General features: G+C 67.9%; 49 protein-coding genes and 2 pseudogenes (2 of these 51 only partly in view). 38 read left to right on the top strand and 13 right to left on the bottom strand.

Translation table 11 applies throughout. The features are described 5' to 3' along the window. From R9B84_RS09110 to R9B84_RS09090, 5 genes are all read left to right on the top strand, one after another. On the top strand, positions 1–1114 hold the 3' portion of the coding sequence (locus tag R9B84_RS09110) for an MFS transporter (protein ID WP_423757728.1). The gene continues 167 nt to the left of window position 1, outside the view; 1114 of the gene's 1281 nt are visible here — the last part of the coding sequence; its start codon lies off the left edge, out of view; its stop codon occupies positions 1112–1114. Between the two features lie 5 nt (positions 1115–1119). Continuing rightward, entirely contained in the window at positions 1120–2085 is a 966-nt protein-coding gene (locus tag R9B84_RS09105; protein ID WP_423757727.1) for a 2-hydroxyacid dehydrogenase, read from the top strand. A 562-nt stretch (positions 2086–2647) separates the two neighbouring features. Continuing rightward, entirely contained in the window at positions 2648–3691 is a 1044-nt protein-coding gene (locus R9B84_RS09100; protein ID WP_423757726.1) for a LacI family DNA-binding transcriptional regulator, read from the top strand. A 54-nt stretch (positions 3692–3745) separates the two neighbouring features. Beyond that, positions 3746–4534, top strand: coding sequence for a YhfC family intramembrane metalloprotease (locus R9B84_RS09095; protein ID WP_423757725.1), 789 nt, complete (start codon positions 3746–3748; stop codon positions 4532–4534). 13 nt (positions 4535–4547) lie between these two features. After that, positions 4548–4910 (top strand): DUF3022 domain-containing protein, encoded by a 363-nt coding sequence (locus R9B84_RS09090; protein WP_423757724.1) that lies wholly within the window; start codon positions 4548–4550, stop codon positions 4908–4910. Between the two features lie 33 nt (positions 4911–4943). On the opposite strand, the gene R9B84_RS09085 is transcribed toward R9B84_RS09090, so the two are convergent. Both R9B84_RS09085 and R9B84_RS09080 read right to left on the bottom strand, forming a co-directional pair. Then, a complete protein-coding gene (locus R9B84_RS09085; RefSeq protein ID WP_047900757.1) occupies positions 4944–5375 on the bottom strand; it encodes a PGDYG domain-containing protein in 432 nt (143 codons plus the stop codon). Positions 5376–5505: 130 nt separating this feature from the next. Further along, positions 5506–6057 carry a Spy/CpxP family protein refolding chaperone gene (locus R9B84_RS09080; protein ID WP_423757723.1) on the bottom strand — a complete coding sequence of 184 codons (552 nt, stop codon included), beginning with the start codon at positions 6055–6057 and terminating at the stop codon, positions 5506–5508. Positions 6058–6476: 419 nt separating this feature from the next. Here R9B84_RS09080 and R9B84_RS09075 point away from each other — a divergent pair, with 419 nt between their 5' ends. Further along, entirely contained in the window at positions 6477–6941 is a 465-nt protein-coding gene (locus R9B84_RS09075; protein WP_047900755.1) for an Lrp/AsnC family transcriptional regulator, read from the top strand. Between the two features lie 3 nt (positions 6942–6944). Here the strand turns inward: R9B84_RS09075 and R9B84_RS09070 are convergent, their stop codons facing one another. The 4 genes and pseudogenes from R9B84_RS09070 to R9B84_RS09055 all read right to left on the bottom strand — a co-directional run bounded on the left by R9B84_RS09070 (position 6945) and on the right by R9B84_RS09055 (position 10345). Further along, on the bottom strand, positions 6945–8369 hold the full coding sequence (locus R9B84_RS09070; RefSeq protein WP_423757722.1) for a sensor histidine kinase: 1425 nt from the start codon (positions 8367–8369) through the stop codon (positions 6945–6947). After that, positions 8345–9010, bottom strand: a pseudogene (locus tag R9B84_RS09065) (response regulator). The gene R9B84_RS09070 and the pseudogene R9B84_RS09065 overlap by 25 nt, the downstream one beginning before the upstream one ends. Positions 9011–9092: 82 nt before the next feature. Beyond that, positions 9093–9524, bottom strand: a complete 432-nt coding sequence (locus tag R9B84_RS09060; RefSeq protein ID WP_423757721.1) for a hypothetical protein — start codon at positions 9522–9524, stop codon at positions 9093–9095. A gap of 38 nt (positions 9525–9562) precedes the next feature. Further along, complete coding sequence (locus tag R9B84_RS09055) at positions 9563–10345, bottom strand: hypothetical protein (protein ID WP_423757720.1); 783 nt, start codon at positions 10343–10345, stop codon at positions 9563–9565. A gap of 248 nt (positions 10346–10593) precedes the next feature. Between R9B84_RS09055 and R9B84_RS09050 the strand changes: the two genes are divergently transcribed. Next, on the top strand, positions 10594–11694 hold the full coding sequence (locus tag R9B84_RS09050) for a saccharopine dehydrogenase family protein (protein WP_034181371.1): 1101 nt from the start codon (positions 10594–10596) through the stop codon (positions 11692–11694). A 93-nt stretch (positions 11695–11787) separates the two neighbouring features. Here the strand turns inward: R9B84_RS09050 and R9B84_RS09045 are convergent, their stop codons facing one another. Continuing rightward, on the bottom strand, positions 11788–12405 hold the full coding sequence (locus R9B84_RS09045) for an AAA family ATPase (RefSeq protein WP_423757719.1): 618 nt from the start codon (positions 12403–12405) through the stop codon (positions 11788–11790). Then, positions 12402–12548, bottom strand: coding sequence for a cytochrome bd-I oxidase subunit CydX (cydX, locus tag R9B84_RS09040; RefSeq protein ID WP_423757718.1), 147 nt, complete (start codon positions 12546–12548; stop codon positions 12402–12404). The genes R9B84_RS09045 and cydX overlap by 4 nt, the downstream gene beginning before the upstream one ends. 179 nt (positions 12549–12727) lie before the next feature. Here cydX and corA point away from each other — a divergent pair, with 179 nt between their 5' ends. Then, a complete protein-coding gene (gene corA / locus R9B84_RS09035; RefSeq protein ID WP_423757717.1) occupies positions 12728–13705 on the top strand; it encodes a magnesium/cobalt transporter CorA in 978 nt (325 codons plus the stop codon). Positions 13706–13718: 13 nt separating this feature from the next. On the opposite strand, the gene R9B84_RS09030 is transcribed toward corA, so the two are convergent. Next, a complete protein-coding gene (locus R9B84_RS09030; RefSeq protein ID WP_096470991.1) occupies positions 13719–14006 on the bottom strand; it encodes a YciI-like protein in 288 nt (95 codons plus the stop codon). A gap of 723 nt (positions 14007–14729) precedes the next feature. Between R9B84_RS09030 and R9B84_RS09025 the strand changes: the two genes are divergently transcribed. The 13 genes from R9B84_RS09025 to R9B84_RS08965 all read left to right on the top strand — a co-directional run bounded on the left by R9B84_RS09025 (position 14730) and on the right by R9B84_RS08965 (position 31805). Continuing rightward, positions 14730–15689 carry a sigma-54 interaction domain-containing protein gene (locus R9B84_RS09025; RefSeq protein WP_423757716.1) on the top strand — a complete coding sequence of 320 codons (960 nt, stop codon included), beginning with the start codon at positions 14730–14732 and terminating at the stop codon, positions 15687–15689. Positions 15690–15960: 271 nt separating this feature from the next. After that, positions 15961–16299 carry a DUF3467 domain-containing protein gene (locus tag R9B84_RS09020; RefSeq protein ID WP_065499949.1) on the top strand — a complete coding sequence of 113 codons (339 nt, stop codon included), beginning with the start codon at positions 15961–15963 and terminating at the stop codon, positions 16297–16299. A gap of 43 nt (positions 16300–16342) precedes the next feature. Continuing rightward, complete coding sequence (locus tag R9B84_RS09015; protein WP_423757715.1) at positions 16343–19780, top strand: N-acetylmuramoyl-L-alanine amidase; 3438 nt, start codon at positions 16343–16345, stop codon at positions 19778–19780. 33 nt (positions 19781–19813) lie between these two features. After that, the gene (locus R9B84_RS09010) at positions 19814–21085 is read left to right on the top strand and encodes a hypothetical protein (RefSeq protein WP_423757714.1); all 1272 of its coding nucleotides are present in this window, start codon (positions 19814–19816) and stop codon (positions 21083–21085) included. Between the two features lie 11 nt (positions 21086–21096). After that, entirely contained in the window at positions 21097–21372 is a 276-nt protein-coding gene (locus tag R9B84_RS09005; protein ID WP_423757713.1) for a hypothetical protein, read from the top strand. Then, the gene (locus R9B84_RS09000) at positions 21369–22190 is read left to right on the top strand and encodes a hypothetical protein (RefSeq protein ID WP_423757712.1); all 822 of its coding nucleotides are present in this window, start codon (positions 21369–21371) and stop codon (positions 22188–22190) included. Before R9B84_RS09005 ends, R9B84_RS09000 begins: the two co-directional genes overlap by 4 nt. After that, positions 22187–23605, top strand: a complete 1419-nt coding sequence (locus R9B84_RS08995) for a S8 family peptidase (RefSeq protein WP_423757711.1) — start codon at positions 22187–22189, stop codon at positions 23603–23605. The genes R9B84_RS09000 and R9B84_RS08995 overlap by 4 nt, the downstream gene beginning before the upstream one ends. 197 nt (positions 23606–23802) lie before the next feature. Continuing rightward, positions 23803–25608 (top strand): hypothetical protein, encoded by a 1806-nt coding sequence (locus R9B84_RS08990; protein ID WP_423757710.1) that lies wholly within the window; start codon positions 23803–23805, stop codon positions 25606–25608. Positions 25609–25635: 27 nt separating this feature from the next. Beyond that, positions 25636–26670, top strand: a complete 1035-nt coding sequence (locus tag R9B84_RS08985; protein ID WP_423757709.1) for a hypothetical protein — start codon at positions 25636–25638, stop codon at positions 26668–26670. A 25-nt stretch (positions 26671–26695) separates the two neighbouring features. Beyond that, the gene (locus R9B84_RS08980; RefSeq protein ID WP_423757708.1) at positions 26696–28105 is read left to right on the top strand and encodes a hypothetical protein; all 1410 of its coding nucleotides are present in this window, start codon (positions 26696–26698) and stop codon (positions 28103–28105) included. A gap of 15 nt (positions 28106–28120) precedes the next feature. After that, on the top strand, positions 28121–29320 hold the full coding sequence (locus tag R9B84_RS08975; RefSeq protein ID WP_423757707.1) for a hypothetical protein: 1200 nt from the start codon (positions 28121–28123) through the stop codon (positions 29318–29320). A gap of 6 nt (positions 29321–29326) precedes the next feature. After that, complete coding sequence (locus R9B84_RS08970) at positions 29327–30289, top strand: hypothetical protein (protein WP_423757706.1); 963 nt, start codon at positions 29327–29329, stop codon at positions 30287–30289. A 1-nt stretch (position 30290) separates the two neighbouring features. After that, positions 30291–31805, top strand: a complete 1515-nt coding sequence (locus tag R9B84_RS08965; RefSeq protein ID WP_423757705.1) for a hypothetical protein — start codon at positions 30291–30293, stop codon at positions 31803–31805. Between the two features lie 54 nt (positions 31806–31859). On the opposite strand, the gene R9B84_RS08960 is transcribed toward R9B84_RS08965, so the two are convergent. Next, on the bottom strand, positions 31860–32348 hold the full coding sequence (locus R9B84_RS08960) for an adenosine-specific kinase (RefSeq protein WP_423757704.1): 489 nt from the start codon (positions 32346–32348) through the stop codon (positions 31860–31862). Positions 32349–32488: 140 nt separating this feature from the next. Here R9B84_RS08960 and R9B84_RS08955 point away from each other — a divergent pair, with 140 nt between their 5' ends. Both R9B84_RS08955 and R9B84_RS08950 read left to right on the top strand, forming a co-directional pair. Further along, on the top strand, positions 32489–33475 hold the full coding sequence (locus R9B84_RS08955; protein WP_423757703.1) for a cysteine synthase A: 987 nt from the start codon (positions 32489–32491) through the stop codon (positions 33473–33475). Between the two features lie 101 nt (positions 33476–33576). Then, positions 33577–34062: an aminoacyl-tRNA deacylase gene (locus tag R9B84_RS08950; RefSeq protein WP_047900737.1), complete on the top strand. Its 486-nt coding sequence runs from the start codon at positions 33577–33579 to the stop codon at positions 34060–34062. Positions 34063–34517: 455 nt separating this feature from the next. On the opposite strand, the gene R9B84_RS08945 is transcribed toward R9B84_RS08950, so the two are convergent. Then, a complete protein-coding gene (locus R9B84_RS08945; protein WP_423757702.1) occupies positions 34518–34916 on the bottom strand; it encodes a hypothetical protein in 399 nt (132 codons plus the stop codon). On the opposite strand from R9B84_RS08945, the gene R9B84_RS08940 reads away from it, so the two are divergent. The 15 genes from R9B84_RS08940 (at position 34915) to R9B84_RS08870 (ending at position 56626) form a co-directional block, all read left to right on the top strand. Continuing rightward, a complete protein-coding gene (locus R9B84_RS08940) occupies positions 34915–35616 on the top strand; it encodes an energy transducer TonB (protein ID WP_423757701.1) in 702 nt (233 codons plus the stop codon). The two genes, R9B84_RS08945 and R9B84_RS08940, sit on opposite strands and share 2 nt — an antisense overlap. A gap of 86 nt (positions 35617–35702) precedes the next feature. Beyond that, positions 35703–36617, top strand: a complete 915-nt coding sequence (locus R9B84_RS08935) for a MotA/TolQ/ExbB proton channel family protein (RefSeq protein WP_423757700.1) — start codon at positions 35703–35705, stop codon at positions 36615–36617. A 20-nt stretch (positions 36618–36637) separates the two neighbouring features. Then, entirely contained in the window at positions 36638–37060 is a 423-nt protein-coding gene (locus R9B84_RS08930; RefSeq protein ID WP_423757699.1) for an ExbD/TolR family protein, read from the top strand. A 303-nt stretch (positions 37061–37363) separates the two neighbouring features. After that, a complete protein-coding gene (locus R9B84_RS08925) occupies positions 37364–37795 on the top strand; it encodes an ExbD/TolR family protein (protein WP_047900734.1) in 432 nt (143 codons plus the stop codon). Between the two features lie 16 nt (positions 37796–37811). After that, a complete protein-coding gene (locus R9B84_RS08920) occupies positions 37812–39002 on the top strand; it encodes a tetratricopeptide repeat protein (protein WP_423757698.1) in 1191 nt (396 codons plus the stop codon). Between the two features lie 301 nt (positions 39003–39303). Next, positions 39304–39879 carry a helix-turn-helix domain-containing protein gene (locus R9B84_RS08915; protein ID WP_423757697.1) on the top strand — a complete coding sequence of 192 codons (576 nt, stop codon included), beginning with the start codon at positions 39304–39306 and terminating at the stop codon, positions 39877–39879. A 349-nt stretch (positions 39880–40228) separates the two neighbouring features. Then, on the top strand, positions 40229–43003 hold the full coding sequence (locus R9B84_RS08910; RefSeq protein WP_423757696.1) for a TonB-dependent receptor: 2775 nt from the start codon (positions 40229–40231) through the stop codon (positions 43001–43003). Positions 43004–43244: 241 nt separating this feature from the next. After that, a complete protein-coding gene (locus R9B84_RS08905) occupies positions 43245–45173 on the top strand; it encodes an extracellular solute-binding protein (protein ID WP_423757695.1) in 1929 nt (642 codons plus the stop codon). 12 nt (positions 45174–45185) lie between these two features. Further along, positions 45186–46238: a microcin C ABC transporter permease YejB gene (locus R9B84_RS08900; RefSeq protein WP_047900729.1), complete on the top strand. Its 1053-nt coding sequence runs from the start codon at positions 45186–45188 to the stop codon at positions 46236–46238. After that, entirely contained in the window at positions 46192–47295 is a 1104-nt protein-coding gene (locus R9B84_RS08895) for an ABC transporter permease (protein WP_423757694.1), read from the top strand. Before R9B84_RS08900 ends, R9B84_RS08895 begins: the two co-directional genes overlap by 47 nt. After that, positions 47295–48938 (top strand): ABC transporter ATP-binding protein, encoded by a 1644-nt coding sequence (locus tag R9B84_RS08890; RefSeq protein WP_423759983.1) that lies wholly within the window; start codon positions 47295–47297, stop codon positions 48936–48938. Before R9B84_RS08895 ends, R9B84_RS08890 begins: the two co-directional genes overlap by 1 nt. Then, on the top strand, positions 48931–50382 hold the full coding sequence (locus R9B84_RS08885; protein WP_423757693.1) for a TldD/PmbA family protein: 1452 nt from the start codon (positions 48931–48933) through the stop codon (positions 50380–50382). The genes R9B84_RS08890 and R9B84_RS08885 overlap by 8 nt, the downstream gene beginning before the upstream one ends. Further along, on the top strand, positions 50382–51743 hold the full coding sequence (locus tag R9B84_RS08880) for a metallopeptidase TldD-related protein (protein WP_423757692.1): 1362 nt from the start codon (positions 50382–50384) through the stop codon (positions 51741–51743). Before R9B84_RS08885 ends, R9B84_RS08880 begins: the two co-directional genes overlap by 1 nt. A gap of 21 nt (positions 51744–51764) precedes the next feature. Next, positions 51765–54941 (top strand): multidrug efflux RND transporter permease subunit, encoded by a 3177-nt coding sequence (locus R9B84_RS08875; RefSeq protein ID WP_423757691.1) that lies wholly within the window; start codon positions 51765–51767, stop codon positions 54939–54941. Positions 54942–55135: 194 nt separating this feature from the next. Then, positions 55136–56626, top strand: a complete 1491-nt coding sequence (locus tag R9B84_RS08870; RefSeq protein WP_423757690.1) for an ISNCY family transposase — start codon at positions 55136–55138, stop codon at positions 56624–56626. Between the two features lie 187 nt (positions 56627–56813). Here R9B84_RS08870 and R9B84_RS08865 read toward each other — a convergent pair whose 3' ends face one another. Both R9B84_RS08865 and R9B84_RS08860 read right to left on the bottom strand, forming a co-directional pair. Further along, a complete protein-coding gene (locus R9B84_RS08865; protein ID WP_423757689.1) occupies positions 56814–56996 on the bottom strand; it encodes a hypothetical protein in 183 nt (60 codons plus the stop codon). A 365-nt stretch (positions 56997–57361) separates the two neighbouring features. Beyond that, a pseudogene (locus R9B84_RS08860) lies at positions 57362–57671 on the bottom strand (APC family permease); its annotated part runs 689 nt beyond the window's last position; the annotation flags it as partial.

The following is a 57671-nucleotide window of genomic DNA, read 5'->3' as shown; positions in this document are numbered from 1 at the left end:
GTTCTTCCTCGGCTATTTCTTCTTCCAGATCCCCGGCGCGATCTATGCGGAGCGCCGCAGCGTGAAGAAGCTGGTGTTCGTCAGCCTGATCCTGTGGGGCGGCTGCGCGGCGCTCACGGGCGTGGTCAGCAACATCCCGTCGCTGATGGCGATACGCTTCGTGCTCGGCGTCGTCGAGGCGGCGGTGATGCCGGCGATGCTGATCTACATCAGCAACTGGTTCACGAAGAACGAACGCTCGCGCGCAAACACGTTCCTGATCCTCGGCAACCCGGTCACCGTGCTGTGGATGTCGATCCTGTCGGGTTATCTCGTGCACGAATTCGGCTGGCGCCACATGTTCATCGCCGAAGGCGTGCCGGCCGTCCTCTGGGCCGTGTGCTGGTGGTTCCTCGTGCAGGACAAGCCGGCCGATTCGCCGTGGCTCACCGCGCAGGAAAAACGCGACCTCGACGCCGCGCTCGCGGCCGAGCAGGCGGCGATCAAGCCGATGCGCAACTATGGCGAGGCATTCCGCTCGCCGGCCGTGATCAAGCTGTGCGCGCAGTATTTCTGCTGGAGCATCGGCGTGTATGGCTTCGTGCTGTGGCTGCCGTCGATCGTCAAGAACGGCTCCGAGCTCGGGATGGTCGCGACCGGCTGGCTGTCCGCGCTGCCGTATCTCGCGGCGACGATCGCGATGCTCGCCGCCTCGTGGGCCTCCGACAAGGTCGGCTCGCGGCGCGGCTTCGTCTGGCCGTTCCTGCTGATCGGCGCGGCCGCGTTCGCCGCGTCGTACGCGCTCGGCTCGTCGCATTTCTGGATCTCGTATGCGCTGCTGGTGGTCGCGGGCGCCGCGATGTATGCGCCGTACGGCCCGTTCTTCGCGATCGTGCCGGAGCTGCTGCCGAAGAACGTCGCCGGCGGCGCGATGGCGCTGATCAACAGCATGGGCGCGCTCGGTTCGTTCGTCGGCTCGTACTTCGTCGGCTACCTGAACGGCGCGACCGGCTCGCCCGTCGCGTCGTACGCATTCATGAGCGCCGCGCTGGTCGCCGCGGTGATCCTCACGCTGTCCGTCAAACCCCAGGCGCGCGATGCGCATCCGCTCGCCGCGCCGCTGCAAGGAAAATGAAACCGATGAAGCCTCGTATCGTCGCGTACAAGCCGCTGCCCGATGACGTGCTCGCGTACCTGCGCGAGCATGCGGACGTCGTGCAGGCCGATGGCGCCGACGCGCTCGCCGATGCGCTCGGCAACGCGGACGGCGCGATCGGCGCGAGCCTGAAGGTCACGCCGCAGATGCTCGACCGCGCGCCGCGGCTGAAGGCCTGGTCGACGATCTCGGTCGGCTACGACAATTTCGACGTCGCGGATCTCACGCGGCGCGGGATCGTGCTCGCGCATACGCCGGACGTGCTGACCGAGTCGACCGCCGATACGGTGTTTTCGCTGATCCTCGCGTCCGCGCGGCGCGTGGTCGAACTGGCCGAGTGGGTGAAGGCCGGCCACTGGCATCGCAGCATCGGCCCGGACCTGTACGGCACCGACGTGCAGGGCAAGACGCTCGGCATCGTCGGGCTCGGGCGGATCGGCGGCGCGGTCGCGCGCCGCGCGGCGCTTGGTTTCCGGATGCAGGTGCTGTACGCGAACCGGTCCGCGCAGGCCGAAGCCGAGACGCAGTACGGCGCACGGCGCGTGACGTTCGACGAACTGCTCGCGCAGTCGGATTTCGTGTGCCTGCAGGTGCCGCTGTCGCCGGAAACGCACCACCTGATCGGCGCGGCCGAATTCGCGAAGATGAAGCGCGGCGCGATCCTGATCAACGCGTCGCGCGGGCCCGTCGTCGACGAAACCGCGCTGGTCGACGCGTTGCGCGCGGGCATGATCCGCGGCGCGGGGCTCGACGTGTTCGAGAAGGAGCCGCTGCCGGCGGATTCGCCGCTGCTGCAGATGAGCAATGTCGTCGCGCTGCCGCATATCGGCTCGGCGACGCACGAGACGCGCCACGCGATGGCACGCTGCGCCGCGGAAAACCTGGTCGGCGCGCTGGCCGGCACGCTGCGCACGAATCTCGTCAATCCGGACGCGCTCGCGCGGGCCTGACCCGCGCCGGGTAACGGGGCGACAGCCGGCCGGCGGGGTGCCGGCGTCGTTAGAGTCGATGGTCTTGGTGCCGGAGGGCTGGCTGCGTTATGATCGCCCGCTCGTCGCATCGACGGCCCGGCAACGCTGCCGGCGGCGTCCGGCGACGGGTATCCGCGCCAGGTCCGGTGCGGCCGACTGCTTTTGTACGTGACCGGAGCGGGCGCCGATGCGCTGGCGCTGATCGACCGCGAAGCATGAGATCAGCGTAAGCGTTGAAGGGCTGACGCCGATCGACCGCGAAGCATGGGATCAGCGTAAGCGTTGAAGGGCTGACGCCGATCGACCGCGAAGCATGGGATCAGCGTAAGCGTTGAAGGGCTGACGCCGATCGACCGCGAAGCATGGGATCAGCGTAAGCGTTGAAGGGCTGACGCTGATCGACCGCGAAGCATGGGACCAGCGTAAGCGCTGAAGCGCTAACGCTGGTCGACAGAGGAGGCCGCCGGGTGGCTTACGTTTCCAACAACAAAGGTCCGTCTGCTCACGAAGCGGCGCGGATCATACGTCGCGAGGCACGACAGTGACCGATTCGCAACCTTCCACGACGCGTCCGGCGACGATCAGCGATGTCGCGCGCGAGGCCGGCACGGGCAAGACCAGCGTTTCGCGCTACCTGAACGGCGAGACGCACGTGCTGTCCGTCGATCTGCGCCAGCGGATCGAAGCGGCGATCGCGCGGCTCAATTACCGGCCGAACCAGATGGCGCGCGGGCTCAAGCGCGGCCGCAACCGGCTGCTCGGGATGCTCGCCGCCGACCTGACCAATCCCTATACCGTCGAAGTGCTGCAGGGCGTCGAGGCCGCGTGCCACGCGCTCGGCTACATGCCGCTCATCTGTCACGCCGCGAACGAGGTCGAGATGGAGCGCCGCTTCCTGCAGTTGCTCACGACCTACCGTGTCGAAGGGTTGATCGTCAACGCGCTCGGCGCCGACGAGGACGTGCTGCGCCCGTTGCGCGGCGCCGGCATCCCGGCCGTGCTGGTCGACAGGACCGTCGAGGGTTTCGAGGCCGACCTGATCGGCCTCGACAACGCGGATGCGATCGAGACGGCGATCGTGCACCTGATCGAGCACGGCTTCGACGCGATCCATTTCGTCGTGCAGCCGTTCGAGCGCGTCAGCTCGCGGCGCGTGCGCGAAGCCGCGTTCCGCGCGGCGCTGGATGCGCGCGGGCTGCCGGTGCCGGCGACGGTCGTGCTCGACCTGAACGAGCCCGACGCGGCCGCGGCGGCGCTCGCCGACCTCGATACGCGCATCGACGATGCAACGCGGCGCGGCGTGCGTGCGGCGCTGTTCGCCGCGAACGCGCCGGTCGCGCTCGCGATCGCGCGCCACCTGCGCGCGCGTTTCGGTGCCGCGTGGCAGCAGAAGGCGGCGCTGCTGTCGATCGACGATCCGGAATGGGCCGAGCTGATCGGCATCACGACGATCCGTCAGCCGACCTACGAGATCGGCTACAAGGCCGTCGAATTCGTGCACGAGCGGATCGACGGCGCAGCGGGCGACGTGCGCGTCGCGATGCTGCCGGGCGAGCTGATTGCGCGCGCGTCGACCGCAAGCTGAGTATCATTCGGGGCACGCAGCGCGCGAGGTGCGCTGCCCCGAACAAGGAAATACATGACTGTCGCTCCCGTCACGCTGGCGGTGCTGATCGCCGCCACGCTGATCATCGCGCTGCTGCCGCTCGTCCTCTTCCGACTCCTGCGCAAGCCGCTCGCGCTCAACCGCCGCGACACGATCGTCGGCGTCGCCGTCTTCACGCTGTTTGCGATGATCGTCGAGCGCGCGTTCCACGGGCTCGTGCTGAGCCAGACGCCGGTGGATGGCTGGCTGACGCAGCCGCTCGCGTTCGTTGCGTACAGTGCGCTCGCGACCGCCGTATTCGAGGAAGTCGGTCGTTATCTCGGGATGCGTTTCCTGAACCGCCGCTACGGCACGTCGGCCGGCGACGGCCGCGCGATCGGCTACGGGATCGGTCACGGCGGCGCGGAAGCGTGGTTCGTCGGCGTACTCGTGTGGGGCCAGTGGTCGTATCTTGCGTGGCTGGCGAGCCGTGGCCAGCTCGAGACGCAGCTTGCCGACCTGCCGGGCGATACTGTCGTGCGGCTGCACGTGATGCTCGCGACGCTGTCGGCACAGTCGATCCTGCTGTTGCTGCTCGAACGCTGCGCGGCGTTCGTGCTGCAGCTTGCGCTGTCGGTGCTGGTCTGGCGCGGCGTGCGCGCCGGCCGTGCGGGCGTGCTGCCGCTCGCGATCGTGCTGCATGCGCTCGCCGCGGCGCCTGCGCTGCTGTACCAGGTGCGCGTGCTGCCGGCCGCATGGGTCGAGGCCGCGTATTTCGTGCTGGCCGCGATCCTGGTCGTCGTGATGGTGAAGATGTGCCGGCCGTCGCGTACGGCAGCCTGACGGGAGAGACGGGATGGACGACTATCTGATCGAATGCCAGAGCGCGGAATTCGACGCGCTCGCGCGCGTGATCTGCGATCTCTTTCCGGAGCAGACGCGCTTCGCCGAAAGCAGCGACGAGCGCGGGCGATTCCTGTCCGTGCACTGGCTCGCGATGCGTTTCGGCGCGGCGCCGAAGCGGATGACGCTCGATATCCGCGTCGTGCCGGCCGCGCTCGCGCGCTACCTGGCGCTCAAGCCGATGCAGCGCGCGCGCAGCCATGCGGTGCTGCATGCGTATACGGAAGCGATGCTCGGGTCGCTCGAGGAGCGGCACGCGGCCGGCGAGGCCGTCGAGCGCAATGCGGAACTCGAACTCGACGATGACTTTGCGTGAGCGTAGGCGCCGGCATCATGCCGGCGCGGCGGATTACGCGTCGCGGTAGACCTGCGCGAAGCGCTGCGCCTGCACGACGCCGTAGTCGCCGGGCGCGTACTGCATGACCCAGTCGCCGGCGACGCCGCGCAGCGTGTCGCCGTTTTCCGAGCGGGCGATCGTAAACGGCTCGTCCATCCGGCGCGCGAGCACGACGGCCGGCCGGTTCCGGTAGGCGCCCGATGCGCCGTGCGCGAGTGCCGGATCGGCGGGCAGGTATTTGGCGTCGAAGCGCGCGCGCGACACGACCCAGCGGTCGCCGGTCGAGCCCGTGATCAGTGCGTCGCCCGCGACATAGCGGTTCGGGCCTTCGAGGCTCATCAGTTCGCCGTCGGCGTCCGCGAATGAAACGGCGACGGTTTCGTCCTTGACGACGCGACGGGCCTGCGGGTCGGTGCGCAGATCGATGTGCTTGAGTTCGAGCATGGCGAGGAAGTGCGGGAAAAGCCGGGAGCTTATCCCGAATTCGGCGCGCCGTGTGACACGCGCCGATCGCCGGCAGGACACGCGGCGCCGTTCGGCCCGGACGGGCCGCGCGGCGCCGGCGGGGAGGGCGTCAGGGTTGCGCGGGTGCGCTGGCGGCCTGCGCGGCTGCCGCCTTGCCTTCCTTGCCCTTCGTCTTGCCCTTGCCGCGGTGCTCGCCGCCGTGATTCAGCCAGCTGCGGAACGTCGTGTCGGCCAGCGCCTTCTGCTCGGCCGGGAAGCTCGCGTAGAGCGGCGCGAATGCGTCGGCGAGCTTCTTCGCGCCGTCGGCGTTCGCCTGCGACAGTTCCGCATACTGCTTCATGTCGTCGAGCGCGGAGACGTCGTGCTTGGCCATCCGTTCGCTATAGAGGCGGCCCATCGTTTCGCCGTTGCCGCGCATCGTGTCGGCGAACGTCTTCCATTGCGGTTCCTGCGCCGACGTGATCTTCAACTGGTCGTGCAGGTACTTGATGCGCTGCTCGATGCGCGCTTCGTGACGTGCCGCGCGCTGCTCGGCGCTCGGGGCCGACGCCGCGGCCGCGGCCGTCGTGGCCGGAGCGGGCGCTTGCGGCTGCGCCGGGGTTTGCGCGAACGCGCTGGCTGCAACGGCGAGCGTAGCGAGGGTGAGCGAGATTTTCTTCATGGTTGGCTCTCCGGGGTGGTGTCTTGCGAGCGGGCGCGGCGGCAATTGCCGCAAGTGCGCATCTCGCGTCGCACGTTATTAGTAGCACGTTGCGTGCGGCGCGGCGGTGAATGCGACACTTGCTTACATCCGATACGAATCGAAATTGAAAGGGACATAGCGGCTCGGTACGGGGCTCGCGATGGTCCGGCACGTATCGGCGACGGGCGCGGCAAACAAGCGGCAAACAAGCGGCAAATGAGCGGCAAGTGAGCGGCAAGTGCGATCCGGATGCGGACGTTGCGCACGAAAAAAACGGCGCGACCGCATGACGGCGCGCGCTTGCGCAGTCGTGCGATGCCGTTTGGGCGTACCGGCGTTCGGCGCTATCATCGCGTCACATTCCACTTAGCCGGCGCGTCGCACGCCGGCCCAGCCTCATGCGTCCACCCCGCCTCGATCAACTCGACGATCTCGACCGGCAACTCGTCGCGCTGCTGCAAGCCGATGCGCGCGCAAGCGTCGCGGATCTCGCGCGTCAGCTCGACGTCGCGCGCACGACGGTCGTCGCACGCATTGCGCGACTCGAACGCACCAACGTGATCGCCGGCTACAGCGTCCGGCTCGGGCAGGACGTGCTCGACGCGAGCATTTACGCGTATGTCGGCATCATCCTCACGCCGAAGTTCGGCAAGGACGTGTTGCGCAAGCTCGACCGGATGCCCGAAGTGCAGTTGCTGTGCGCGGTGAGCGGCGAGTACGACTACGTCGCGTGGCTGCGCGCCGATTCGCCCGAACGGCTCAACGACCTGCTCGACCAGATCGGCACGCTCGAAGGCGTCGAGCGCACGACCACGTCGATCATCCTGTCGCGCAAGATCGATCGCGGGACGGTCGGCGGCTGACGCTCACGTCCGGCGACTGTCGCGCCGCGCGTCTTGCGCCGGCGCATCGGCCGGGCTGTCGGGCTGCGCCGCGCCGGACGGCCGCACGAGCGGAATCCGCACCGAGACGTGCAGCCCGCGCGATGCCCGTTCGTCCGCATACGCGAGCGCGATGTCGGCACCCATCCGGTCCGCGAGGATCTTCACGATCGACAGGCCGAGGCCGGAGCCGATCTGCGCGTTGCCGGGCACCCGGTAGAACGGATCGAACACGCGCGCGCGTTCGTGCGGCGCGATGCCCGGCCCGGTGTCGGCGATCGTCACGCACACGTGTGTATCGGTCCGTTGTGTCGACAGATCCACGCGCCCGCCGGGCGGCGTGTAGCGGATCGCGTTGTCGACCAGATTCATGACCAGCGACGTGAGTTCGAGCTCGTCGACGGGCACGCGGGTGTCCGGGCCGTCGTCGATGCCGATGTCGATCGTCTTTGCGTCGGCGAGCGGCATCAGGTCTTCCAGCACGCGGCGATAGGTTGCGTGTACCGACACGGCGCCGGGCGGCGCGGCCGGCGCGCTTTGCGCACGCGCGAGCGCGAGGAGCTGCCCGATCAGGTGGCGGCTGCGGTCGAGCCCGCCGCGCAGCGCGGCAAGCCGCGCGCGCGCATCGTCCGGCAGGTCGGTGTCGGCCAGGCGCTCGGCCTGCAGCGACATCGCCGTGAGCGGCGAGCGCAGCTCGTGCGCGGCGTCGGCGACGAAGCGGCGCTGCGCGTCGACCGATTGCGCGACGCGCGCGAGCATCCGGTTGATCGCGACGACGAACGGCCGCACCTCGACCGGTACGTGCTCGACCGGCACCGGGCGCAGGTCGTGCTCGTCGCGCGCGTCGATGCCGGCGGACAGCATGGCCACCGGGCGGAACAGCTTGCGCACGAGATCGGCGACGAGCAGCAGCAGGATCGGCACGAGGATCAGCAGCGGCAGCGCGGTGCGCCACGCGCTTTCGCGCGCGACGTCGTCGCGCATGCCGGTTTCCTGCGCGACCGCGATGCGCTCGCCGTTCGCGAGCGTATGGACCATCACGCGATACACGTTGCCGCCGGCATCGACCGTATGCAGCCCGTCGGCGAGTGTCGGCGGCAGGGCAAGACGCGGCGCGCCGTCGGCGGCCGGCTGCGGCGTGCTGCCGAGCGGCTGCACGATCACGCGCGACAGCTCGTCGCTTTCTCGCGCGGGCCCGGCACCGGCGGCACGGGGCGAAGGCGCGCGCGCACGGTCGAGCAGCGTCGCGACCTCGCGCAGCACGTCGTCCTGCAGTTCGTGCGCCTCGTCGAACGCCGACGAAAACGCGAACGCGGCCGCGGCCATTGCGACGACCAGGATCGCCGCCGACAGCGCGACCGACAGGCGGAACCCGATCGACTCGCTCAGACGCTTCTTGAAACCATCCATCCCGCACCCCTGACGTTCTTGATCACGGTGCTGCCGAGCTTGCGGCGCAGCGAATGGATCAGGAATTCGACCGCGTTGCTTTCGACTTCCTAGCCCCAGCCGTACAGGCGATCCTCGAGCTCGCGGCGCGACAGGATCGCGCCGGGGCGCACCAGCAACGCGCGCAGCAGCGAGAACTCGCGATTCGACAGCGGGACCGGCGTGTGCCCGTCGACGGTGGCTTCGCGCGTCGCCGGGTCGAGCGACACGATGCCGTTGCTCAGCAGCGGCGCGGCCGAGCCGGCCCGGCGCCGGATCGCGACGCGAATCCGCGCGAGCAGCTCGGCCATCTCGAACGGCTTTACGATGTAGTCGTCGGCGCCGCCGTCGAGGCCGCGCAGGCGGTCGTCGAGCCCGTCGCGCGCGGTGACGATCAGCACCGGCGCACTGGCGTCCTTCGCGCGAATGCCGGCCAGCACGTCGAGCCCGTCGCGGCCGGGCAGGCCGAGATCGAGCAGGATCAGGTCGTAGGGCTGCGCCGCGAACGCGGTCAACGCGTGCGAGCCGTCGGTGACCCAGTCGGTCGCGTACGACGCATCCTTCAGCGCGGCATGGACAGCTTCGCCGATCATCGGGTCGTCTTCGACGAGCAGTATTCGCATGCGTGTTCTCCGTGCCGCACAAACGCCGCCAGCGTATGCGATTCCCGGGCGCGCGTCACGTGTCGCGCGCCCGGTGCGACGCTTATTTGCCGCTGAACCGGTCGAAGGCCGCGAGCAGGTTCTTCATCGCGGCGGCCGAGTCGGCCTGGGTCGGATGGTCGGCGCGCAGCGCGGACAGCGCGCGGTCGATCTCCTGGTCGACCATGTGCCAGTCGGCGGCGGCGCGCGGCTTGAGGCCGGCCTCGGCCGCGTCCCAAGCGATCTCGAGATCCTTGATGCGGGTCTTCGCACCGGGCAGGTCGCCCTTGCCGACGAGCGTATTGACGTCGGCGGCGATCGTGCGGAACTGCGACAGGTCGCCGAGCTTCGATGCGTGCGCCGCCGCGGACGACGCCGCGGCCGCCGGTGTCGATGCGTTCGCATCCTGTTGCTTCGAGCAGCCGGCGGCGGCGCCCAGCAGGGCAATCGCGGCCGCGGCAACGGCGAGACGGGAAACGGAATACGGGAAGCGCATGGAGTGTCCTCGATTCGATGAACGGAAAGGAAAGGGTGTCAATCGGCGGCGCCGGCCCGCGTGTGCGGGTCGCTGCCGAACTGCGCGACGGCGACGAGCAGCACGATCACGGTCAGGAACAGCAGGCTCGTCCACGCGGCGCCGAAGCCGAGCCCGCCGTATGCGCGGGCCTGCGTGAGCAGGTCGCCGAGCGAGGCGCCGAACGGGCGCGTCAGGATGTACGCGATCCAGAACGCCAGCACCGCATCGACACCGAGCCGCCACATCGCGAACACGGCCGCGATCGCCGCGCCGAAGCACAGCGCGCCGAGCGTGAAGCCGAGCCCGAGCGCTTCGGTCGCGAGATCGCCCGCGGCGGTGCCGAGCGCGAACGTGCAGAGGATCGCGGCCCAGTAGAACAGCTCGCGCCGCGGCGTGACGATCGTGTCGATCGACAGCGTGCCTTCGACGCGATGCCACACGAAGAAGATCGCCGCGAGCGCGACCGCAAACGCGGCGGTGCTCGCATACAGGCTGACGTTCAGGCCGTCGGTGAGCAGGTCGGTGATCTGCGTGCCGACGATGCTGACCAGCACCACCGTGAGCCAGTAGATCCACGGTACGTAGCGGCGCGTGCGCAGTTGCAGCCACAGCGCGATCGCGAGCAGCGACGCCATCGCGATGCGCGTGACGACCTGGCCGAGGCCCGCGTTGACCGCGAGAAAGTCCGCGCCGGTTTCGCCGACCGTGGTCGACATGATCTTGATGATCCAGAACGATAGCGCGACGTCGGGCACCTTGTTCAGCCAGTGCGACGCGCGATTGACGGGCAGGGATTGCATGCGATGCCTCCTTGGCGATCGGGTGGTCGGCATGCAGTCTGAAACGGGAAACTTAGGCCAGCCATAGCGAGGCCGGCGGCGGGGTAAATGCGCTGTTTCGACATTTCGACGAAATGTATCGTCGTAACGTCGAAATTATCGGTCGTTTCGCATCATTCTTCGTCTTGGAACTGATTTTGCGCGTCCCTAAACTGTGTTCATGGCTCAACGCCGTCCACAACACCAACCCATCATCAGGAGATAAGCGCATGAAAATCGCCATCGTCGGCGCAGGTCTGATCGGCCACACCATTGCTCACATGCTGCGCGAAACGGGCGACTACGAAGTCGTCGCGTTCGACCGCGATGCGGATGCGCTCGCGAAGCTGTCGCGCGAAGGCATCGCGACGCAACGGGTCGATTCGGCCGACGCGAATGCGATTCGCGAAGCAGTGAAGGGCTTCGATGCGCTCGTCAACGCGCTGCCTTATTACCTCGCGGTCAACGTCGCTGCCGCCGCGAAGGCTGCCGGCGTCCATTACTTCGACCTGACCGAAGACGTGCGCGCAACCCACGCGATCCGCGAACTGGCCGACGGCTCCGACCGCGCGTTCATGCCGCAATGCGGCCTCGCGCCGGGCTTCATCGGCATCGCCGCGCACGAACTCGTGAACGGCTTCAGCGAAGTGCGCGACGTGAAGATGCGCGTCGGCGCGCTGCCCGAGTATCCGACCAACGCGCTGAAGTACAACCTGACGTGGAGCGTCGACGGCCTGATCAACGAATACTGCCAGCCGTGCGAAGCGATCCGCGACGGCCGCAAGCAGTGGGTGCAGCCGCTCGAAGGCCTCGAGCACTTCTCGCTCGACGGTACCGAATACGAAGCGTTCAACACGTCGGGCGGCCTCGGCACGCTGTGCGAGACGCTGTCGGGCAAGGTCGAGACGCTCGACTATAAGTCGGTGCGCTACCCGGGCCACCGCGAACTCGTCCAGTTCCTGCTCGAGGACCTGCGCCTGTCGACCGACCGCGACACGCTGAAGTCGATCATGCGCCGCGCGGTGCCGTCGACGAAGCAGGACGTCGTGCTCGTGTTCGTCACGGTGACGGGCGTGAAGGACGGCCAGCTCGTGCAGGACGTGTTCACGCGCAAGATCTTCGCGAAGGACGTGTGCGGGATGCACATGAGCGCGATCCAGATCACGACGGCTGGCGCGATGTGCGCGGTGCTGGATCTGTTCCGCGAGAAGAAGCTGCCGCAGAGCGGTTTCATCCCGCAGGAAAAGGTGTCGCTGAAGGCGTTCCTGTCGAACCGCTTCGGCAAGCTGTACGAAGGCGGCACGATGGAGCGCGTTCACGCGGTAGCCTGACCACCCGCCAGCCTCTGGCACGAGGGCCGTACGACGCCGGGAGCGCAGCAGCGCTTCCGGCGTTGTTTTTTGGGGAAGCGGGAAGGGCGCCGGTCAGGCCGGCAGCGGCGGGACGATCGTCGCCGGCGCCGGGGGCGGCACGATGCGGTACAGCAGCGCGGCGACATCCGCGTCGGACGGTGCGGTGTTGTCGAACATCACGATGCCGTCGCATTCGTTGCCGGTCGGCACGAAGCGGCGCTGCCGGTATTCGTCCCAGTGCGAGAGCTTGTACGCATCGTTCGGGTTGCCGCGCGCGACGATCCGCGCGTGCGCGACGTCTTCCGACGTGTGGACCCAGACGACCGTCAGCGTGACGTCGGGCGCGATGCCGAGCCACGCGCGGTCGAGGATGCGCCGGTCGCGCACTTCGCGCGACAGCGGGCCGACCACGATCGCGCTGATGCCGAGCGCGAGATTTTCACGGGCCGTGTCGAGCAGGCCGTGGTATTCGGGATCGCGCAGATGCTTCAGGTAGAGCGGGCTGTCGCGATCGTTCGGATCCTCGGTCAGCGCGCCCATCGCCGCCGAACTGTAGCGGCCGTACAGCGTATCCTTGTCGAGCAGGCAGAAGGCCTCGCCGGTCGCGCGCATCAGCGGCCCGATGAGCCGCTTCGCGAGCGTGGTCTTGCCGGTGCCGGCGTGACCGCAGAAGAACACCAAATGCGTCACGAAACCCTGCTCCCCGACCCCTGGCTCGACGTATCGCTACGCTTGTCACCGCTCGAGAACACTTCCGCTTCCAGCCACATCGCGTTGACGATGCCGAAACCGAGTGCCACGCCGATGCCGAGTATCCACGAGAAATACCACATGGGTCTGTCTCCTTGACGGTTGGGCCGCACGGCCGTGCGGCGTGCGTGTCGAAGTGCGCCGGGGCGCGTGCTGCGGTGCACGCAGCACGATCATGACCAATATCGGCGTGCCGCGCAAGCCGGGCCGCCCGCGCAGCAAAGCGGTAAACTGATGCGCAAACCGCAACATCACGGACATCATGCTGATCAACTGTGCTGCATACCAGGACGGCCGCAAGCTGGCCGACATCGATATCGACGCCATCAGCGACTACGTGTCGAAGCCGGAATGCTTCGTATGGGTCGCGCTGAAGGATCCGACGCCTGACGAAATCGACCTGATGGGCGAGGAGTTCGCGCTGCACGAGCTCGCGCTCGAGGATGCCCGCAAGGGGCATCAGCGGCCGAAGATCGAGGAGTACGGCGATTCGCTGTTCGCGGTGCTGCATATGGTCGAGCTCGACGGTGACGGAGAACTCATCGTCGGCGAGCTGAACCTGTTCGTCGGCCAGAACTATGTGCTGTCGATCCGCAACAAGACCGAGCAGGACTTCCGCGACGTGCGCAAGCGCTGCGAGCGCGAGCCGCATCTGCTGCAGGAAGGCTCGGCGTTCGTGTTCTACGCGCTGATGGACCAGGTCGTCGACCGCTATTTCCCGATCCTCGAAACGCTCGGCGCCGAGCTCGAGGAGCTCGAGGACCGCATCTTCGCGAAGGCCACGCTCGCGTCGTCGCGCGCGATCATCGAGGATCTCTATTCGCTGAAGCGCCGCCTCGTGATGCTGCATCAGCACACGGCGCCGCTGATCGAGCCGCTCGCGAAGCTCACGGGCGGACGCATCCCGCAGATATGCAGCGGGATGGACCATTACTTCCGCGACGTGTACGACCATCTGCAGCGGATCGTCAAGACGATCGAAGGGCGGCGCGAGATGGTCGTGACGGCGATCCAGGTCAACCTCGGAATGATCTCGCTGGCCGAGAACGAGGTGACGAAGCGGCTCGGCTCGTTCGCCGCGCTGTTCGCGATACCGACGATGATCGCCGGCATCTACGGGATGAACTTCGCGAACATGCCCGAGCTGCACCTGAAATACGGCTTCTACGGCTGCATTGCCGTGATGGTCGTTGCCGATTTCGCGCTGTGGTGGCGTTTCAAGCGGGCAGGGTGGCTGTAGCCGCTCTGCGCGCCTAGCGCGGCGCGTGCTTGCCGACCACGACGCGCCACGGACGCACGCGCCACGATTTCACGAGACCATTCTGCACATACGGATCGGCGCGCGCGAACGACTCGGCCGCCTCCGGCGAATCGCCTTCGAACACGAGCACGGCCTGGTCGGCCGGGTCCGACAGCGCGCCGGCGAGCACGAGTTCGCCGCGCGCGGTCGCGGCCTGGGCGAGTGCGAGGTGTTCGGCACGGAACGGTTCGCGACGGGACAGGTAATCGTCGACGAGTTCGTAAATCAGCTGGTAATGCATGCGTTGCTCCGGGGAAAGTCGGCGGCCGCGGCCGGTGCGGCGGTACGGCCGCCGGTCGGTCAGTCTGCTGCGGCCAGTATAGGGCAGCCGGGCGGCAGCGGCGCCACGCAAGCGGAAGCGTATCTCCGCTTTCTTGAATGCAACTAACGGTCCGGTTTTCCTACGCCCTGAAATCCCGGCCGCGACCGCGCCTTCGATGCAGCCGAGTCTGCAGGACAGGCGCCGGCAGGAGAGACGCGATCATGAACCGTCCGCCTCGCCGGTCTGCGCCATTGCCGCGCGGTTTTATGCAGCGGCTTTGGAATTCGTCCGAAAAAGCGCGGTGAAAATCGTTTGCGGGCACACGGTCGCCATTGGCGCAGGCATGCGCGTGCAATCGCCGTCGATCCGGCGCGCGCGCGTTGCCGGACGCGCGGTCCGGCCTGCCGGTGTCGCGTGCGTGGCGCAATGGAATCGAGGTTGAAAATCGAATCAACTCACCTATGCTCAACCTGTTTCCTCTGTGCAGGTTTTCGGGGTAAAGCAGGCATTCCGGTTGAATCCATGCCGCAACACCGGGCTCGCGCACGGCGCTGAACGTGGGTCGGATGCGACTGCGGGGTGGGGATGCCGAAGCGGATGCATGCCGGCACGAAAGATCAGACGAATGGTCGCATGACGGCGCTTCGCCAGTCGTCTCGTTGCATTGGGCGCGGTTTTGAAGAACGTTGAGGAACGACGAACATGCTCGCATCGTCGGGCGGCGCCTCGCATGCGCCGGTTCTCGTCGGCGCCAGCGCGGCGATGGAGCGGCTGCGCATCGATATCGGCAAGGTCGCGCGCATCGACGCCAACGTGCTGATCACCGGCGAGACGGGCACCGGCAAGGAATGCGTTGCCGAGTCGATTCACTGTGCGAGCAGCCGCGCGCGCTTTCCGCTGGTTCGGGTCAACTGCGCGGCATTGCCGGACACGCTGATCGAGAGCGAACTGTTCGGCTACGATCGCGGCGCGTTCACCGGCGCGCAGCAGCCCTATCCCGGCAAGGTACGGCTCGCGGACCACGGCACGGTCTTTCTCGACGAGATCGGCGAACTCTCGCCGTGCGCGCAGGCGAAACTGCTGCGCCTGCTCGAGAGCCATGAAGTGTTCCCGCTCGGCGGCCGGTCGGTCGTCAAGGTCGACGTGCGTTTCATCGCGGCCACCAATTCGGAACTCGAACTGCTGGTCGAAGCGCGTGCGTTCCGCCGCGATCTGTATTACCGGCTCAACGTCGCGATGCTGTGCCTGCCGCCGCTGAAGGAGCGGCGCGACGATCTCGTCGAGCTGTTCGCGCACCACGTCCGCGAATTCAACCGGCGTTACGACGCGCAGGTCGGCGCGCCGAGCGCCGATCTCGTTGCCTGCATGCGTGCGTATCACTGGCCCGGCAACGTCCGCGAGCTGCGCAATCTCGTCGAATCGATCTTCATCGATCCACCCGTCGGCACGGTCGGCGTCGAGCATCTGCGCGAGCCGTTCCGCCGGCTGTTCGCAGCCTACGCGCGCAGCGGCGACGGCGAGCGGGAGCGCCTGATCGCGATCCTGCAGGAGACCAACTGGAACAAGAGCAAGGCAGCGGAAAAGCTCAGCTGGTCCCGGATGACGCTCTACCGGAAACTCTCCAAGTACGCGCTCGACGAGCACCTGCCGCACAAGGCCTGAGCGCTCGCGATCCGCGCGTCCTGCGTTGTCACTGTGTCACACCGTTGCCAGGCCGCCTGTGACAGCGCCGCGATCACGGCGGCGCGTGCCTGGGCGCCGTGCCGCGCCAGCGCGCGATCGCCGGGTGTCACATCGGACTGTCACTTCGCTCCCGGTCGTCGCGTCGCGGATGCCGCGCCGTCCGCGCGCACGGCGCATTTGGGCGCGTGTTCCCGGCTGGTACGGCAATTGCGTGATCGCACGCGTCCCTCACGTCGCGGAACCTGAGACGATGCACAAGACCTCGACCAAAGGCCGGCGGCCGCCGGAGCGGCGCTACGTCAACTATTTCGAAGTGGGTCACAACCTCTGCGAGTTCGTGATCGATCTCGGGCAGTTCAACGTGGAGATCGCACGGCCGCTGCTGAGCAGCCGGGTCGTGACCGGGCCCGCGTACGCGAAGCTGCTCGCGCGGATGCTGAGGGAATCGGTGGAGCGCTTCGAAGCGTCGTATGGCGCGATCCGCGAAGCGGGCGACGAACTCGACCCGTTCGAGGTCGTCAAGCAGTCGATTGCCGGATACGACGGCGCGCCGGACGGCGGCGCCCGCATCAAACCGGACAACGAATAGGCGCGCAACCGCGCGGCATGAACCGTCGCCAAAGGAGAAGGGCATGGCTAGCCAGATCCGCCCGAACCGGATCGAGATCAGCGATCGCTTCCCGATGATCGGGTTCACCATCCACGCGGATGGCGGGCCGAAATCGTTCGAGGTCGCGATCGCCACCGATCCGTCGCTGTTCAAGCCGGATGCGCGCGCCCGGCGCACGCGCGCGAACTTCTATTCGAGCCGCGCGCGAGGCCCCGTGACCGCCGCGCGCGGCGAGGCCGTCTATCTGTTGCCGGCCGACGTCGTCGCGCGATTCATCGGCCAGGACAAGCTGTACTACGGCCTCGCCGCCGTCGGCGACAAGTCGGTCGATGCGCCGACCGTCCCGGGCGACGGCAGTCCGTATATCAGCCTGAAAGGGCTCAGCGAGCGCGCGCTGCGCCGCGTGCGGGTCCTGCCGAACCGGCAGCAGATCGCGGCGGGCTATGGCGTGCCGTCGCCGAAGGAGCTCGAATGGGCCGGCGACGTCGTGCAGCCCGGCGTCGCGCCGATCGCGGCGAAGGGCAACGGCCAGACCGCGCCGTCGCCGGGCACGCCTGTCGTCGCGTCCCCGGCGGGCGGCAACGCGGCGAGCGTGAACGGTGTCGCGCACGCCGCGTCGCTGGCCGACTACGACGACGGCTACGGCCCGTTGCCCACGGCGGACAACAGCGGCGGTGGCAGTGGCGATATCGGTGACAGCGGCAGCAGCGGCGCCGCGTCCGCCGCGGACGACGACGCGCCGACGCACGCGATCGACTGGCCGATTCCGGACGACACGGCAACGGCAGGCGACGGCACGGCCGCGAGCGCCAGCGCGCTTGGCGGCGGCGCCGACGTGCCCGATTATCCGCAGGCCAGCCGGTTCGTGCCGGCGGCCTCCGTCAACTACCGCCACGTGAGCGGCACGCGCACGATCTCGCGTGTCGTGATCCACATCACCGAGGCCGCGACCACACGCAGCACGATCAACTGGTTCCAGAATCCGGACCAACGTACCCGCGACGGCACGCACGTGAACGTCAGCGCGCACTACGTGATCGGGCGCGACGGCGAGGTGGTGCAGATGGTTCACCACAACGACGTCGCGTGGCATGCGCACACCGCGAACAGCGACAGTATCGGCATCGAGCACGTCGCGATCGCGGGGCGGCTCAATCCGACCCAGGCCGAATACTGCGCGTCCGCCGCGCTCGTCGCGTGGCTGTGCGACACGTACGGCATTTCGGTCGATCGCACGCATATCCTCGGTCACTCTGAGGCCGATCCGCACACGTCGCACGTGAACTGTCCGAACGCGGTGTGGGACTGGGACTACTACATGCATCTGGTGACGACGCGCAGCTGCGACGCGCAGCAGGCGGGCAGCGCGCATCCGGCGGCCGCGCAGGCGCTCGCCGCCGGCAGCCAGCCGGTCACGCTCGCGCGGCCGTCCCACGACCCCGCGCCGCATCATGCGGACCGCCGTCACGACGGCCGCGCGATGGCGCTCGGCGGCCAGTCGTACACGCTGAACTGGGACGGCGTCGAGCTGATCGCGCAACCGACCGACTATTCGTGCTGGGCCGCGTCGGCCGCGATGGTGATCGGCTGGCGCGACCAGATGTCGCTGACGCCGGAGACGATCGCGTCGATCTGCGGGCGCACGACGGCCACGGGCCTGGATCCCGGCCAGGTCGGGCCGTTTGCGCAGGACATGGGGCTCACGTCCGAGCCGCCGCAGTCGTACACGATCGACGCGTTTCGCCAATTGCTCGAAGATCACGGCCCGCTGTGGGTCGGTGCGAAAGTGCCGGGGCTGCATGCGATCGTCGTCACCGGGATGTACAGCGACGGCGCGGAAGACGGTTCGGATACCTACGTGAGGATCACGGATCCGTGGGATCGCGTCGCGGGCACGCCCGGCGCGCCCGGGCCTTACCGGAACACGCATGCGACCGGTAGCCGCTACATCCTGCGCTGGGCCGATTTCGTCAGCGAGTATGAAGGTGCCGCGACGATGTCGAACGTGAACCTGCAGATCCTGCATCCGGACAATGCGCTCGGCCGCCAGCCGAATCGCGGCAAGCCGGCCGACTACGCGATGGCGGCTGCCCTCGCGGACCGGCGCGGCGCCGATGCGCGCTATCGGTCGCCGCGCGCCCATGCGCTCGATGCGCCGCCGCCGCTCGGGCCGGGCGACGTCGCGGTATCGGGCGGGCGCACCTACGTGGTGTTTGCGAACGAGGTGCGCACGGGCGGCGTGCCGGCGTGGCGCAACCACAACCCCGGCAACATCACCGCCGGCGAGTGGGCGGACGCGCACGGCGCGTATGCCGGCAAGCGCAACGGCGGTTTCGCGATCTTCCCCGACGACGCGACCGGCTTCGACGCGGTGATCGCGTTCATCGGCAGGTTTCCGAACGACACGATCGTCGCGCTGATGTCGCGTTATGCGCCGCCCGACGACGGCAAGAACCCGATGCTGAAGGGCAACGATCCGGCGGCCTATGCGCGCGCGATCGCCGCGCGGCTCGGCGTGCCGGTCACGACGCAGATCAGCGCGCTCGACGACGGCCAGCGTCGCACCTTCGCGTCCGAAATCCAGCGGATCGAGACGGGGCCCAACGGCGCGGGTACCTCGTACGCATACAACGATCCGAAGCTGCCGGCCGAGATTCGCAGCCGCCTGCCGGCGCCGGCCGCAAGTGCGCCCGATGCCGGCACCGACGCCGGCGGCCAGGATGCCGCGAGCCCCGATGCCGGCGCGCCGACCGGCGACGCAGGCGCAGGGGATGCCGGGGCAGGCGCGGGCGACGCGGGGAGCGGCGATGCATCGGCGTCGCAGGGGCTCGCGTATGCGGCCGGCGCGACGCCGTCGCGGCCGCATCCGCACCACCCGCACGCGCGCGCGCCGCATACGCTGACGCTGGCCGAAGGCAGCGCCCCGGCGAGCCCCGCCGCGCGGCCGGCCGATGCGTCGCCGCCGAGCGTGGCGCCAGGCACGGTGCCGGGCGCCACGCTCGACACGCAGGTCGGCGAAGCGGGCGGCGTCACCTGGGCGCTCGACCAGTTGCACGGGATGAAAACCGCCGCCGGCGCCGATGCCGCGAACCGTGCGCTGGTCGACGGCCCGACGATCCGCATCACCGACTGGCCGTACCTCGACGATCCGGGCGGCCAGCGCGTCTGCGCGCATTTCTTCGTCGACTGGCATTTCGACGGCCGCTCGGTCGGCGACGTGCAGATCGTCAACGTCGGCGCGAGCGACGCGCCGGGGCACACGCTGCACGTCACGGCGCATATCGAGGACGACCCGCAGCGCTATCCGCCCGGCAAGCCGCTGTTCGGCGCGCTGCGCGTGCGTTTCGCGTACCGCTTCGTCGAGCCCGACGCGTCGGTCCACGAGGCGACCACCGAGCTGCACCTGTTCGGCGACGGCACCTACGAGCAGGCGAGCCACTGGGCCGCGCTCGCGGCCTGAGCGCGGAACCGGCCCCTCTCGGCAATCATGGTCATGCTCCCCGCGCCCCCGCCACCCGTTCGCCGCACCGCGCGGCCGGCCGTCGCCTCCGCCGCGGCGTCGGCGGAGGTCGACGCCGCGCGCGCGCTGACGGCGAACCTCGGTTCGTCGCTGCATCGATCCGCGGCGTTCCGCGATCTGCCCGCTCACGCGCGGCAGGGCATCCTCGCCGACCTCGACCGAATCCATCGCGGGCTCGGCGGCGCCGCGGCGACTGCCGGCGCGCTGGGTACGCCGCTCGAACTGCACCGCTTTGCGCCGGCCTCCGGCCCGGCGGACCCCGGCACGCCGGCCGATCCGGCGCAGGATGCGTCTGCGTCCGGCGACGGCGCCGCGAAGACGCCAGGGCCGAAAGCCGCGGCGACCGAGACGATCGCGCGCCGCGCCGGCGCGCTGTCCGACGAGATCGATTTTCCGAAATTCGTCGCCGCGCTGGTGCACGGCACGTTCGACGCGATCGTCGAGGCGTCGATCCGGCAGATGGAGGCGTTCGCCGAGCTGGTCAGCGCGGTCGCCAAGTCGGCCGAGGATTTCACGCGCGACAACATCACGCCGAACCAGGCGCGCGACTGGCTGGTCGCGCACTATCCGCAGGATCTCGAACTCGATCACGCGCAGGGCGAGCCGAAGGTGGTGCCGCGCGCGAGCGCGCCGCCGCAGGACGACAGCGAGCCGGACCAGCCCAACTCGCCCGCGTGGCTTGCCGAGTTCGATCTCGCGGGAGAGGAGCTGACGCCGGAGCTGGCCGAGACGCAACTAGTGCCGAAGGCGCAGCAGCGGGCCGGGCAGAACCGCCTGCAGACGCTCGCGACGATGGTGCTGCTCGGCATGAACCGCGTCGTCGTGCGCGACGGCACGATCTCCGCGCGCCTGCGGTTCCGCGCGGTGGCGGCCGACACCGCGAAGGTCGATTACGCGGTGTCGAACGACCCGAACCAGGGCAGCGATCTCGGCACGCGCGGCAGCACGACCTACGCGACGCCGTCGCTGCAGGTGTCGACGGTCGGCGTGAACGTGCAGGCCGACAGCGAGCTGCGCGCCGAACTGTTCGGCGAGGTGAAGATCAATTTCGCGAGCGAGACGCTGCCGCTCGAACGGTTCGTCGACGATGCGCGCCGCACGCTGCTCGAACGGCATGCGCGCCCCGCGCCCGTGCACAAGGCGTCGCCGCCGCCGGCGCTGCCGTCGCCGGCGGAGGTCGTGCCCGCCGTTGCGCCGTCGCCCGCGATCGCCGCCACGCCCGCGCCGGCGGGCGCCGTCAAGTGAGGACCGCCGCCATGCAACGCGCTCCGTTTTTCGCCAGCCTCGCCGCGATCGCGTCGGCCGCGCACGCGACCATCGTGTCGCCGGATCGCGCGCTGTACGCACGGGAGATGGTGATCGAACTGCCGCTCGAACTCACGTGGGCACGCACGGCCGCCGGCTGCGAACTGTTCGCGAATCCGCCGCGCTGGCGCTGGCAGACCGCGTTCGACGCGCCGCTCGCGCGCGTGTCGATGACGTGGCGCGAAACGCCGCGCAGCGCGGCGGACGACCCGGGGACACGGCGATGAGCACGAGCGACAGCCTGCCGATCGAACTGTTCATCCAGGCGCTGACGACGCAGCTCGATCACGCGCAGACGGCGATGGCGGTGAAGGCGCAGAACCTGAACCTGCCGCTGACGTTCGCGGTGAAGGACCTGTCGCTCGACCTGCGCACGCACGTCGAATTCGTGCAGAGCGAAGTGCGGATCCGGCCCGCCGGGCCCGGCGACCACGACGCGAGCACGATCCGGCTGTCGCTGACGACGATCACGAAGCCGATGATCGAGGAGAACGCGCCGCTGCCGTCGACGCGCAACAACGAGCCCGCGCTGCGCGACGTCGTCGGCAACACGCTGAGCGACGAGGAGCAGCGCCGGCTCGAATGGGCGGGCGTGCAGACCACCGAGCAACTGAGGCGCTTCGAGCAGGGCGGCGAGCGGGTGCTCGAACGCGTGGCGAACCTGCCGGTCGAGCGGCTGCGCGCGGCGCTCGCGCGTGCGTCGGAGCCGCTCGTCACGCACGTCGAGCCGATCTTCCGCGACGGCAGCGACGGCGCAGGCGGCGATGCCGCGCCCACGGACGCGCCGGCCGCTCCGCCGTGGATGCGGATCCGCGGGCGCAACCTCACGGCAGGCGGCACGCCGCGCGTGACGATCGGCGGCGAGCCGGTGAGCGTGCTCGATGCGCGCGACGCCGAGCTGATCGTCGCGCCGGCCGCGCATCAGCTCGCCGGCGAGGTGGTGGTCGATCCGGGCAACGGCCGCACCGTCGCGCAGGCGTTCGATTTCGGATCGGCGCCGGCGCGGGCGGTGCGCGCCGGCGCGCCGGACGAGGGGGCGCAATGAGCGCGCCGGCTCCCTGGCTGCCGCACGGCGCCGGCTACGCGGTGCCCGGCGCGCTGCTCGTGAAGCTGCGCGTCGGCGAGGCGCCGCCCGCGGTGCCCGCGCGGCTCGACGTGATGCGGCGGCTCGGGGCGCCCGCGCAGGGGCTCGACGGCGGGCCGATCGACCGGCTGCTGCGGCATCACGGCGGCGCCGCGCGGGTCACGCGCGTGTATTCGGCCGCGCAGTCCGTGCACCGGCCGGGCGCGCGCCATCTCGGTTACGACGACGTCGAGCATGCGCTCGGGATGGCCGCCACGTTCCTCGTCGAAGTCGACCGCACGACGCCGATCGGCACGCTGGTCGACGCGCTGCGCCAGTTGCCGGCGGTCGAGCACGCGTGCCCGCACTGGATCGCGACCGCGCCGTTCGAGCTGCCGGCGGTGGCCGGTCTCGACGACGCGTGGGCGTCGCGCGTGCGCGTGAACGGGCCCGATGCGCTGGCCTACGAAACCGGCGATCCGGCGATCGTCGTCGCGATCGTCGACACGGGCATCGCGCCCGTCCATCCGGAATTCGTCGACCGCTGGCGTGCCGGCTTCGACACGGTGCAGTTGAGGGGCACCGATCTCGCGGCGGGCGTGACGCTGCTCGGCGATCACGCGCGCTTCGACCGGCGGCCGTACGACCCGTTCGTCGGCCACGGCATGGGCTGCGCGGGGATCATCGGCGCGAGCGGCGCATGCCTGCCGCCGGGCCTCGCCGGCGCGGCGTCGCTGCTGCCGATCCGCGTGCTGGGCGCCGCGCGCCTGCCCGGCCGGCCGGACCCGGTCGGCATGGGCGCGCTCGCCGACATCGACTGCGGGATGAAGATCGCGGTCGACCTCGGCGCGAAGGTGATCAACATGAGCTTCGGCACGCCGGATTCGGCGCTCCCGAACGGCGGGGCGAAGCCGCACGAGGACGTGGTGCGCTACGCGCTCGCGCACGGCTGCGTGCTGGTTGCCGCGAGCGGCAATTCCGGCCGCGACGAGGCGTTCTGGCCGGCCGCGTTCGACGGCGTGATCGCGGTCGGCGCGGTGGACGCGTCCGGCCGGCCCGCGCATTTCACGACGTCGGGCGCGCACGTCGCGCTGTGCGCGCCCGGCGAGCGGATCGTCACCGCCGCGCTGCGCGGCTACCAGTGCGCGACCGGCACCAGCTTCGCGGCGCCGTTCGTCGCCGGGGCCGCCGCGCTGCTCGTCAGCCGCGCGGAGCGGCGCGCCTGCCCGATCGACGGCGCGACGCTCCGCACGCTCCTCGTCGAAAGCGCAAGCCCGTTTCCGGGCGGGAGCGCGCCGGGCTACGGCAGCGGCGTGCTCGACGTGCGCGCGGCGCTCGCGGCGCTCGACCGGCGGATCGATCGCGAAGAGGACGACGCGGACGCCGACGACGGATAGCAGGCCACGCCGACCGGAGCGCCCACCGGATCCGCGCCGGGTGGGGAGTCGAGGCACGGCGCGGAGACGGATCCGGCGGGCAGCGAGCGGCGGATCGGCACTGCAGCGGGGCGGGATTGAATCGACGTATCAGCCTTGCATGGGACCCGGCCGGGCGCTGAAGCGCCAGGTTGGGTCGACATCAAATCGAAAGGAGCATGACCATGGCCACACAGGTGATCTTCACCGACCTGGGCTCGGCGGATGCGGCGAAGCGGCTGACGCTCGAGGGGCGGCAATCCGAGCTGAACCAGGTCGCGCAGCAGCGCGCGCTGATGCCGCAGGAACTCGCGGAACTGGCGCGCATCACGCAATGGCTGTCCAAGGTCGAGCCGCCGCTGTTCGATCCGCTGTATATCGCGATCGCGAGCTACAACACGACGAGCGATCCGGTGCAGGGCCTCGATTTCAGCGCGCTGCCGATCCAGCCCGCGATGCAGGCCGACGGCACCAACGCGTTCGGGATGGACGCCGGCAGCCCCGCGGGCGACCCCGCCAGCTATCCGGGCGACGGCGTGCAGATGGCCGCCGTGTACGGCTACCTGACGGCCGACAGCGTGCAGCCGCCGGCGGTCCTGCTGACCGAGATCACGCCGAGCCAGCTCGCGAAGATGGTGCCGAACGCGGCGTCGCCGCGGGGCCTGCCGCCGATCCTGTCGCACCTGACCGATCCGTCGCGGATTCTCGGCATCGACACGTCGGACCCGGTCTACCGTGCTTTCAGCGAGGCCTATTTCAAGGCGATGGGCGAGTTCAACGGCTGCAAGGCGCTCGCGACGCTGGTGTTCCCGATTCTCGTCACGATCGGCGCGACCAACGGCTCCTTCGAGGTCGACGCGACCGAATATGCGCAGGTGCTGCGCATCCTGCTCGGGCGCGGGATCGACGAGCACGAGCCGCAGCTCACGCGCAAGGTCAACGAGGCGCTCGACGCGGTGCAGAACGTCGCGAACGGCGGGCCGACGTCGCAGATCAGCATCGACCTGCCGGATCTCGAGGCGTCGACCAACACCGAGATCATCGGCGACAACATCCGCGCGATGCAGCCCGCATACTTCTCCGCGATGTTCGAGGAGCTGAAGGTGTTCCAGGTGGTCGACAAGCTCGCCGAGCTGTTCCAGAACGGCGTGCTGCCGATCGGCCGCGGCAAGGCCGGCGACTACCTGTACGCATACTGGAAGAACACGCCGAACCGCATCTCGGAAGCCGAGCGGCGCAGCTTCTACGCGCGCACGCTCGGCGTGCCGGGCGGCGACGACGGCGGCTCGCCGAACCGCGACTTCAACGACCTGTGGCTGCGCTTCGTGTCCGCGGTGTCGTCGTACGTGCGCCAGCAGCGCGTCGACGACCTGCTGCGCGCGCGGATTCCGAACCCGGTGAGCCAGCAGCTCGTGCGCAAGGCGGGGCGCGACATCGCGAACAACCTGTCGGTGCACGGCTACGGGATGGCGTACTTCATCGCGACCGAGCTGCAGCAGCTGATCAAGGATTTCATCGGACTCCTGTCGGATCCGGACATCATGCTGTCGTACGGCGCGAAGGACATGTGGGGCGTGATCGACCAGGTCGCGACACTCGAGCTCGGCGGGGCGAAGAACAGCGTGAAGTACCGGACGATGGCGACCTCGGGCGCGATCGTCATGGCGTGGCTCGCGAAGAACACGGTGAAGCTCGGCCGCTCCGGCTACGACGTGATCCTCGACGACAACGCGATCCGCTTCCCGGTGCCGCGGCCGGCAGGCGTCAGCGCGATGGTGTCGCCGAGCGACTACGACCTCGTGAACGCGTGCGACCAGTGGCTCGCGGTGACCGGCACCGAAGAGACGCGGGTCGACCAGTACGCACAGGCGCACGAGGCGCCGATGGCGACCACGCGGCCGATCCAGATTCCGTCGATCGCGCGCGACCTGCTCGATTCGGTCGGCGTGCCGGCGATGTCGCTCGGCACCGGCTACCGGCACTGAACGGAGGCAACGATGTCGCAACGACCCATGTCCCACGCCATCGTCGAGCGGTTGCGGCGCGCGGCGGGCCAGCTCGGCACCGCGGACCCGACGCCGTTCATCAGGCCGCTGATGGACCGCACGTTCGCGCTGCCCGAAGGCGACCGCCAGTACGCGGACAACGCGCTGACGCCCGGCACCGCGCCGTTCGAGCCGTCGTTTTCCGAACTGCAGCCCGGCGTGCTGCGCTTCACGATCGAGCCGCTCGGCCCCGGCGCGTCGGGCCAGGACCGCCGCGACGAGGCGACCCGCGAGATGCGTCGGCTCGTGCGGCCGTGCTTCGGCCCCGACGCGCTGCGCTGGTTCGACCAGCGCAGCGAGGAATGGCGCACGGCCGGCTCGGGCACGATGCTGAACTACGGCGCGTTCTTCGGCAATTCGTTCGATCGCGACGGGCTGTATACGTCGAAGGTCTATTACGAGATCGGCCCGCACCAGATGCGCGCGCTGCCGTTCGAACTGCTCGATGCGGCCACCACCGTGCAGCAGATGCTGCCGCAGGCCGTACCGTTGTTCACGACGATCGGCTGCCAGCGCGAGCGCGGCCAGCAGCGCCTGACGTTCCTGCATCGCGGGGCGCTGCGTCTGCGCGAGCTCGGCCCGGTGCTCGAACAGCTGCGGCTGGGCCATCAGTTGCCCGGCATCATGCAGATCCTCGGCGTGGCGCTCGGCGGCCGCTTCGACCTGCCCGAGCGCTCGGTGCTGCTCGCGATCGGCCATGGCGACGACGGCCCCGAATTCGAGATCTACGTGCTGCTCGGGATGGTGCCCGACGTGCCCGCGAATTTCCTCGATCTGCTCGCGCTGGGCCTGACCGAGCGGCCGCGCGAACTGCAGGCGCTGGGCCGCTGGCTGCGCGCGTTCACGCCGGAGCGGGAAGACTGGCCCGGCCATTTCTCCGTGCTCAGCATCCACGCGGCCGCGCATTCGCCGCCGCGCGTGAGCCTCTATCTGCGGCCGGTCGAGTTCGAGATCCGCGACCGGATGGAGGCGCGCCGCGAACGCGAGGACACCGGCACCTGACACCCATCGCCCAGCGAGGCCAACCATGAACCACGTCCAGCCCGAGCGCGGCACGCACGCGAGCACCGGCCCGGCTCCGGCGGCCGTCCCGCGCGCCGAGGTGCGCCATGCGGTCAAGGATCTGCTGCAGCAGAGCCAGGCATTCCGGCGCCTGCCCGGCCACATCCAGCAGCAGATCGCGCACGACACCGCGCAAATCGCCGACTACCTGGCAGCACCGGAAGGCATTCCCGGCCACACGCTCGCGAACAGCCGCGTCAGCGCGCAGGCGCTCGACGATCCGTCCGGCGCGGACCAGTACCGGACCGACCGGCAGGCCGTGCAGGCGATCGGCGCGCAGAAGTTCAGGGCGGGCGCCGCGCGCGAAGGCGCGGAGGTCGCGGGGCTGTTCCTGCAGAAGGTCAATTTCCCGACCTTCGTCGCGAAGCTGATCCAGGGCGTGTTCCATGCGATCGTGCAGTCGTCGATCGAGCAGATGGAGGCCTACGGCAAGCTGGTGGCGAGCGTCGCGCAGTCGCTCGACAACTTCCGCGACGACAACGTCACGCCGAACCAGGGCCGCGACCATCTCGTCGAGCAGTTCCCGGACGTCTTCCAGATCGGCGTCACCGACGGCGACGACGGGCAGTCGCAGCCGCGCCTGCAACTGCGCGACGACGTCGACGAGGATTCGGCGCTCAAGCGCGTGAACGACAAGCTGGCGTCGACGGGCACGAAGATCGCGAGCCTCGACACCGAGGACGACGACAACGAGCGCGCGCTCGTCGAAGCCGCGCGCACGCACGTCGCGACAGGCCGCCAGCAACTGCTCGCGACGATGGTGCTGATGGGCATCAACCGGATCGTCGTGACCGACGGGCGGATCTCCGCGAAGATCATGTACGACTTCCAGGCGCAGGATTCGCGCAAGCTGCGCCGCAGCGCGACCGCCTACGACTACGCGCGCGACCAGTCCGGAAACGTGCAGAAGTCCTACGGATCCGAAGGGTCGTACGACCGCGGCGCCAGCCAGGGCTCGGGCGACGACAGCCAGGATTCGAGCCAGAGCCCCGACCAGCAGGATCGCGATTCGAGCTGGTACACGAAGGGCACGTACAAGTACACCGAGACGCCGATCGTCACCGCGATGAGTGCGGCGTCCGACACGCAGGACGAGTCGCTGAAGGTCAAGGCGACGCTCGCGGGCACGGTCGACGTGAATTTCAAGAGCGACTATTTCCCGCTCGAGAAGATGGTCGATCCCGCCCAGATCGCGCAGCTCCAGCTTGCGGCAGTGCCGGGACGCGGCGCCGGCGGCACGCGCGCGCCGGCCGGGGCGGCAGGCGCCGCAACGCCCGCGGCGGGCACGGGCGCCGGCACGGGGGCTGCCGCGACGCCTGGCGCGGGCGCGGCGGCACCGGGCAGCGCAGCGGCCGCGCCCGCGCCGGCCGCATGAGGCGACGGATTTGTCATGACCGCACGCTCAGCGCCCCAAGCGTGGGCGGACGACACAACCCTCGGGGTGGTGCGCCCGAAGGTCCGCGACATGCTGCTCGCGGTGCCGGCGTTTTCGCATCTGTTGCCGGACGAGCAGCAGGCGATCGCGTCGCAGATGGTCAAGGTCGCCGCGTACATGGCCAACCCCGACGGCGCGCTGGCGGGCTCGCAGCCGGCCGCACCGCCGGTCGCGGCCGCACAGGCCGACAACGTCGCCGAGGCGGGCCGTCGCGCGACCGAGAATCGCGGCTTCGCGAGCAAGCAGTTCGATGCGGCGGCGGTGCGGCAGGGCGTCCAGCAGTTCGGCGAGCTGGTGCAGAAGGTCGATTTCCCGAAGTTCGTCGGCGGGCTGATCCAGAACGTGTTCCAGGCGATCGTCGATTCGTCGATCCAGCAGATGCGCGCGTATGGCGAACTGCTCGCGAACGTCGCGAAGACCGTCGACGAGTTCGCGCAGGACAACATCAGCGAGAACAACGCGCGCGACTGGTTGTCCGGCAAGTATCCGGACGTGCTGGACGTCGACACGACCACCGAGGACATGGCCCAGGCGGACGGTGCCGCGGCGCCGGCGCCGCAACCGGTGCTGGTGGCGAAAGGCGACGATCCGGCCGCGGGCCTGCAGCGCATTTCCGGCGACCTCGGGCTCGCCAAGCCCGTCACCGATATCTCGAGCCCCGAGGACGAAACCCGGCTCGTGCTCGCCGCGCGGCAGCAGATGGCACGCTCGCGCCAGCAACTGCTCGCGTCGATGGTGATGCTCGGCATCAACCGCATCGTGATCACCGACGGCCACATCAACGCGAAGGTCGTGTTCGACATGCGCGCGTCCGATACCGCGGGACGCGTCGCGAAGGCGTCGCTGTACGACGCGCAGCACGACTCGTCGACGACGACCGCGAGCGCGAGTACCGGCGGCTGGTTCAATCCGATCCAGGCCGGCATCAGCTCGACCGAGACCAGCGATCACATGACCACGGTGTCGTCGGCCGTCGACGACACGTCCGAATCGAAGGCCCAGGTGAAGGCGCAGTTGAGCGGTGAAGTTCGCGTGAACTTCAAGAGCGACTATTTCCCGATGGAGAAGCTGGCGAGCCCGGACATGATCGCCGCGATCCAGGGCAACTCCGTGCCGCAGCCGCAGCCGAAGGCGGCTGCCGCGGCCAAGCCGTAAGCCGTCATGGCTCCGTTCGACATCGCTCCGTCATCGTGCTGCGTCGACGTGCGCGGCCAGCCGGTCGAGCTGGCGGTCGCGCAGGCATTGGATCTCGCACGGCTCGCGGAAACCGCGGGCTTCGCGCTCGCGTTCGACGGGCTCGGCGACATCGCATTGCCGCCCGCCGCCGCCGTTTCCGGCGCGGCGGATGCCGCGCACCTGAACGCGATCGCCGCGCTGTATCTCGCGTCGGAGCTCGAGAACACGGAGCTCGTGAACGCGGCGCAGGCGCTGTGCGGCGTCGCGATGGCGGGAGGTCTCGCCGCCGACCTGGGCGATGCCGCGAACGATCTCGCGACTTTCTGGCACGGGCGCAACCAGCGCGCGAGCGCGGCCGAGCGGCACGCGTTCTACGTGCACCTGTTCGGCGACGACGCACAGGCCGGCCGCGCCGATGCCGTGCAGGCGGACGCCGGCGAGCGTTTCGAGATGGCGTTCATCGACCTGTGCGAGGCGCTGTGCCGGCTCGACCCGGCGCTGCCGCCGGACGGGGCGGCCGATCCGGCACCGGCCGCGCAGGTCTCGCTCGCGGCGCGGCAGGTGCTCGACATCCTGATGGAGCGGGGTGCGGGCATCAGCGCGTTCATGGCGGGCGACATCCTGTCGACGGTGCAGGCCGCGATCCGGCTGCTGCAGCATCCGTCCGTGCAGCGTGCGTTCGGCGTGCGCGCGCTGTGGGATGTGGTGCGGGTGCTCGCGCAGCGCTACCTGCGCACGCGGCCGGTGATCGAGCCGCGGGTCGAACGCGCGAAGGCCGGCTTCGCGGTGCTGACGTGGCTCGCGTCGACCGGCTCGCAAGGCCTGTACGCAGGGGACGCATCGACGCCCGTCGTCGCGCCCGGCGACCCGGTGCGCGCGAACGCGACCACCTGGCTGCAGTCGAGCCTGGACCTGAGCGAAAAGCTGGGCAGCGCGGCGGGCGGCTGACATGCGAGCCGATGCCCGCGCCCCCCAGCCGCTGCCCGAGGTGCGTCTCGCGGTGCGGGACCTGCTGTCCCGTGCGCCGGGATTTCACGTGCTCGCGCCGGACGACCGCAGGACGCTGTCGCAGGCGCTGGTGCGCGTGTGCGCGGCAGCGACGAACCTGCTGCTCGAGGAGGCGCGCAGCGACGCCGACGCGCGTCGCGTGCAGCACGCGGCCGGGCCGGAGGGGGCGCCGCGCATGCCGGCGGCGACCGCGCTCGCCAACGCCGGACAGGCGTTCAGCGGCATCGCGACCGACAAGCTCGCGAGCACGACGCAGCGGATCCTGAACGCGGTGTCGTTTCCGCGCTTCGTATCGGACCTGATCAACGGCGTGTTCAAGGCGATCACCGACTCGAACCAGCAGCAGATGCAGTCGTTTCTCGACCTGCTGCGCAACGTCGCGACGACCACCGATGATTTCGCCGACGCGAATCTCGGCCCGGATCGCGCGCGGCAATGGCTGGTCGACAGCTTCCCGGGCTCGTTCGAGCTGGCGGGCGACGACACGTCCGGCGACGACGGCGGCGACCGCTCGCCGGGCGATGCGGATTTGTCGCGCACGGTGCGCCTGAAGGACGGCGCGGCGATGCCGCCCGACGGCGCGTTGCGCGCGGTGCTCGGGCTGGGGCCGAACGAGTCGGTGCCGAGCGGCGATCCGGAGGCGGTGCTGCTGCCGTTCGCGCGCCGGGCGCTCGCGCAGCAGCGCCAGCAACTGTTGGGCACGATGGTGATGCTCGGCATGCAGCGCATCGTGATCGAGAGCGGCCGGCTGAATGCGTCGATGCGTTTTCACATCGACACGCGCAGCGCGGCCGCCGCGGACGAAGGCAGCCGCTTCGATTTCCAGAACAAGATCGACGCGAAGGGCAGCTTCAATGTCGGCTTCTGGGGCGCGGAAGCGAAGATGAGCAACACGATCGCGTACGTGTCGACGCAGAAGACCCAGACCACCGAGGAAATGAACACGGATCTCGACCTGAACTCGGGCGTCGAGCTGTACTTCAAGACCGACTACTTGCCGCTCGATCGTTTCGCGGGCAAGGGGCAGGTCGATCGCATCAAGGCCAATACGCTGAATCCCGACGCGGAGGAAAAGGCCGCGATCGCGGCGCGCGGCGAGCGCGAGGCGAATGCGGAAAAGGCGCAGGCGTCGCGGCTCGCGGCGCTGGACAAGGAGCTTGCGCCGCCCGCGGACACCGGGGCCGCACCGGCTGCTCCGGGTACGCCGGCGCCGGCCGCGCATCCCGGTGCGGCGGGTGGAACGGCGGCGGCTGGTGGGGCTGGCGGGGCGGGTGGAAGTGGCGGCACGGGCACGGCGGGCGGTGGCACAGCCACGGGCGGTGCCGGTGCGGCAGGCAATGCCGGCGGCGGCACATCGGCCGGACATCCCGCGCCGCACGCGAATCCCGCGACGCCCGCCGCGGGCGCGTCGCACCCGGCGGCGAGTCACGGTCAAGCCGCGGCGTCTCCCGCATGAACCGGCCGCAGCGGACGGGCGGCATGTGCTCGGCGCCGCCCCGGCGGCCCGCGTCTACGCCTTGTATCCGATCGTGCGCAGCAGATCCTTGCGCCAGCGCACGTCGTCGTCGTTCTCGATGCCGAGCGGCGGAAAGCCGTCGACGACGCCGACGATCCCGCGTCCTTGCGCGGTTTCCGCGACGAGCACGTCGGTCGGGTTCGCGGTCGCGCAGTAGATCCGGCAGACCTCCGGCACGGCCTTGATCGCATTGAGCACGTTGACCGGAAAGAAACCGTCGCCGAGGAACACGATGAAAGCGTGACCGGCGCCGATCGCGAGGGCGTTGCGGCACGCGAGTTCGACGAGCTCCGCATCGGTGCCGGAACGGCGCACGAGCCGCTTGCCCGATGCCTCGCAGAACGCGAGTCCGAAACGGATGCCGGGCACGGTGCCGACCAGCGCCTCGTGGATGTCCTCGACGGACTTGATGAAATGCGACTGGCCGAGGATGAAATTCGTGGCCTCGGGCTTGTCGACGGCGACGGTTTGCAATTGCAGCATGGCGGACCTCGTCTGGCGATGCGGCGCGCGCCGCAATGGGCTCTCCAAGCTTAGTACGCGGCGGCCGGCGCCGAAAGCGGCGGGCGCGTCCTATCCTTCGTTGTGTATGGCGCGCGAGCGCAACCGTCAAGGAGGGGAACATGGACGTGCGACAAGGCTTCGTCGACTGCGTGGGTCGCACACCGCTGATCCGGCTGACGAAGCTCAGCGCGGAAACGGGCTGCGAGATCCTGGGCAAGGCGGAATTCATGAATCCGGGCGGCTCGGTGAAGGATCGCGCGGCGCTCTACATCATCCGCGACGCCGAGCGGCGCGGCGCGCTGAAGCCGGGCGGCACCGTCGTCGAGGGCACGGCGGGCAACACGGGCATCGGTCTTGCGCATATCTGCGCGGCACGCGGTTATCGCTGCGTGATCGTGATTCCCGACACGCAATCGCCGGACAAGATGGCCATCCTGCGCACGCTCGGCGCCGACGTGCGCCCGGTGCCGGCGGCGCCGTACCGCGACCCGAACAACTATCAGAAGATTGCCGGTCGGCTTGCGGACGAACTCGACAACGCCGTATGGGCCAACCAGTTCGACAACGTCGTCAACCGGCAGGCGCACTACGAGACGACCGGGCCGGAAATCTGGCGCGACACGGCGGGCACGGTCGATGCATTCGTCTGCGCGACCGGCACGGGCGGCACGCTGGCGGGCGTGAGCCGCTACCTGAAAGAGCAGAATCCGGCGGTCCGGATCGTGCTGGCCGATCCCCACGGCAGCGGGCTCTACGGTTACGTGAAAACGGGCGACCTCAGCGCTGAAGGCAACTCGATCACCGAAGGCATTGGCTCGACGCGTGTCACCGCGAATCTCGCGGACACGCCGATCGATGACGCCGTGCGGATCGACGATCAGCAGTGCGTGACGATGGTCTACCGGCTGCTGCGCGAGGAAGGGCTGTACGTCGGCGGGTCGAGCGGCATCAACGTCGCGGCGGCGGTCTGGCTGGCCCGCCGGATGGGCCCGGGGCACACGATCGTGACCTTGCTGTGCGATCGCGGCGACATCTATCGAGCGCGGCTTTTCAACCGCGACTGGCTGCGCGAAAAGGGGTTGGATCCGGAGCGGGAGCCCGAATGAGGAAGGGGCGACGCGGCGATTTCCATCGGCCAAAATGCGACCTATGCTGAACAAATCCGGAGCGAACTCCGTTCGCCCGATTCGCCCAGACGAGGTGTGCCATGCCTGTATCTGCCACCCTGCAGGATTGCCTGCGCCAGAAGTCATCGCGGTACGAAGTCGTGTACCACCCCTATAGCCATACGAGCATGGAGACGGCCGCCGCCGCGCATATTCCCGGCGATCGCCTCGCGAAAACCGTGCTCCTCGAGGACGACGAGGGCTACGTCGCCGCCGTGTTGCCGACGACGCACGCCGTGCGCCTGTCGGATCTTTGGGTGAAGACGGGCCGCCATCTCGTGCTCGCCCGGGAGGTCGAACTGCGCGAACTGTTCAAGGATTGCGACATGGGCGCGCTGCCGCCGGTCTGCATGGCGTACGGGATGAAAACGTTCCTCGAGGAACGCCTCGCGCAGCAGCCGGATGTTTATTTCGAGGCCGGCGATCACGAAGCGCTGATCCATATGACGCAGGACGAATTCCTGATGCTGATGGAGACGGCCGAGCGCGCGCATTTTTCGCACAAGATGCAGGGCATGCAGTCCTGATTGCGCGGCGCGTGCGGTGACGCGCGGGGCCGGTGCGCACGTGTGCGTACCGATGCATGGCGACGTGTTCGTGCGCCGGGATTTCTCGTGTCATCCGCGACAGTTAATTCGATGTACAAAGTAGGTTGGCGGACTTTCATCTGATGAAAGTCCGCCTGCTATTTGTATCGGATTGCAGATCAATTTTGAATCGAACCATTCGTGCGCTCGACGTGTCCCGGGAGCGGTGTCGGCCGACCAGGGGCAGGTGAGTAGAGGCGCCGGACGATCGATGCCCGCGTTGGCGACGCAAAGGGCCGAACCTTGCACGGTGCATCCGGAACGGACCATTTTGGTGCGGCGCAGGAGATATGCCACTGTTTATGTCGAAAGTATTTAATATTCGATTTGGTATATATCCATACAAATCAATTACCGTTTCAATAATAAAAGTTTGATTTAAGCTTACCGAAATATTATTTGAATAAATCCTCCAAACTTTGTATTCGGGCATCAAATAAAGTTTGACGGCAAAATTTTTTCCTTGCTATCTTCTGCACCCAAGTGAACGGCGCCATTGACATCACCGCGTAACGAACGGCGATCGCGATGCGAAACACGAGGTGCGCCAGCTCAGCTGACAATTGCCTGACCGTGCGGGCGCGTGGATTTCCGGTGCGACACCGGGCCGCGCCGGCCGGATCGAATCCTTGAAAAAGAATGAATTGGAATTCGAATGCAATTCTTTCAATTTGGATTGCTAATTGAATTTGAAATGAAATTTTCGGGTTGATGCGGTGGCGATGCCGACCTGGCTCCGCTGCCGGCAGTAACCCGAAACTGGGCGAATCGCTTGGGGGATGCATGGTAGGCATGAAAGTCGAAGAGCGTCTGGCTACGTCGAACAGCGGTCTTGCTACGCTGGGGCGTCCGCGAGAGTTCGGCAAGAAGCAGCAGAATCCGGTGCGCCGGTTCGGCGGCATCGGCATCGTCCTGGTGCTGCATGCCGTGCTGATCTACGCATTGCTCAACGGCCTTGCGACGAAAGTCGTGCAGGTGATCCAGCATCCGATCGAAACCCGCATCATCGAGCCGGTCAAGCCGCCGCCGCCACCGCCGATGCCCGTGGTCAAGCTCCCGCCGCCGAAATTCGCGCCGCCGCCACCGCCGTTCGTCCCGCCGCCGGAAGTGGCGGTGCAGGCGCCGCCGCAGGCGACGATCACGCACCAGTCGGCCCCGGTTCCTTCCGCGCCGGCCGTGCAGGCGCCGGTCGTGGCACCCGCTCCGGCGCCGGCCAAGCCGGTCAGCCATGACGTGGGGGTGGTCTGCCCGAATTCGGACACGCTGCGCGCGTCGATCCAGTACCCGAAGGAAGCGCAGGAAAACAACATCACGGGCGACGTGACGATCGAATTCGTCGTGGATGCGGAAGGGAACATCACGAACGAGCGCGTGGCGCAGTCCGCCGATCCGATCCTCGATCGTGCTGCCTACAACACCGTGAAACGGTTCAAGTGCGTCGCGCAGGGCCAGTCGGTGCGGGTCCAGGTGCCGTTCTCGTTCAATCTGAATTGATGCAGTGGGCGGCCCGGCATGAGCCGGGCCGGGGAAAACCGTCTCGAACTGAAGTATTAAGTTCACCGAAAGAACTGGAGTGGGGTATGACGAAGCGTTCACTGGCCGCGCTGGCGGCAAGCATGTTGATGTCCGTCGCCGCAGTCGACGGGTTCGTTGCGCCGCAGCTCGCTCATGCGCAGGCAAGCGGGGCGGCCGGCACAGCGGTGCAGGCCGCGGCGCCGTCGGCCACACCGACGGCGCCGCCGGCCGCTGCCGAGCCGGCACCACCGCCCGCGCCGGCTACGACGGAAGCGGTCGAGAATCCGTACGGGCTCGGCGCGCTATGGAAGAACGGCGACTTCGTCGCGCGTTTCGTGCTGATCCTGCTGGTGATCATGTCGATGGGAAGCTGGTACATCATGATCACGAAGTTCGTTGAACAGTTGCGCGCGAATCGTCGCGCGAAGGTGGCGGATGCACAGCTCTGGACCGCACCGTCGCTGGCGGAGGGCGCCAGGCTGCTGGACGAGGCGTCGCCGTTCCGGTTCATCGCAGAAACGGCGATCGAGGCCGGCGAGCATCACGAAGATGCGCTGCTGGAAGCGGTGGACCGCAACACGTGGATCGACGTGTCGGTCGAGCGCTCGATCACGAACGTGTCGAACCGGATGCAGGACGGGCTCGCGTTTCTGGCCACGGTGGGCTCGACGGCGCCGTTCGTGGGGCTGTTCGGCACGGTCTGGGGGATTTATCACGCGCTGACGGCGATCGGCATCGCGGGACAGGCGTCGATCGACAAGGTGGCGGGCCCGGTGGGCGAGGCGCTCATCATGACCGCGATCGGCCTCGCCGTCGCGGTGCCGGCGGTGCTCGGCTACAACTTCCTGGTCCGGCGCAACAAGTCCGTGATGGAACGGGTCCGCAACTTCGGCGCGCAACTGCACACGGTGCTGCTGGCCGGCAACCGGCGCCCGGTGCGTGCGCCGGCGCCGGCAGCGGCAGCGTCGCTCGCGAACTGATCGGCTGACGGAGACGCGCGATGGCCATGAACGTCGGGCAGGACGATAGCGACGAGGTGCTCGCCAACATCAACACGACGCCGCTCGTCGACGTGATGCTGGTGTTGCTGATCATCTTCCTGATCACGATTCCGGTCGTGACGCACACGATCCAGCTTCAGCTTCCGAAGGAGACGGTGCAGCCGCTGCAGACGACGCCGAAAAGCATCGAGATCGCAGTGAACCGCGACGGCGATTTCTTCTGGGGCGAGCAACTGGTGGACGCGCCGACGCTGCTCGAGAAGCTGAAGGGCGTGTCGCTGCAGCAGCCGCAGCCGAGCGTCCACGTGCGGGGCGACGAGAACACGCGCTACGAGTTCATCGGCCGCGTGGTCACGATGTGCGAGCGCGCGGGGATCGCGAAGCTGTCGTTCATTACGGAGCCGCCGGCGCGCGGCGGCTAGGCGCGTGCAGGAACTGCTGCGACGCATGGGGCCGGAGTACGTGCCGGGGCACGCATACCGGCCGATACGAGCGCCGGAGCGCGAACGCTGATTGGCCGCAAAGCATGGGATCAGATGCGAAGGATGGGGCTGGAGTAAGTGCCGAAGCACCAACTCCAGCCGACATAAGCGCTAAAGCGCTAACTCTGATCGACCGCAAAGCATGGGACCAGATGCGAAGCATGGGGCTGGAGTAAGTGCTGAAGCACCAACTCCAGCCGACATAAGCGCTAAAGCGCTAACTCTGGTCAACAGGAGTCGAAAATGGGAATGAACGTGCCTTCGGGCGGAGGCAATGCGGAACCGGAAGTGATGGTCGACATCAACACCACGCCGCTGATCGACGTGATGCTGGTGTTGCTGATCATGCTGATCATCACGATCCCGATTCAGATGCATTCCGTGAAGATGGACTTGCCGGTGGGCAATCCGCCGCCGCCGGCAACGCCGCCGGAAATCGTGCAGATCGACATCGACTTCGACGGCACGACGACGTGGAATGGCGCACCGGTGCCGGACCGCGCGGCGCTCGAGGCGAAGCTGACCCAGGTGGCGGCGGAACCCGTGCAGGCGGAGATCCATCTGCGGCCCAACAAGCTGGTGCCGTACAAGGACGTGGCGGCCGTGCTGGCGTCCGCGCAACGCGTGGGCGCGACCAAGATCGGCCTGATCGGTAACGAACAGTTCATGCAATGACGAAACGGACGAGCCGATGAACCAGCGACGATGGAAACGGATGATGGCGGTGACCGCGCTCGGCGCGGCATGCATGCTCGGCCGGCCAGCGCTGCCGGCAGACGCGCTGCGGCCGGACGTGGCGAAACCGCTGGCAGCGGCGCAGGAACTGTGCCGGGCGCACAAGTATCGCGATGCGCTCGGCAAGATCGCCCAGGCGGCCGCCGTGCCCAACCGGACGCCGTACGAAACGTACATGGTGGAAGAGATGCGCGGTGCGGCGGCGATGGCGGCCGGCGACTCGGGCACGGCCGCGCAGGCTTACGAAACCGTACTGAACTCGGGGCGGCTGTCGGGCGAGGACGAGCAGCGGACGACGGCGGCGCTGGCCGGCATCTACTTCCAGCAGAAGAACTACCCGCTGGCGATCCGGACCGCGCAGCGCTATCTGAAGGCGGGCGGGGCGGATCCGGAAATGCGCACGCTGCTCACGCAGTCGTATTACCTGTCGAACGACTGCGCGCCGGTCGTGAGCCAGTTGAAGGCGAGCACGGACGCGCAGGCAAACGGCGGACACGCACCGGATGAAGGGCAGTTGCAGATGCTCGCGACGTGCGCGCAGAAAGTGAAGGACGGCAGCGCGTACCGCGGTGCGCTCGGGCTGCTGGTGGCCTACCACCCGAGCCCCGCGTACTGGGACGAAATGGTCACGGCCATTCGCGGCAACCCCGGGTATCTGTCGTCGCTCGACCTCGACATCTACCGGTTGCGCCGGGCGACGGGGTCGCTCGCGACGGCCGACGCGTACATGGAGATGACGCAGCTCGCGCTGGTTGCGGGGTCTCCTGCCGAAGGCAAGCAGGTGATCGACCAGGGGTTCGCGTCCGGCGTACTCGGCAAGGACGCGCAGGCGGACCGCGAGAAGCGGCTGCAGGCGCTCGCCGCCAAGCGTGCGCAACCGGGCGGGGACGCCGCCACGCCGGCGGCGCCGATCGACGCGGGCATGAACCTCGTCTTTGCGGGCCACGCGCAGCAGGGCTTGCCGATGATGGAGCAGGCGATCGCGAAGGGCGGGCTCGAGCATCCCGACGCGGCGCGACTGCGGCTCGGCGAGGCGTATTACGTGGCTGGCCAGAAGGCGCGCGCGGTCCAGGTGCTGCGCACGATCAAGGGGGCCGACGGTTCCGGCGACCTGGCAAAGCTCTGGACGGCAGTGGCATCCCGGTAACGCAACGGAAGGGCGCGACGGCGTGCAACATGGGCGCGGTCGACGAGCGGCGTGCCGCCGCGGCAGTACAAGTGCTTGACGGTCAGGTCCGACGAGGAAAGGGGCAGTCTTGTTAATTAGTAAACCGAATGAAATATTCGAGCGATGCGCGACCGCGCAGCGACGTTGCCGTGCTGTGCCGCACGCCGCCTGCACGCAGCGTCAGCGCGCAGCCGGGTATCGCGCCGGGGCGATCGCGTCATCGCATCGGTCAAGGATCGCCGACATCAAACCGATTTCGACTGCGAGGCTCCGACTTCCCATGGTTTTGCCCCCTGATGAGTCGGTGCTCGTCGCCGTGTCGCTAGGCAACAAGATCCGGGCGCTGCGCCAGCGCCTGAAACTCACGCTCGACGAAACGTCCACGATCGCCGGGATTTCGAAGCCGTTCCTGTCGCAGGTCGAGCGCGGGCGGGCGACGCCGTCGATCACGTCGCTGGTCCGGATCGCGAAGGCGCTGGGCGTGACGATGCAGTACTTCATCGACACGCCGACGGAAGCGCGCTCGGTGTGCCGCGGGCACGCACTGCAGTATTTCCAGTTCGCGAACTCGGCCAGCCAGTTCGCCAGGCTGACGAATCTGGTGGATGGCCGCAAGCTCGACGCGATTCTCGTCCGGATGCCGGCAGGGCATTCGCCGTCCGAGGTGACGACGCATGCGGGCGAGGAGTTCGTCTATGTGATGCGCGGGCAGGTCGCGCTGACGCTCGAGGATTGCACGTTCACGCTGAACGAGGGCGATACCGCGCATTACGAATCGACGATGCCGCATGCGTGGCACAACACGGCCGACGAAGAAGCGGTGATCGTCTGGGTCGGCACGCCGAGGTTGTTCTAAAGGAGCGGCCGGCGCTGCACGCCGCGATGCAGGAGAAGTACCCGATCGACAGCGGATGGCACGCGGTACGGCGCACGAGACGTTCTCGTCGCCTGCAGGACTCGCCGTCCGTCGAATCGGCAGGTAGCAGGAAATGCGCTCAATGTAGGTGTTTAGTATGTCGAATCAAAACTACAAGAAACGGTGATGCTGAATGGCACGGGTGCCCCGAAGCCGATCCGTACGAGTCATGGCAGTCGGAAGAGTGGCAATCGCGGGTTCCGATACACGGGCACCCAGGACGCGCAAGGAATTCACAAGGTTCCGGCGCACGGCAGGTGGGGTCTTACTACGAGCGAGAGGGAACAAGATGAAGCAGAGAGTTTTGGCGTTGGCCATCAAGAGGATAATCTGGGCGGAACTGGCGCTGACGGCCGCACTGGTGCCGCCGGCGTTCGCCCAGAGCCAGCCGGCGCCGGGCGCCGTCGCGATCGCGGATGCGGTCGCGAACGGCGCGCCCGTGACCGTCGCGCAGGCGGACGGCACGCCGGATGCCGCTGCAGCCACGGGCGCCGCGGCAACCGAGGCGACGCCCGCCGCACCCGGCGCGAACGGGCAGGGCAAGGTCGCGCAGATCAAGCGGTTCGAAGTGACGGGCTCGCTGATCCGGCAGGCCGACAAGACCGGTTTCCAGCAGGTGCAGACCATCACGCCGAAGGAAATCCAGAGCAGCGGCGCGGTGACCGTCGCCGACTTCCTGCGCGATGCGGCGGCCAACTCGGCGAACAGCTGGGGCGAGGGGCAGTCGGGCAACTTCGCGGCCGGCGCCGCCGGCATTGCGCTGCGCGGCCTGTCCGAAAAATATACGCTCGTGTTGGTCGACGGCCAGCGCGTGGCGCCGTACGCATTCTTCTCGAACAGCGTCGATTCGTTCTTCGACCTCAACACGCTGCCGCTCAACGACATCGAGCGCATCGAAATCGTAAAGACGGGCGCCGTCTCGCAATACGGTTCGGATGCAATCGGCGGCGTCGTCAACATCATCACGAAACACAATTTCCGCGGCCTGCAGCTCGACGGCAGCCTCGGCAGCGCGATCAACGCCGGTAACGGCGACGGGACGATGAAGTTCGGCGTGCTCGGCGGCTTCGGCGACCTGAACGCCGACCGCTTCAACGTGACCGCGGCGCTCAGCTACTACAAGTCGAACGGCTTCACGCTCGCCGACCGCGATTCGACCCGCAACCAGGACTTCACGGGCAAGCCGGGCGGCTTCTCGCTGCTCGCGCCGTCCTACTGGAACATGCCCGGCGGCGTCGCGCAGGCGTTGAGCGGCGGCTGTCCGTTCGGCGGCTCGGTGCATCCCGCCGTGTCGAATTCGCTGTCGGCCGGGTCGCCGGGCACGGTCTGCGGGTACAACACGGCCGAAAGCACGTCGATCCTGCCGATGACCGAGCGCCTGAACGCGAAGCTCCATGCGGACTTCAAGATCGACGACAAGACGACCGCGTTCGCGGATTTCCTCGAGAGCTACAACACGACCACGACCAATGACGGCCTGTGGAACAACGTGATCGGCAACTCGCAGAACCCGGCGCTCGTCTGGAATCCGCAGACGAAGCTGCTGTCGCCGTTCAACTTCGTCGTGCCGGTCGGCAACCCGTACAACACGACCGGCGCGGCCACGCCGCTCACCTACGCGTTTCCGAACACGGTCGCGCAGAAGACCTGGGCCAACTACTGGCGCGCGGCCGCCGGCATCAAGGGGTCGTTTACGCTGCCGTACGGCGACTGGGACTGGGCGACGTCGGTCAGCCATTCGCAGAGCACGGTGTCGAACGTGTTCACGAACCAGTTGAATGTCAACGCGCTGAACAACATCTACCAGAACGGCACGCTGAATTTCGCGAACCCGGCGGCGACGCCTAACGCGTTCAACGGGCTGTTCCAGGAAGCGAACAACCTCGGTATCTCGAAGCTCGATACGATCGACGCGACGCTGTCGACGCCGAACCTGTTCCATCTGCCGGCGGGCGACGTCGGCATCGGCTTCGGCGCGCAGTTCACGCACCAGAGCGAAGTGCTGACGCCGGGCGCCGAATACCTGAGCGGGGCGGTCATCACGCCGGACCTGGAGACGGTGAACGGCCAGCGCAACGTCGCGGCTGTCTATTACCAGATCAACGTGCCGATCCTCGAGAACCTGACGTTCAGCCAGGCGGGCCGCTACGATCACTACACGGACGTGGGCGGCGCCTTCTCGCCGCGCTTTGCGTTGCGCTACCAGCCGATCAAGGCGCTCACGCTGTATACGTCGTACAACCGCGGCTTCCGTGCGCCGACCTTCGTCGAGGACAGCAAGTCGCAGACGCTCGGCATCCAGGTCGACCCGGCCACCGGCCAGAACTACACGTCGATCACCGTCGGCAACCCGAACCTCGCGCCGGAACGCACGCGCAACTTCAACATCGGCTTCCAGGTCTCGCCGAGCCGCTACACGGATATCGGCTTCGACTGGTACAAGATCCGCATCGACAACGTGATCGGCCAGGGCAAGCCGTCGCAGGTCGTGACCGACCCGACGACCGGCCAGTTGCTGTACAAGGTGATCCCGTATCAGAACCTTGGCTACCTCGACACGAACGGCTTCGAAGGCACGTTCCGCCAGGCGCTGCCGCTCAAGGGCTGGGGCACGGTCACGCTGTCGGGCGACTGGGCGTACATCAACAGCTACAAGATCGGCTTCCCGGGCGGCACGCCGGTGAACGGCGCGGGCAACAACTTCACGATCACGCAGCCGTTCGGCGGCAGCTTCCCGCGCTGGCGCGGCAACACGACGCTGGACTGGAACTACCGGAAGTTCGATGCGGCACTGACGTGGCAGTTCACGGGCCCGTACGCGCAGAACCTGCTGCCGGCGCCCGCGCCGTCGAAGGTCGGTTCGTACAGCCAGTTCAACCTGATGCTGACGTATACGGGCTTCAAGAACTGGACGATCTACGGCGGCATCGACAACATCTTCAACCGCACGCCGCCGTACGACCCGATCTTCGCGAACGGCACGCTGGACCAGAGCGGTTACGACACGTCGATCTATTCGTACATCGGCCGGTTCGCGCAGATCGGCGCGACGTACAAGTTCTGACGGGGATCGCGATGCACTGACAGGCTTTGGACCGGCCGCTCCACGTCCACCCCCCCCCTTTCCATGGAGCGGCCTTTTTTCGCGTGGCGCCACGACGGTCCGCAACCGGGACTGCGACGGCGCAGCTTGTCGGATCGTTTTCAGCACGAGTAACCAGCGGGACGCGGGCGGCACGCTGCGTCCGGCACAGGCATCGACCGCGCGCAGGCATCGTGCACGCACGCTTCCGGACAGACTGACCATGACACTGTTGAAACGGCGATGGGCACGTGTGCCGCGCCACGCGCGCCGGATGCGCGCGCACGGGTGGATGCGCAACGGCACGCGCGCCGCGCTGTTCGCGTGCGCGGTGCTGCTCGCGTCGGGCGGCGCCATGCCACGGGCCGCGCTCGCGGTGTCGGCGATTTCGCAATACGACCGGCCGAAATATCCGCCGGACTTCACGCATTTCGACTACGCGGATGTGAATGCGCCCGACAACGGCACACTCGATTTCGAAAACTACGACGAAGCGCAAAGCTACGACTCGCTGAATCCGTTCCTCGTGCGCGGCTCGCCCGCACCGGACATCAAGAACCTGATGTTCGACACGCTGATGCAGCGCAGCTGGGACGAGCTCGCGTCCGAATACGCGCTGATCGCCGACGACGTCGAGGTCGCACCGGACCGGCTGTCCGCAACGTTCCACATCAACCCGGCCGCGCGCTTCTCGAACGGCGACGCGATCACCGCGGCAGACATCAAGTATTCGTTCGACACGCTGACGAGCCCGCAGGCGTCGCCGCTCTACAACGCGCAGTTCTCGATCATCAAGCGCGCGGTGGTGGTCGACAGCCATGCGGTCCGCTTCGAGTTCAAGCACGCGGAGCGCGACGCGGCGCTGATCGCGGGCGACCTGCCGGTGTTCTCGCCGAAATGGGGGCAACGCGCGGACGGCACGCGGCCGCCGTTCGACCAGATCGCGACCGTGCCGCCCATCGCGAGCGGTCCCTACCTGATCGAGCAGCGCAGGAACGACAAGCAGATCCGCTACGTGCGCAACCCGCACTACTGGGCCGCGAACCTGCCGTCGCGACGCGGGATGTTCCGCTTCGCCCATGTGTCGTTCAAGCTGTACCTGGACCAGTACACGTCGCTCGAGGCGTTCAAGGCCGGCGATGTCGACGCGCGCATGGAATACAGCTCGACGCAGTGGGCGCGCAAGTACGTGGGCAAGAATTTCCGCAACGGCATGCTGAAGAAGGGGGAATTCCCGGACGGCCCCGCGCAGATGCAGGGTTTCCTGATGAACCTGCGCAAGCCGATGTTCCAGGACGTGCGCGTGCGGCATGCACTCGCGCTGGCGTTCGACTTTGACTGGATGAGCCGGATGATGTTCTACGGGCAGTATCGCCGCACCAGCAGCTTCTGGGAGGCGAGCCCGTTCGCGGCGTCCGGCGTGCCGAGCGCCAAGGAGCTCGCGCTGCTCGAACCCTTCCGGTCGACGCTGCCGCCCGAGGTGTTCGGCCCGATGGTGAGCCAGCCGTCGACGCTGCCGCCCGGCTCGCTGCGCGCGAACCTGAAGGAAGCGCGCGACCTGCTCGCGCAGGCCGGCTGGCACTATCGCGACGGTGCGTTGCGCGACGCGAACGGCACGCCGATGACGATCGAGATCATCGACGACCAGCCCGGCATGGACCGCCTGATCCTGCCGTACACGCAGGCGCTCGCGACGCTCGGCATCCACGCGTACCTGCACGAGATCGACAGCGCGGTCTACCTGAAGCGGCTCGACAATTTCGAGTACGACATGACGACGTACATCTACCTGCCCGTGACGATCCCGGGCGCGGAGCTGACGCGCCGTTTCGGCAGCGCGGCCGCATCGCAGCCGGGCTCCGAGAACTATCCGGGCGTGAAGTCGAAGGCCGTCGATGCGCTGATCCGCGCGGCGCTCGCGGCCGACACGCTCGACGATCTCGAGACGGCCACGCACGCGCTCGATCGCGTGCTGATCAACCTGTACGCGCTGATCCCGCAGTACTACCTGCCGAACGCGCGGATCGCGTACAAGGCGACGCTCGGCCATCCGGCGATCGTGCCGGACTCCTATCTTTACGAGGACTGGATCATCGACTACTGGTACGTGAAGAAGCCGGCGGCACAACCACAACCCGCTCCGGCGGCCTGACGGGGAGCGACGATGCTGGCGTACATATTCAGGCGGCTGCTGCTGATGATCCCGACGCTGGTCGGGGTGGTGACGATCACGTTCGCGGTCACGCAGTTCGTGCCGGGCGGCCCGGTGGAGCAGGTGCTCGCGCAGTTGCGCCACGGCAGCGCGCGCGGGGGCGAGGCGGGCGGAGGCGGTGGCGGTTACCACGGCAGCCAGGGCGTCGATCCGCAGCAGATCGAGCAGATCCGCAAGCAGTTCGGATTCGACAAGCCGCCGCTCGAGCGCTACCTGCTGATGCTGAAAAGCTATGCGACGTTCGACCTCGGCCAGTCCTACTTCGCGCACCGCAGCGTGTGGGCGGTGATCCGGTCGAAGCTGCCGGTCTCGATCACGCTCGGGCTGTGGACGGTGATCCTCACCTATCTCGTGTCGGTACCGCTCGGCATCGCGAAGGCGGTGCGCAACGGCTCGCGGTTCGACACCGTGACGAGCGTGCTGGTGCTGACCGGCTACGCGGTGCCGGGTTTCGTGCTCGGCGTGCTGCTGCTGATGCTGTTCGGCGGCGGCACGTTCTGGCAGGCGTTTCCGATGCGCGGGCTCACGTCGGACAACTTCGACGACCTGACGCTGATCGGCAAGACGCTCGACTATCTGTGGCACATCGTGATGCCGGTGACCGCGTCGGTGATCGGCAATTTCGCGATCGTCACGATCCTGACGAAGAACACGTTCCTCGAGGAAATCGGCCGGCAGTACGTGCTGACCGCGCGTGCGAAGGGGGCGCCGGAGCGCGACGTGCTGTGGAAACACGTGTTGCGCAATGCGGCGATCCCGCTGCTCACCGGGCTGCCGGCCGCATTCGTCGGCGCGTTCCTGAACGGCAACCTGCTGATCGAGACGCTGTTCTCGCTCGACGGGATGGGGCAACTGTCGTACGACTCGGTGATCCGCCGCGACTATCCGGTCGTGCTCGGCTCGCTGTTCCTGTTCACCCTGATTGGTCTGCTGACCAAGCTCATCGCGGATATCTGCTATGTCGTCGTCGACCCCCGTATCCAGTTCGGCCGCCTGGACCACTGATCCCGCGTGCGCGCCGTCGCCGTCGCCGTGGCTGCGCACGTGGCAGCGCTTTCGCGCGCAGCCGCTCGGCTATGCAAGCCTGGTGATCTTCGCGGCGCTGTTTGTGCTCAGCCTGTGTGCCGACGGCCTGTCGAACGACCGGCCGCTACTCGTGCGCTACGACGGGCACTATTATTTTCCGATCGTGAAAGACTATCCGGAGACCGCGTTCGGCGGCGACTTTCCCGCGAAGACGAACTATCTCGATCCCTACATGCGCGCGAAGCTCGAGTCGCACGGCAATTTCGCGGTCTATCCGCCGAATCGCTACCGCTACGACACGATCGACTACTTCGCATCGCAGCCGTATCCGGCGCCGCCGTCGGCGAGCAACTGGCTCGGCACCGACCAGTTCGGGCGCGACGTGCTCGCGCGGCTGCTGTACGGGTTCCGGCTGTCGGTGCTGATGGCGTTCGCGCTGACCGTGTCGGGCGTGCTGGTCGGCGTGCTGACGGGCGCACTGCAGGGCTTCTACGGCGGCCGCACCGACCTGGTCGGGCAGCGCCTGATCGAGATCTGGAGCGCGCTGCCGGACCTGTACCTGCTGATCATCTTCGCGTCGATCTTCACGCCGTCGCTGTGGCTGCTGTTCATCCTGCTGTCGATGTTCGGCTGGCTCGTGCTGTCCGATTACGTGCGCGCCGAATTCCTGCGCAACCGCACGCTCGACTACGTCAAAGCGGCGCGCACGATGGGGCTGACGAATGCGCAGATCATGTGGCGCCACGTGTTGCCGAACAGCCTCACGCCGGTGATCACGTTTCTGCCGTTCCGGATGAGCGCCGCGATCCTGTCGCTGACGAGCCTCGATTTCCTGGGCCTCGGCGTGCAGCCGCCGACGCCGAGCCTGGGCGAGCTGCTTCAGGAGGGCAAGAACAACCTCGACGCATGGTGGATCTCGATCTCCGCATTCGCGGCGCTGGTGGTGACGCTGTTGCTGCTGACCTTCATGGGCGACGCACTGCGCAACGCGCTCGACACGCGCGCGCGCGGCTCGGCGTTCGGCGGGGGGCGATGATGGCGAACGCGTTGCTGCAGATCGAAGGGTTTTCGGCGCGCTTCGGCGCGAAGGCGGCGGTGCAGGACCTGAGCCTGTCGGTCGGCCGCGGCGAGCGCGTGGCGCTCGTCGGCGAATCGGGGTCGGGCAAGAGCGTGACGGCGCTGTCGATTCTGCGCCTCGCACAGCAGGCGACGCTGTCGGGACGGATGCTGTTCGACGGCGACGACCTGCTCGCGAAGACCGAACAGCAGATGCGCGGGATTCGCGGCGCCGACATCGCGATGGTGTTCCAGGAGCCGATGACCGCGCTGAATCCGCTGTATACGATCGGCAAGCAGATCGCCGAGAGCCTGCGGCTGCATGAAGGGCTGCGGCCGGGCGACGCGCGCGAGCGGGGGATCGCGCTGCTGCGGCGCACCGGTATCCCGGAGCCGGAGCGGCGTATCGACAGTTTTCCGCATCAGTTGTCGGGCGGGCAGCGTCAGCGCGCGATGATCGCAATGGCGCTGGCGTGCCGGCCACGGCTGTTGCTGGCGGACGAGCCGACGACGGCGCTCGACGTGACGGTGCGCCAGCAGATCGTCGATCTGCTGATCGAACTGCAGGAGCAGGAGGCGGCCGCGCGCGGGATGGCCGTGCTGCTGATCACGCACGACCTGAATCTCGTGCGGCGCTTCGCCCAGCGCGTGGCCGTGATGGAGCAGGGCGTACTCGTGGAGACGAATACGACCGACGCACTGTTCGCCGCGCCGCGGCATGCCTATACGCGCCGGCTGCTCGACAGCGCGCCGCAGCGGGACGTCGAGCCGGTCGCGGCCGGCGCGCAGACGATCCTCGACGTGCAGGACCTCGCCGTCGATTACCGCATCGCGGCGAAGGGCTGGCGCGCGGTGCTCGGCAAGACGACGTTCCGGGCCGTGCACGACGTGAAGCTGAACCTGAGGCGCGGCGAAACGCTCGGGATCGTCGGCGAATCGGGCTCGGGGAAATCGACGCTGGCGGCGACGGTGCTCGGCCTGCAGCGGCCGGCGGCCGGCTCGATCGAGATCGACGGCATGCCGCTGGAAGCACTGCGGACGACGGGCGGCAGGCGCGTGCTGTACGGCAGGATGCAGGTCGTGTTCCAGGACCCGTTCGGCTCGCTGTCGCCGCGGATGACGGTCGAGCAGATCGTCGGCGAGGGGCTCGCCGTGCACCGGCCGCAGGTGGCCGGAGACGCGCGGCGCGCGCGGATCGCCGCGCTGCTTCAGGAGGTCGGCCTGCCGGCCGAATCGATGCTGCGTTATCCGCACGAATTCTCCGGCGGCCAGCGGCAGCGGATCGCGATCGCGCGCGCGCTGGCGGTGGAGCCGGAACTGCTGGTGCTGGACGAACCGACGAGCGCGCTCGACGTGTCGATCCAGAAGCAGGTGCTGAATCTGCTGACGAATCTGCAAAAGAAGTACAAACTCAGCTACCTGTTCATCACGCACGATCTGGCGGTGATGCGCGCGATGGCCCACCGGGTCGTCGTGATGAAGGCGGGGCGCGTGGTCGAGGAGGGCGATACGCTTGACGTGCTGCACGCGCCATCCCATCCGTACACGCGGGCGCTGCTCGCGTCGTCCATGCCGGCGCCGACGCGCGGCCCGCAGGAGAGGCAAGAGAGAACCGATGATTGACGAGAACCGGGCGCCGGGCGCCCGAGCCGTGCAGGCGGCGCAGGCGTTGCGCAGTGACGCCGATTTCTGGTCGCTGCGCATCGTCGACGAGACGATCGACGAACATGCGGTGCGCAACGACGTCGCGCAGCCGTTCTCGCGCATGCGCGAGCGCGGTGCGATGCTGATGGCCTGGGCCGGACCAGGCGCGGGTTATGCGGCGACGCCCGACCTGTCTCCGGCCGGGCTGCAGGCGGCGCTCGACATCGCGACCGCGCGGGCACGGGCAAGCGCGCCGTGGGCGCTGGTCGATCATCGCCAGGCTGCGCGCCCGCAGACGAGCGGCACGTATGCGTCTCCCGATGTCGATGCGGCGCTGCCGTCGCGCGTGGAATGGATCGAGCGTCTCGCGCACGAATGCGCGGCGGCGAACCTCGGCGCGCGCATCGTCGAGCGCGCGGCGAGCGTGACGATCGTGCACACGGAGCAGTGTCATGTGACGAGCGACGGCGTCCGGATCGACCAGCGGTTCCGCTCCCTGATGCCCGAACTGCACGCCGTCGCCCACGGCGACGGCGACACGCAGACGCGCTCGCTCGGTCAATCGGGCACGCTGGCGCAGGGCGGCCTCGACGTGCTGGCGCGCTACGGCTTCGACGGCGCCGGCGTGCGCGTCGCCGACGAGGCGCTGCAGTTGCTCGCCGCGCCGAACTGCCCGACCGGCCGGCGCGACCTGCTGCTGATGCCGGACCAGATGATGCTGCAGATCCACGAATCGATCGGCCATCCGCTCGAACTCGACCGGATCCTCGGCGACGAGCGCAACTTCGCCGGATCGAGCTTCGTCAGGCCGGAGATGGTCGGCCACTATCAGTATGGCTCGTCGCTGCTGAACGTCACGTTCGATCCCGAGCCGGCCGCCGAAGCCGCGTCCTACTCGTTCGACGACGACGGCATGCCGGCGCGCAAGCAGTACCTGATTCGCAACGGCGTGCTCGAACGGCTGCTCGGCGGGGCGCTGTCGCAGCAGCGTGCGGGCCTGCCGGGTGTGGCCAACTCGCGCGCGTCGAGCTGGAACCGCGCGCCGATCGACCGGATGGCGAACCTGAACGTCGAACCCGGCGACCAGTCGCTCGATGCGCTGGTCGCCGGCACCGAGCACGGGATCCTGATGCGTACCAACACGTCCTGGTCGATCGACGACCACCGCAACAAATTCCAGTTCGGTTGCGAATTCGGGCAACTGATCGAGAACGGCCGGCTCACGCAGGTCGTCAAGCGCCCGAATTACCGCGGCATCTCTGCACAGTTCTGGCGCAGCCTGCGTGCGGTCGGCGATGCGAGCACGTTCGGCATCTACGGCACGCCGTACTGCGGGAAGGGCGAACCTGCGCAGATCATCCGCGTCGGCCACGCCGCGCCGGCCTGCGTGTTCGCCGGCGTCGACGTATTCGGAGGGGCGTGATGACGGGATTCGATCCGATGGCACGCCGCGCCGGAATCGACTGGCATGCGCATTTCACCCGGCTCGCCGACGAGGCGCAACGGCTGACGGCGCCGGCCGAAACCGTCCTGCTCGGCTTCTCCGGCGAAACGTCCGACTTCATCCGCTTCAATGGCGGCAGGATCCGCCAGACCGGGCGCGTCACGCAGGGGCGACTGTCCGTGCGGCTCGTCGACGGGGCGCGGCAAGCGCACTCGGCGCTGACCGTCTGTGGCGATCCGGCGGCCGATCTGCCCGAACTGGCGGCCGCGCTGGCCGTGCTGCGCGATGGCCTGCGCGATGCGCCGGACGACCCGCACCTGCTGTTCGACACCACGTCGTGGGTGCAGGAAACGCGCCGCACCGGGCGCCTGCCGGATGCGGACGGGCTCGCGCGAGTCGTGGCCGAATGCGCGCGCGGGCTCGACTTCGTCGGCTTTTACGCGGGCGGCACGCTGGCGCGCGGCTTCGCGTCGTCGACCGGCAGCCGCGGCTGGTACGAGGTCGAGAATTTCAACTTCAGCTGGTCGTTGTACGACCCGAGCGGACGGGCGATCAAGACCGTTTATGCGGGCGACGACTGGCGCGATGCGGCGTTCGCCGCCCGGGTCGAGGCGGCCGCCGCGCGGCTACCCGTGCTCGGCCGCACGCCGAAGGCGCTTGCCCCCGGGCGCTACCGCGCGTATTTCGCGCCGGACGCCGTCAACGAGATGACGAGCCTGCTCGGCTGGAGCGGCTTTTCGGCGCGCGCGCTGGCGAGCGCCCGCAGCCCGCTGCATCGCCTGTACGCCGGCGAGGTTGCGCTCGATCCGCGCGTGTCGATCACCGAGGATTTGTCGCTGGGCCTCGTGCCGGCGTTCAATGCGGACGGCTACCGGCGCGATAGCGTGCCACTTGTCGTCGACGGGAGGGGGGCGGGGCAGCTCGTGTGCGCACGTACCGCGCGCGAGCACGGGCGCGCGCCGAACGGCGCCGACAACGGCGAATCGCCGCAGTCGCTGTCGATCGCGGGTGGCACGCTCGCGGATGCCGACGTGCTGGCCGCGCTCGACACGGGGCTCTACGTCGGCAACCTCTGGTACCTGAACTTCTCGGACCCAATCGCATGCCGGATGACGGGGATGACGCGGTTCGCGACGTTCTGGGTCGAAGGCGGGCGAATCGTCGCGCCGGTCGACGCGATGCGGTTCGACGACAGCTTCTACCGGCTGTTCGGGTCGGAGCTCGAGCAGCTCGGCGCGGCGCCGACGCTGCTTGCGAGCGACGACACGTACGGCGAGCGCGCCACCGGAGGTGCGAAGCTGCCGGGGCTGCTCGCGCGCGCGTTCGAACTCACGCTGTAGCGCGGTCGCCGACACTCGCCGATGCCGTCGTTCTTCATCGATCGTCCCGTCTTTGCGTGGATCGTTGCGCTCGCAATCGTCGTCGCGGGCGTGCTCGCCATTCCGCAGCTTCCGATCGCGCAATATCCGCGCCTTGCGCCGCCGCGGGTCGTGATCACGGCCGCGTATCCGGGCGCGTCGACCGAGACGGTCGACGGCGACGTCGGCAGCATCATCGAGGAAAGCCTCGACGGCGCCGACGGGCTCCTGTACTACGAGACGAGCAGCGATGGTCACGGCAACCTCGAGATCGACATGACGTTTTCGCCCGGCACCGATCCGGACATCGCGCTCGTCGACGTGAACAACCGATTGAAGCAGGTCGAGTCGCGATTGCCGCAGCAGGTCGTCCAGCAGGGGATCGGCGTATTCAAGGCGGCGAACACGTTCCTGATGCTCGTCACGCTGACGTCGACCGACGGCACGCGCGATTCCGCGCAGCTCGGCGATTACCTGAACCGCTACGTGCTGCGCGAACTGAAGCGTGCGCCGGGTGTCGGCGCGGCCGAGCTGTGGGACGCCGACGAGGCGCTGCGGGTCTGGCTCGATCCGCACAAGCTGCGTGAATACGGTGTCGGCGCCGACGACGTGATCGCGGCGATCGGTACGCAGAACGCGACGGTCACGGCCGGCGCGATCGGCGATGCGCCGTTCCCGGGCGGCCAGCAGCTCACCGCGTCGATCGTCGTCAAGGGGCAGCTCGCGTCGCCGGACGAGTTCGGCCGGATCGTGCTGAAGTCGAAGACGGACGGGTCGACGGTGCGCGTCGCCGACGTCGCGCGGGTCGAAATCGGCCGCGACGACTACTCGTTCTATTCGCGGCTGAACGGCCGGCCGGCGGCCACCGTCGGCATCCAGCTCGGCCCGCGCGGCAACGCGCTCGAAACGTCGAACGCGATCCGTGCGCGGCTCGCCGAGTTGTCGAGGACGTTGCCGCCGGGCGTGGCGATCGAGATTCCGTTCGACGGTGCGCATTTCGTGAAGATCGCGATCCGGGAAGTCGTGCTGACGCTCGTCGAGGCGGTCGTGCTGGTGTTCTGCGTGATGTGGCTGTTCCTGCGCGATCTGCGTTGCACGCTCGTGCCGACCGTCGTGATTCCCGTCACGCTGATGGGCGCGTTCGTCGCGATGTGGGCGTTCGGACTGTCGATCAACGTGTTCACGATGTTCGGTCTCGTGCTGGCGATCGGCATCCTCGTCGACGATGCGATCGTCGTCGTCGAGAGCGTGCACCGGGTGATGGAGGAGGGCGTGTCGCCGCGCGACGCCACGCGCAGGGCAATGAAGCGGATCGGCGGGGCGATCGTCGGCGTGACCGCGGTGCTGACTGCCGTATTCGTGCCGATGGCGTTCTTTCCGGGCACCGTCGGCGGCATCTACCGGCAGTTCGCGGTGGCGATGATCGCATCGATGCTGGTGTCGTCGTTCATGGCGCTGTCGCTCACGCCCGCGCTGTGCGCGAACCTGCTGAAGCCGGTCGCGCGACACGACGGCGGAACCGGCCGCGCGCGGCGACGCGGCATCGGCGCGCGTCTGGCCGACCGGTTCGGTACGGCCTTCGCGCGCGTCGAAACCGGTTATCGCCGCATCGCCGTGTTCGCCGTGCGTCGCACCGGCCTGGTCGTGGCGGTCTACGCGGCGCTCGTGATCGCATGCGGGCTGCTGTACTGGATGATGCCGGGCGGCTTCCTGCCGACCGAAGACCAGGGGCAACTGCAGGTGATGATCCAGTTGCCGGCGGGCGCCACGCAGGCGCGCACGCTCGCGGTCGCCGAGCGAGTCGAGGCGATCCTGCGCGCGGAGCCGGCGATCGCGAACATGACGAGCGTGATCGGCTGGAGTTTCGCGGGCAGCGGACAGAACGTCGGGATGGCGTTCGTAGAACTGAAGGACTGGGCGCGGCGCGACGTCGACGCGATGGCGCTGCGTGACCGGCTCAACGGGCGTTTCGGCGCGATCCTCGACGGCGACGTCGAGGCGTCGCTGCCGCCGTCGGTGCGCGGCATCGGGCATGCCGACGGATTCACGTTCCGGCTCGAGGATCGGGGCGGCGTCGGGCTCGACGTGTTGAAGGCGGCTCGCGAGCAGCTGTCCGGACGCGCGAAGGCGGATCCGTTGCTGGCCGCCGTGCATTTCGAAGACCTGCCGGACGCACCGCGTATCGAACTCGATGTCGATCGCGCGAAGGCGTATGCGCTCGGCGTACCGTTCGAGCGGATCGCGGGGCTCCTGGGCGGTACGTTCGGCTCGAACTACATCAACGATTTTCCGGCGTCAGGCCGGATGCGGCGGGTGATCATCGAGGCCGACCCGGTCGCACGCGCGACCGATGCGCAACTGATGGCGCTGACGGTGCCGAACCGCACCGGCGACATGGTTCCGCTGTCGGCCATCGCCGCGCCGCACTGGACGATCGGCCCTGTAATGCTGAATCGTTACAACGGTTATCCGTCGCTCGACATCAGCGGCCGGCCGGCCACCGGCACGAGTTCGGGCGCGGCGATGGCGGAGATGGAGCGGCTCGCCGGTGCGCTGCCGGCCGGGATCGGCTTCGACTGGGTCGATGCGGCGCGCGAGGAGCAGGTCGCCGCGCGGCAAACGCCGCTGCTCGTCGGGCTGTCCGTGCTTGCGGTGTTCATGGCGCTTGCCGCGCTGTACGAAAGCTGGTCGATTCCGCTGTCCGTGCTGACGATCGTGCCGCTCGGCATGATCGGCGCGATCGCGGCGGCGCTCGCGCGCGGCATGCCGAACGACGTGTACTTCAAGGTCGGCATGATCACCGTGGTCGGGCTGGCGGCGAAGAACGCGATCCTGATCGTGCAGTACGCGTGCGATCTCGCCGGGCGCGGGGTGCCGCTGCGACAGGCGGTGATCGACGCGGCCGCTGCGCGATTCCGGCCGATCGTGATGACGTCGATGGCGTTTTTGCTCGGGGTCGTGCCGCTCGTGCTGGCGACCGGCGCCGGTGCGGAAAGCCGGCGTTCGATCGGCACGGGTGCGTTCGGGGGCGTGCTCGCCGCGACGATGTTCGGGCTCGTGTTCGCGCCGGTGGCGTTTCGGGTGGTGGTGTCCGTCGGCAGGCGCGGCCGGCGCGCTGCTGCGGGGACGAGGCGTGAGACGCGGCGGGTGGAAACGGCTGGGGATCTGGAGGTGGATTGATGGTCGCGGCGGGTTGTTGGTGGTGGGATCAGGGGTTTGAGAGCGTCAATATCATATTTGACATAATCAAACTTATCGATAGTTTGTGTTGTAGCGGCTAAGTTGTAATGTCCGCTTCTAGCCAAGTTCAAATGTCCGCTTTTCGACCCATCGTAAGCTGATCGGCCGCTGGGAATCCAGCGCTGGAGGCTTCGATGGCTGCAACGGAACGGATCACGATGACGATGCACGAGCTGGACAGGTTTAAGGTCATCCAGGACGTCGCAGACGGCAAGCTTCAGCCGTGGCGCGCGGCCGAGCGACTCGAACTGACGACACGGCAGATCCGGCGACTGGTCGGCCGATTGCGTGAGCACGGGCCGCAAGGTCTCGTGTCGCAACGGCGCGCGAAGCCCAGCAACAACCGATTGGATAGCATGACGGCTGATCGGGCGCTGTCGATCATTCGGGATCGCTACGCGGACTTCGGCCCGACGCTGGCCTGCGAGAAGCTCTGGGAATGCCACGACATCCGGCTGGCCAAGGAAACGGTCAGGAAGCTGATGACGGAGGCTGGCTTGTGGGTGCCGCGCCGGCAGCGGCCGCCGAAGGTCTACCAGCCGCGTGCACGCCGGGCATGTCTGGGTGAACTGATCCAGATCGACGGCAGCGATCATCGGTGGTTCGAGGAACGGGCGCCGGCCTGCACGCTGCTGGTGTATGTGGACGACGCGACGAGCCGGCTGATGATGCTGCATTTCACGCGAACCGAATCGACCTTCAGCTACTTCGAGGCGACGCGGGCGTACATCGAGCGCCACGGCAAGCCGGGGGCGTTCTATAGCGACAAGTACAGTGTGTTCCGCAACGTAACGCCAGGCAAGACTGGTAATCGGGTGACGCACTTCGGCCGCGCGATGTACGAGCTGAACATCGACGCGTTTTGCGCAAACAGCAGTCCGGCCAAGGGGCGAGTCGAACGAGCGCACCTGACGTTGCAGGATCGACTGGTCAAGGAGATGCGACTGCGCGGGATCAACACGGTGGCCGACGCCAATGTTTACGCGCCCTCCTTCATGGCCGCTTACAACGCCCGCTTCGCGAAGCCACCGAAGAGCGACTTCAATGCGCACCGGTCGCTGCGGGCCGATGAGAGTCTGGACTTGGCGCTGACGTGGCGTGAACCGCGGCAAGTGACGAAGTCGCTGACGGTGCAGTACGACCGAGTGATGTATTTGCTGGACGATACACCGGAGAATCGGCAACTGATTGATCGAACGATCGAGGTTTGGGAGTACCCGGATGAGCGCATCGAACTCCGAGCAGAGGGCCGCGTGTTGCCCTACAAGGAATATGACCGCCTGGCTGAAATCGATCAGGGCGCCATCGTCGAGCACAAGCGCTTGAGCCATGTGCTGCAGGTCGCGCAGGCCCTTCAGGCACAACGCGATAACAGCCGAATCGGTAAGGCACCGTCTCGAACGCATCGAGGCGACTCGACCCGGACCAATCGAAACGAGGCCGAACCGGGCAGGAAGAAGCAACGCGAGATCACGCAGGCCGACGTCGAACATGTGATCGTGGACCTGGCTCGACGGAAGCAAGCCGCAAAGCCGCCAAACAAACCTGGCCGTCGGTCTGCAAAAACGGGGGAAACGAACGCAAGCGCCCTGCCCGTTCAGGCGCCGACCTTCGACACTGCGTAACGGTTAAAGCGAGGAAAGAGACGCAGCAAAACCAACCTTAAAACCGGACATCTCTAAATGGCTGGAAGGTGGACATCTGAATCCGGGTATGACATGTGTGGGTGTAGGTCCCAAGTTCAGATGTCGTGTTTGGGCCCCGAGAATGCAGTGATTTGCACCCGTGATCGGGCCCATCGGTCGCCGCGTGTTATTCGGCGGCAATCCGACTGGCGACATCGGCCGCGCCACCCTTGACTCTCAACGCATGCTCGGCGCCGAAGAAGATCTGAGTTTCGTCCGACTGGGCTTCGCGCACGAAAGTTACGCGTTCGGGATTGACGTAGACGGCATTGCCATTCACGTCTTCAAAATGCACGAACTTGGTTGCCATAGGTCTTTCGCTGTAGTCATGTGATTGGCAGCGCGAGCCGCTGCCTGGCGAAAAACACTATCAGAGGAGGTGCGATTTCACAATCGTGAATCCGTTTCCGCCTTCGGGCACTGACGATCATCCGCGATCGCTACGTCGATTTTCGATCGACGCTCGCCTGCGAGAACCTCAACAACAGGAGCAAACGGAAAACACCGGAAGCCCAGGCTGGCGGAAGGCAGCCGGAGTCGAACCGACTCGAGCGTGTCTGACACCGCCCAACCCGGATTTGAAGTCCAGCCGCACTAGTGTGGATCGGGCCCGTTGACGCTGACTGCAGCCATGTCTGTCAGCGTTCGAGTCCGAGTGCCCCCTCCTCGCCTCGCTCAAATCGCCACTTCAGGCGGCGCCTGGCGAAACAGGCGCGTAATCCAGCACAGATACACCAGTCCGAGCGCGAACCACACGACGCCGAGCACGAGCGCCGCCTTCTCGAGGCTGACGAGCAGCCAGATATCGGACACCGCGCCGATTACCGGAGAGACGAGCCCACCGAACACCCCGATCCTGCGCTCGCCGTGATTGCCCGACAGATACAGGCGAATCACGCACAGATTGACGGCCGTAAAGGCAAGGAACGCACCGAAGTTGATGAACGACGTCGACGTGGCGACATCCAGCTTCAGCGCGATCAAT

The organism is Burkholderia sp. NLJ2 (genome assembly GCF_049487195.1).
In the GTDB taxonomy this organism is placed as follows: Bacteria; Pseudomonadota; Gammaproteobacteria; order Burkholderiales; family Burkholderiaceae; genus Burkholderia; species Burkholderia pyrrocinia.
The sequence above is the reverse complement of the archived record's forward strand: the minus strand, read 5'-3'. Positions and strand labels throughout refer to the sequence as shown.

Bases quoted from the DNA above. Each gene is read 5' to 3' on its own strand.
- R9B84_RS09030 (WP_096470991.1), bottom strand. From the start codon at position 14,006: ATGCATTACCAGCTGATTTACGAACTCGTCGACGATTACCTGTCCCGT.
- R9B84_RS09020 (WP_065499949.1), top strand. From the start codon at position 15,961: ATGCACAAGACCTCGACCAAAGGCCGGCGGCCGCCGGAGCGGCGCTAC.
- R9B84_RS08930 (WP_423757699.1), top strand. From the start codon at position 36,638: ATGGCCATGAACGTCGGGCAGGACGATAGCGACGAGGTGCTCGCCAAC.
- R9B84_RS08990 (WP_423757710.1), top strand. From the start codon at position 23,803: ATGACCATGGCCACACAGGTGATCTTCACCGACCTGGGCTCGGCGGAT.
- R9B84_RS08920 (WP_423757698.1), top strand. From the start codon at position 37,812: ATGAACCAGCGACGATGGAAACGGATGATGGCGGTGACCGCGCTCGGC.
- R9B84_RS08895 (WP_423757694.1), top strand. From the start codon at position 46,192: ATGTCGTCGTCGACCCCCGTATCCAGTTCGGCCGCCTGGACCACTGAT.
- R9B84_RS08885 (WP_423757693.1), top strand. From the start codon at position 48,931: ATGATTGACGAGAACCGGGCGCCGGGCGCCCGAGCCGTGCAGGCGGCG.
- R9B84_RS08940 (WP_423757701.1), top strand. From the start codon at position 34,915: ATGAAAGTCGAAGAGCGTCTGGCTACGTCGAACAGCGGTCTTGCTACG.
- R9B84_RS08905 (WP_423757695.1), top strand. From the start codon at position 43,245: ATGACACTGTTGAAACGGCGATGGGCACGTGTGCCGCGCCACGCGCGC.
- R9B84_RS09095 (WP_423757725.1), top strand. From the start codon at position 3,746: ATGACTGTCGCTCCCGTCACGCTGGCGGTGCTGATCGCCGCCACGCTG.
- R9B84_RS08960 (WP_423757704.1), bottom strand. From the start codon at position 32,348: ATGCTGCAATTGCAAACCGTCGCCGTCGACAAGCCCGAGGCCACGAAT.
- R9B84_RS08925 (WP_047900734.1), top strand. From the start codon at position 37,364: ATGGGAATGAACGTGCCTTCGGGCGGAGGCAATGCGGAACCGGAAGTG.
- R9B84_RS08945 (WP_423757702.1), bottom strand. From the start codon at position 34,916: ATGCCTACCATGCATCCCCCAAGCGATTCGCCCAGTTTCGGGTTACTG.
- R9B84_RS08995 (WP_423757711.1), top strand. From the start codon at position 22,187: ATGAGCGCGCCGGCTCCCTGGCTGCCGCACGGCGCCGGCTACGCGGTG.
- R9B84_RS08870 (WP_423757690.1), top strand. From the start codon at position 55,136: ATGGCTGCAACGGAACGGATCACGATGACGATGCACGAGCTGGACAGG.
- R9B84_RS09025 (WP_423757716.1), top strand. From the start codon at position 14,730: ATGCTCGCATCGTCGGGCGGCGCCTCGCATGCGCCGGTTCTCGTCGGC.
- R9B84_RS09000 (WP_423757712.1), top strand. From the start codon at position 21,369: ATGAGCACGAGCGACAGCCTGCCGATCGAACTGTTCATCCAGGCGCTG.
- cydX (WP_423757718.1), bottom strand. From the start codon at position 12,548: ATGTGGTATTTCTCGTGGATACTCGGCATCGGCGTGGCACTCGGTTTC.
- R9B84_RS08900 (WP_047900729.1), top strand. From the start codon at position 45,186: ATGCTGGCGTACATATTCAGGCGGCTGCTGCTGATGATCCCGACGCTG.
- R9B84_RS09050 (WP_034181371.1), top strand. From the start codon at position 10,594: ATGAAAATCGCCATCGTCGGCGCAGGTCTGATCGGCCACACCATTGCT.
- R9B84_RS08890 (WP_423759983.1), top strand. From the start codon at position 47,295: ATGGCGAACGCGTTGCTGCAGATCGAAGGGTTTTCGGCGCGCTTCGGC.
- R9B84_RS08950 (WP_047900737.1), top strand. From the start codon at position 33,577: ATGCCTGTATCTGCCACCCTGCAGGATTGCCTGCGCCAGAAGTCATCG.
- R9B84_RS09090 (WP_423757724.1), top strand. From the start codon at position 4,548: ATGGACGACTATCTGATCGAATGCCAGAGCGCGGAATTCGACGCGCTC.
- R9B84_RS09070 (WP_423757722.1), bottom strand. From the start codon at position 8,369: ATGGATGGTTTCAAGAAGCGTCTGAGCGAGTCGATCGGGTTCCGCCTG.
- R9B84_RS09080 (WP_423757723.1), bottom strand. From the start codon at position 6,057: ATGAAGAAAATCTCGCTCACCCTCGCTACGCTCGCCGTTGCAGCCAGC.
- R9B84_RS08980 (WP_423757708.1), top strand. From the start codon at position 26,696: ATGAACCACGTCCAGCCCGAGCGCGGCACGCACGCGAGCACCGGCCCG.
- R9B84_RS08910 (WP_423757696.1), top strand. From the start codon at position 40,229: ATGAAGCAGAGAGTTTTGGCGTTGGCCATCAAGAGGATAATCTGGGCG.
- R9B84_RS09015 (WP_423757715.1), top strand. From the start codon at position 16,343: ATGGCTAGCCAGATCCGCCCGAACCGGATCGAGATCAGCGATCGCTTC.
- R9B84_RS08915 (WP_423757697.1), top strand. From the start codon at position 39,304: ATGGTTTTGCCCCCTGATGAGTCGGTGCTCGTCGCCGTGTCGCTAGGC.
- R9B84_RS09075 (WP_047900755.1), top strand. From the start codon at position 6,477: ATGCGTCCACCCCGCCTCGATCAACTCGACGATCTCGACCGGCAACTC.
- R9B84_RS08880 (WP_423757692.1), top strand. From the start codon at position 50,382: ATGACGGGATTCGATCCGATGGCACGCCGCGCCGGAATCGACTGGCAT.
- R9B84_RS08975 (WP_423757707.1), top strand. From the start codon at position 28,121: ATGACCGCACGCTCAGCGCCCCAAGCGTGGGCGGACGACACAACCCTC.
- R9B84_RS08955 (WP_423757703.1), top strand. From the start codon at position 32,489: ATGGACGTGCGACAAGGCTTCGTCGACTGCGTGGGTCGCACACCGCTG.
- R9B84_RS09010 (WP_423757714.1), top strand. From the start codon at position 19,814: ATGCTCCCCGCGCCCCCGCCACCCGTTCGCCGCACCGCGCGGCCGGCC.
- R9B84_RS08865 (WP_423757689.1), bottom strand. From the start codon at position 56,996: ATGGCAACCAAGTTCGTGCATTTTGAAGACGTGAATGGCAATGCCGTC.
- R9B84_RS09005 (WP_423757713.1), top strand. From the start codon at position 21,097: ATGCAACGCGCTCCGTTTTTCGCCAGCCTCGCCGCGATCGCGTCGGCC.
- R9B84_RS08970 (WP_423757706.1), top strand. From the start codon at position 29,327: ATGGCTCCGTTCGACATCGCTCCGTCATCGTGCTGCGTCGACGTGCGC.
- R9B84_RS09060 (WP_423757721.1), bottom strand. From the start codon at position 9,524: ATGCGCTTCCCGTATTCCGTTTCCCGTCTCGCCGTTGCCGCGGCCGCG.
- R9B84_RS09085 (WP_047900757.1), bottom strand. From the start codon at position 5,375: ATGCTCGAACTCAAGCACATCGATCTGCGCACCGACCCGCAGGCCCGT.
- R9B84_RS09105 (WP_423757727.1), top strand. From the start codon at position 1,120: ATGAAGCCTCGTATCGTCGCGTACAAGCCGCTGCCCGATGACGTGCTC.
- R9B84_RS09055 (WP_423757720.1), bottom strand. From the start codon at position 10,345: ATGCAATCCCTGCCCGTCAATCGCGCGTCGCACTGGCTGAACAAGGTG.
- R9B84_RS08985 (WP_423757709.1), top strand. From the start codon at position 25,636: ATGTCCCACGCCATCGTCGAGCGGTTGCGGCGCGCGGCGGGCCAGCTC.
- corA (WP_423757717.1), top strand. From the start codon at position 12,728: ATGCTGATCAACTGTGCTGCATACCAGGACGGCCGCAAGCTGGCCGAC.
- R9B84_RS08875 (WP_423757691.1), top strand. From the start codon at position 51,765: ATGCCGTCGTTCTTCATCGATCGTCCCGTCTTTGCGTGGATCGTTGCG.
- R9B84_RS08965 (WP_423757705.1), top strand. From the start codon at position 30,291: ATGCGAGCCGATGCCCGCGCCCCCCAGCCGCTGCCCGAGGTGCGTCTC.
- R9B84_RS08935 (WP_423757700.1), top strand. From the start codon at position 35,703: ATGACGAAGCGTTCACTGGCCGCGCTGGCGGCAAGCATGTTGATGTCC.